Source organism: Streptomyces sp. NPDC003016 (assembly GCF_053591455.1).
This window is the reverse complement of sequence record NZ_JBSFTV010000054.1, coordinates 1-42,711: the sequence shown is the minus strand read 5'-3', so window position 1 is coordinate 42,711 and position 42,711 is coordinate 1. Positions and strand designations below refer to the sequence as shown.

The 42,711-nt window shown below is 71.2% G+C and carries 42 protein-coding genes and 5 pseudogenes; 23 read left to right on the top strand and 24 right to left on the bottom strand.

What is annotated here, in order from left to right; genetic code table 11:
- Positions 1-183: 183 nt before the first annotated feature.
- The gene (locus tag ACWDZ4_RS31780; RefSeq protein WP_451511846.1) at positions 184-621 is read right to left on the bottom strand and encodes a DUF4442 domain-containing protein; all 438 of its coding nucleotides are present in this window, start codon (positions 619-621) and stop codon (positions 184-186) included.
- Positions 622-730: 109 nt separating this feature from the next.
- On the opposite strand from ACWDZ4_RS31780, the gene ACWDZ4_RS31775 reads away from it, so the two are divergent.
- Both ACWDZ4_RS31775 and ACWDZ4_RS31770 read left to right on the top strand, forming a co-directional pair.
- Positions 731-1,750, top strand: coding sequence for a hypothetical protein (locus tag ACWDZ4_RS31775; RefSeq protein WP_451511844.1), 1,020 nt, complete (start codon positions 731-733; stop codon positions 1,748-1,750).
- A 132-nt stretch (positions 1,751-1,882) separates the two neighbouring features.
- Positions 1,883-3,238: an MFS transporter gene (locus ACWDZ4_RS31770; RefSeq protein ID WP_451511843.1), complete on the top strand. Its 1,356-nt coding sequence runs from the start codon at positions 1,883-1,885 to the stop codon at positions 3,236-3,238.
- On the opposite strand, the gene ACWDZ4_RS31765 is transcribed toward ACWDZ4_RS31770, so the two are convergent.
- Positions 3,200-4,045, bottom strand: a complete 846-nt coding sequence (locus ACWDZ4_RS31765) for a spermidine synthase (RefSeq protein ID WP_451511842.1) — start codon at positions 4,043-4,045, stop codon at positions 3,200-3,202. The genes ACWDZ4_RS31770 and ACWDZ4_RS31765 overlap by 39 nt on opposite strands.
- 140 nt (positions 4,046-4,185) lie before the next feature.
- The gene (gene tuf, locus ACWDZ4_RS31760) at positions 4,186-5,358 is read right to left on the bottom strand and encodes an elongation factor Tu (protein ID WP_451511841.1); all 1,173 of its coding nucleotides are present in this window, start codon (positions 5,356-5,358) and stop codon (positions 4,186-4,188) included.
- 424 nt (positions 5,359-5,782) lie between these two features.
- On the opposite strand from tuf, the gene ACWDZ4_RS31755 reads away from it, so the two are divergent.
- Together ACWDZ4_RS31755 and ACWDZ4_RS31750 are read left to right on the top strand one after the other, a co-directional pair.
- Positions 5,783-6,547 carry a TVP38/TMEM64 family protein gene (locus ACWDZ4_RS31755; RefSeq protein ID WP_451511840.1) on the top strand — a complete coding sequence of 255 codons (765 nt, stop codon included), beginning with the start codon at positions 5,783-5,785 and terminating at the stop codon, positions 6,545-6,547.
- Positions 6,548-6,694: 147 nt separating this feature from the next.
- On the top strand, positions 6,695-7,570 hold the full coding sequence (locus ACWDZ4_RS31750) for an undecaprenyl-diphosphate phosphatase (RefSeq protein ID WP_451511839.1): 876 nt from the start codon (positions 6,695-6,697) through the stop codon (positions 7,568-7,570).
- Between the two features lie 28 nt (positions 7,571-7,598).
- Here the strand turns inward: ACWDZ4_RS31750 and ACWDZ4_RS31745 are convergent.
- Positions 7,599-8,479, bottom strand: a pseudogene (locus ACWDZ4_RS31745) (pentapeptide repeat-containing protein).
- A gap of 123 nt (positions 8,480-8,602) precedes the next feature.
- On the opposite strand from ACWDZ4_RS31745, the gene ACWDZ4_RS31740 reads away from it, so the two are divergent.
- Positions 8,603-8,776 carry a hypothetical protein gene (locus tag ACWDZ4_RS31740; RefSeq protein WP_451511838.1) on the top strand — a complete coding sequence of 58 codons (174 nt, stop codon included), beginning with the start codon at positions 8,603-8,605 and terminating at the stop codon, positions 8,774-8,776.
- Between the two features lie 239 nt (positions 8,777-9,015).
- Positions 9,016-9,747 carry an MBL fold metallo-hydrolase gene (locus ACWDZ4_RS31735; protein ID WP_451511837.1) on the top strand — a complete coding sequence of 244 codons (732 nt, stop codon included), beginning with the start codon at positions 9,016-9,018 and terminating at the stop codon, positions 9,745-9,747.
- Between the two features lie 115 nt (positions 9,748-9,862).
- On the opposite strand, the gene ACWDZ4_RS31730 is transcribed toward ACWDZ4_RS31735, so the two are convergent.
- Complete coding sequence (locus ACWDZ4_RS31730; RefSeq protein WP_451511836.1) at positions 9,863-10,021, bottom strand: hypothetical protein; 159 nt, start codon at positions 10,019-10,021, stop codon at positions 9,863-9,865.
- Between the two features lie 59 nt (positions 10,022-10,080).
- Between ACWDZ4_RS31730 and ACWDZ4_RS31725 the strand changes: the two genes are divergently transcribed.
- From ACWDZ4_RS31725 to lnt, 4 genes are all read left to right on the top strand, one after another.
- Positions 10,081-10,470 (top strand): alkyl sulfatase C-terminal domain-containing protein, encoded by a 390-nt coding sequence (locus ACWDZ4_RS31725; RefSeq protein ID WP_451511845.1) that lies wholly within the window; start codon positions 10,081-10,083, stop codon positions 10,468-10,470.
- Positions 10,467-10,928, top strand: coding sequence for a DUF7144 family membrane protein (locus ACWDZ4_RS31720; RefSeq protein WP_451511835.1), 462 nt, complete (start codon positions 10,467-10,469; stop codon positions 10,926-10,928). Before ACWDZ4_RS31725 ends, ACWDZ4_RS31720 begins: the two co-directional genes overlap by 4 nt.
- Before the next feature lie 80 nt (positions 10,929-11,008).
- On the top strand, positions 11,009-11,494 hold the full coding sequence (locus ACWDZ4_RS31715; protein ID WP_451511834.1) for a DUF1269 domain-containing protein: 486 nt from the start codon (positions 11,009-11,011) through the stop codon (positions 11,492-11,494).
- Between the two features lie 281 nt (positions 11,495-11,775).
- Positions 11,776-13,371, top strand: coding sequence for an apolipoprotein N-acyltransferase (gene lnt, locus ACWDZ4_RS31710; RefSeq protein WP_451511833.1), 1,596 nt, complete (start codon positions 11,776-11,778; stop codon positions 13,369-13,371).
- Here lnt and ACWDZ4_RS31705 read toward each other — a convergent pair.
- Both ACWDZ4_RS31705 and ACWDZ4_RS31700 read right to left on the bottom strand, forming a co-directional pair.
- A complete protein-coding gene (locus tag ACWDZ4_RS31705) occupies positions 13,292-14,200 on the bottom strand; it encodes a Gfo/Idh/MocA family protein (protein WP_451511832.1) in 909 nt (302 codons plus the stop codon). The genes lnt and ACWDZ4_RS31705 overlap by 80 nt on opposite strands.
- 19 nt (positions 14,201-14,219) lie before the next feature.
- Entirely contained in the window at positions 14,220-15,494 is a 1,275-nt protein-coding gene (locus ACWDZ4_RS31700; RefSeq protein WP_451511831.1) for an FAD-dependent monooxygenase, read from the bottom strand.
- A 78-nt stretch (positions 15,495-15,572) separates the two neighbouring features.
- On the opposite strand from ACWDZ4_RS31700, the gene ACWDZ4_RS31695 reads away from it, so the two are divergent.
- The 3 genes from ACWDZ4_RS31695 to ACWDZ4_RS31685 all read left to right on the top strand — a co-directional run bounded on the left by ACWDZ4_RS31695 (position 15,573) and on the right by ACWDZ4_RS31685 (position 17,491).
- Positions 15,573-16,199 (top strand): TetR/AcrR family transcriptional regulator, encoded by a 627-nt coding sequence (locus ACWDZ4_RS31695; RefSeq protein WP_451511830.1) that lies wholly within the window; start codon positions 15,573-15,575, stop codon positions 16,197-16,199.
- A gap of 40 nt (positions 16,200-16,239) precedes the next feature.
- Positions 16,240-16,752: a DinB family protein gene (locus ACWDZ4_RS31690; RefSeq protein WP_451511829.1), complete on the top strand. Its 513-nt coding sequence runs from the start codon at positions 16,240-16,242 to the stop codon at positions 16,750-16,752.
- A 226-nt stretch (positions 16,753-16,978) separates the two neighbouring features.
- The gene (locus ACWDZ4_RS31685) at positions 16,979-17,491 is read left to right on the top strand and encodes a hypothetical protein (RefSeq protein WP_451511828.1); all 513 of its coding nucleotides are present in this window, start codon (positions 16,979-16,981) and stop codon (positions 17,489-17,491) included.
- A 37-nt stretch (positions 17,492-17,528) separates the two neighbouring features.
- Here the strand turns inward: ACWDZ4_RS31685 and ACWDZ4_RS31680 are convergent, their stop codons facing one another.
- Both ACWDZ4_RS31680 and ACWDZ4_RS31675 read right to left on the bottom strand, forming a co-directional pair.
- Positions 17,529-18,005 (bottom strand): hypothetical protein, encoded by a 477-nt coding sequence (locus ACWDZ4_RS31680; protein WP_451511827.1) that lies wholly within the window; start codon positions 18,003-18,005, stop codon positions 17,529-17,531.
- Between the two features lie 80 nt (positions 18,006-18,085).
- The gene (locus ACWDZ4_RS31675; RefSeq protein ID WP_451511826.1) at positions 18,086-19,063 is read right to left on the bottom strand and encodes a helix-turn-helix transcriptional regulator; all 978 of its coding nucleotides are present in this window, start codon (positions 19,061-19,063) and stop codon (positions 18,086-18,088) included.
- A gap of 112 nt (positions 19,064-19,175) precedes the next feature.
- On the opposite strand from ACWDZ4_RS31675, the gene ACWDZ4_RS31670 reads away from it, so the two are divergent.
- Entirely contained in the window at positions 19,176-19,589 is a 414-nt protein-coding gene (locus ACWDZ4_RS31670) for a DUF3224 domain-containing protein (protein WP_451511825.1), read from the top strand.
- Between the two features lie 9 nt (positions 19,590-19,598).
- Here the strand turns inward: ACWDZ4_RS31670 and ung are convergent, their stop codons facing one another.
- The 7 genes from ung to ACWDZ4_RS31635 all read right to left on the bottom strand — a co-directional run bounded on the left by ung (position 19,599) and on the right by ACWDZ4_RS31635 (position 25,570).
- Positions 19,599-20,282 (bottom strand): uracil-DNA glycosylase, encoded by a 684-nt coding sequence (gene ung, locus ACWDZ4_RS31665; protein WP_451511824.1) that lies wholly within the window; start codon positions 20,280-20,282, stop codon positions 19,599-19,601.
- 68 nt (positions 20,283-20,350) lie between these two features.
- Complete coding sequence (locus tag ACWDZ4_RS31660) at positions 20,351-21,931, bottom strand: ABC transporter substrate-binding protein (protein WP_451511823.1); 1,581 nt, start codon at positions 21,929-21,931, stop codon at positions 20,351-20,353.
- Positions 21,932-22,050: 119 nt separating this feature from the next.
- Positions 22,051-22,818 (bottom strand): SDR family oxidoreductase, encoded by a 768-nt coding sequence (locus ACWDZ4_RS31655; protein WP_451511822.1) that lies wholly within the window; start codon positions 22,816-22,818, stop codon positions 22,051-22,053.
- Positions 22,819-22,862: 44 nt separating this feature from the next.
- Positions 22,863-23,624 (bottom strand): 3-oxoacyl-ACP reductase FabG, encoded by a 762-nt coding sequence (gene fabG / locus ACWDZ4_RS31650; RefSeq protein ID WP_451511821.1) that lies wholly within the window; start codon positions 23,622-23,624, stop codon positions 22,863-22,865.
- Between the two features lie 164 nt (positions 23,625-23,788).
- A complete protein-coding gene (locus ACWDZ4_RS31645) occupies positions 23,789-24,175 on the bottom strand; it encodes a DUF3037 domain-containing protein (RefSeq protein ID WP_451511820.1) in 387 nt (128 codons plus the stop codon).
- The gene (locus ACWDZ4_RS31640) at positions 24,172-25,071 is read right to left on the bottom strand and encodes a HipA family kinase (RefSeq protein ID WP_451511819.1); all 900 of its coding nucleotides are present in this window, start codon (positions 25,069-25,071) and stop codon (positions 24,172-24,174) included. Before ACWDZ4_RS31640 ends, ACWDZ4_RS31645 begins: the two co-directional genes overlap by 4 nt.
- Positions 25,072-25,147: 76 nt before the next feature.
- Positions 25,148-25,570, bottom strand: coding sequence for a hypothetical protein (locus ACWDZ4_RS31635; RefSeq protein ID WP_451511818.1), 423 nt, complete (start codon positions 25,568-25,570; stop codon positions 25,148-25,150).
- A gap of 81 nt (positions 25,571-25,651) precedes the next feature.
- On the opposite strand from ACWDZ4_RS31635, the gene ACWDZ4_RS31630 reads away from it, so the two are divergent.
- From ACWDZ4_RS31630 to ACWDZ4_RS31615, 4 genes and pseudogenes are all read left to right on the top strand, one after another.
- Positions 25,652-25,975 carry a hypothetical protein gene (locus tag ACWDZ4_RS31630; RefSeq protein WP_451511817.1) on the top strand — a complete coding sequence of 108 codons (324 nt, stop codon included), beginning with the start codon at positions 25,652-25,654 and terminating at the stop codon, positions 25,973-25,975.
- Positions 25,976-26,834: 859 nt separating this feature from the next.
- Positions 26,835-27,344, top strand: coding sequence for a hypothetical protein (locus tag ACWDZ4_RS31625; RefSeq protein WP_451511816.1), 510 nt, complete (start codon positions 26,835-26,837; stop codon positions 27,342-27,344).
- 276 nt (positions 27,345-27,620) lie between these two features.
- Positions 27,621-27,983: pseudogene (locus ACWDZ4_RS31620) on the top strand (transposase); the annotation flags it as partial.
- A 227-nt stretch (positions 27,984-28,210) separates the two neighbouring features.
- Positions 28,211-28,303: pseudogene (locus tag ACWDZ4_RS31615) on the top strand (hypothetical protein); the annotation flags it as partial.
- 27 nt (positions 28,304-28,330) lie between these two features.
- Here the strand turns inward: ACWDZ4_RS31615 and ACWDZ4_RS31610 are convergent.
- From ACWDZ4_RS31610 to ACWDZ4_RS31600, 3 genes and pseudogenes are all read right to left on the bottom strand, one after another.
- A pseudogene (locus ACWDZ4_RS31610) lies at positions 28,331-28,792 on the bottom strand (hypothetical protein); the annotation flags it as partial.
- The gene (locus ACWDZ4_RS31605; protein ID WP_451511815.1) at positions 28,722-29,867 is read right to left on the bottom strand and encodes an IS630 family transposase; all 1,146 of its coding nucleotides are present in this window, start codon (positions 29,865-29,867) and stop codon (positions 28,722-28,724) included. The gene ACWDZ4_RS31605 and the pseudogene ACWDZ4_RS31610, both read right to left, overlap by 71 nt.
- Positions 29,868-29,953: 86 nt before the next feature.
- A complete protein-coding gene (locus ACWDZ4_RS31600; RefSeq protein WP_355267934.1) occupies positions 29,954-30,595 on the bottom strand; it encodes a gamma carbonic anhydrase family protein in 642 nt (213 codons plus the stop codon).
- Positions 30,596-30,801: 206 nt separating this feature from the next.
- Here ACWDZ4_RS31600 and ACWDZ4_RS31595 point away from each other — a divergent pair, with 206 nt between their 5' ends.
- Positions 30,802-31,446, top strand: coding sequence for a hypothetical protein (locus tag ACWDZ4_RS31595; protein WP_451511814.1), 645 nt, complete (start codon positions 30,802-30,804; stop codon positions 31,444-31,446).
- An 83-nt stretch (positions 31,447-31,529) separates the two neighbouring features.
- On the opposite strand, the pseudogene ACWDZ4_RS31590 reads toward ACWDZ4_RS31595, so the two are convergent.
- Positions 31,530-32,105: pseudogene (locus ACWDZ4_RS31590) on the bottom strand (IS701 family transposase); the annotation flags it as partial.
- A 33-nt stretch (positions 32,106-32,138) separates the two neighbouring features.
- Between ACWDZ4_RS31590 and ACWDZ4_RS31585 the strand changes: the two are divergent.
- Together ACWDZ4_RS31585 and ACWDZ4_RS31580 are read left to right on the top strand one after the other, a co-directional pair.
- Positions 32,139-32,582 (top strand): CGNR zinc finger domain-containing protein, encoded by a 444-nt coding sequence (locus ACWDZ4_RS31585; RefSeq protein WP_451511813.1) that lies wholly within the window; start codon positions 32,139-32,141, stop codon positions 32,580-32,582.
- Between the two features lie 209 nt (positions 32,583-32,791).
- Positions 32,792-33,997, top strand: coding sequence for an IS701 family transposase (locus ACWDZ4_RS31580; RefSeq protein ID WP_451511812.1), 1,206 nt, complete (start codon positions 32,792-32,794; stop codon positions 33,995-33,997).
- Here the strand turns inward: ACWDZ4_RS31580 and ACWDZ4_RS31575 are convergent.
- A complete protein-coding gene (locus tag ACWDZ4_RS31575; protein WP_451511811.1) occupies positions 33,937-35,901 on the bottom strand; it encodes a helix-turn-helix domain-containing protein in 1,965 nt (654 codons plus the stop codon). The two genes, ACWDZ4_RS31580 and ACWDZ4_RS31575, sit on opposite strands and share 61 nt — an antisense overlap.
- 275 nt (positions 35,902-36,176) lie before the next feature.
- Between ACWDZ4_RS31575 and ACWDZ4_RS31570 the strand changes: the two genes are divergently transcribed.
- Positions 36,177-36,941, top strand: a complete 765-nt coding sequence (locus ACWDZ4_RS31570; protein WP_451511810.1) for a methyltransferase domain-containing protein — start codon at positions 36,177-36,179, stop codon at positions 36,939-36,941.
- A 52-nt stretch (positions 36,942-36,993) separates the two neighbouring features.
- Positions 36,994-39,156, top strand: a complete 2,163-nt coding sequence (pabB, locus tag ACWDZ4_RS31565; RefSeq protein WP_451511809.1) for an aminodeoxychorismate synthase component I — start codon at positions 36,994-36,996, stop codon at positions 39,154-39,156.
- A gap of 84 nt (positions 39,157-39,240) precedes the next feature.
- On the opposite strand, the gene ACWDZ4_RS31560 is transcribed toward pabB, so the two are convergent.
- The 3 genes from ACWDZ4_RS31560 to metF form a co-directional block, all read right to left on the bottom strand.
- Positions 39,241-40,335, bottom strand: coding sequence for a transaldolase family protein (locus ACWDZ4_RS31560; protein ID WP_451511808.1), 1,095 nt, complete (start codon positions 40,333-40,335; stop codon positions 39,241-39,243).
- 204 nt (positions 40,336-40,539) lie between these two features.
- Complete coding sequence (locus ACWDZ4_RS31555) at positions 40,540-41,523, bottom strand: carbohydrate kinase family protein (protein WP_451511807.1); 984 nt, start codon at positions 41,521-41,523, stop codon at positions 40,540-40,542.
- Between the two features lie 50 nt (positions 41,524-41,573).
- Positions 41,574-42,596 carry a methylenetetrahydrofolate reductase [NAD(P)H] gene (gene metF, locus ACWDZ4_RS31550; RefSeq protein ID WP_451511806.1) on the bottom strand — a complete coding sequence of 341 codons (1,023 nt, stop codon included), beginning with the start codon at positions 42,594-42,596 and terminating at the stop codon, positions 41,574-41,576.
- Between the last annotated feature and the right edge of the window lie 115 nt (positions 42,597-42,711).

Genomic DNA, 42,711 nt, shown 5'->3' with positions numbered 1-42,711 from the left:
GTTCTCCGCGTGCAGGACCTTGATGCCGTGGAGCTCCAGGATGCCGCTGAGGGCGTAGAGGTTGCGGGCGTCGTCATCGACGACGAGCACGGTACACCGGTGGCGCACGGCGGGCAGCCTACCCGCACCTCACCGCGGCGTGACGGCGTCCGGGAGGTCGCCCCCGTCACACCGGGCCCGCGGTCAGCTGTGGGGACGCAGGGTCCATACGACGGTCATCTCGCCCGTCACGGCGCCGTCCTCACGCCGGATGGAGATCACGACGGGGAACTCGGGGCGCTGTCCGGCGTCGAGCTCCGCGACCACGTCCGCCGCCGGGCGGCCGAGCGTCGCGGTCGCGGTGACCGGTCCCATGGCGAGCTTCTTGTAGCCGATCTCCGCCCTGACGGCGAGCGGCACGGCGCGCGACAGCTGGTCGCCGAAGGCGGCGAGGACGATCGCGCCGCTCGCCGACTCGGCGAGGGTGAACATCGCGCCGGCGTGCGGGCCTCCCACGTGGTTGTGGTAGCCGGCCTGGTCCGGAAGGCGGACCACGGCGCGCTCCTCCGTGGTCTCCAGGAACTCGAGGTTGAGGGTACGGGCCATGGGAACCGTCGCCGCGAGCATGTCGCCGACGGACATCTGATCTGCGCTCATGCGGCGTCAGGTTACCCACGAGTAGGCACGCTTGGCCATCCCCCTCGGGGACGGAGGCAGCGGATCCGGCCGCGCCCCTCTATCGTTACTGGCCATGTGGCCAGGACAGCAGCCGCCCGGGGGCGAGCAGAACCCGCAGGACCAGCAGCACCAGAACCCGTACCGGCAGCCGGGGTACCAGCAGCCGGGGTACCAGCCACCTGCCTACCGGCAGCCGGGCCATCAGCAACCGGGGTACCAGCAGCCCAACCCCTATCAGCAGCCGACGGCCGCGCCCCCGTACGCGCCCTCGGTGCCGCCGGGCGGCCCGCAGCCGCCGGACGGCAACCGGAAGAAGACCACGCTCGTCGCGATCGCCGCGGCCACCGCCGTCGTCGCCGCGGCCGTGATCACCGGCGCGGTGGTGCTGGGGAAGGACGACGAGGACGGCGGCACCCGGGCGGACGGCAAGAAGGCGTCGTCGCCTTCCGCCACCTCCGAGGCCCCCTCCACCCCAGCCCCTCCCGCCTCTCCCCCCGAGAATCCGCGCGGCGGCTCGGTCGAGAAGACCAAGCCGACGATCCCCGGCTGGAAGGTCGTCTCCAACCCGAAGCACGGGACCCGGTTCGACGTACCGCCGGAGTGGGAGGTGCAGGCGCCCGGCATCACCCTCAGCATCTCGGACACCGAGGACCCGGCGGGCAAGCCCCTCATCGGGATGTCGGCACCGGCGTATTTCAAGAACGGGTGGTGCGGCAAGAACACGTTCCTCGGGGCGGCCGGGACCCGGGGTGCGAACGGGGCCCGCACCACGAGCACCGAGGCCGAGGCCGTGGCCGACAACTGGGTGTTCGCCGCGTACGACCAGAAGGAGACCGGCACGTTCAAGGTCTCCAGGGCCACGCCGTTCACCTCCGCGTCCGGGCTCAAGGGCAGTGTGTCCGTCGCCTCCGTCACGGGCGTCGCCAAGAAGGACAAGTGCGACACCGACGGCAAGTCGATCGCCTTCGCCTTCAAGGACGCCGACGGCGACTTCGCCGTCTGGAGCCTCTACACCTCCAAGGGCGTCGACGGCGAGCTCCCCGACGCGACCGTCCGGCGGATCCTCGGAACGGTCCGGCTGATCGAGCCCTGAGCGGAATCGAGCCCCGCGCAGCACTGAGCCCCGCGCAGCTCCGAGTCCCGCGCAGCTCCGAGTCCTGAGCAGAGCTGCCGCCGACGGCACATCGGTTTGGCAACGGCGGCCGGCGCCAGCGATAGTCCGGAAGTGACATCTCCTGCCGCCGTTCCCCGCCGAGCCCGCCGCCCCGAGTGGGCCGGCCGCAACTACACGCTGCTGACCGCCGCCGCGGTCGTGACGAACCTCGGCACCCACGGTGCGTTGATCGCGGCGGCGTTCGCCGTCCTCCAGTCCGGCGGCGACGGCGGTGACGTGGGCATGGTGGCCGCGGCCCGCACCCTGCCGCTCGTTCTGTTCCTCCTCGTGGGCGGCGCGATAGCCGACCGGCTGCCGCGCCACCATGTGATGGTCGCCGCCAACGCGCTCAACTGCCTCTCCCAGGGAGCCTTCGCGCTGCTGGTCCTGACGGGTGATCCCGAGCTGTGGCAGATGATGGTCCTGACCGCCCTCTGCGGTACGGGACAGGCGTTCTTCAACCCGGCGGCCGAGGGCATGCTCCTGTCCAGCGTCAGCGGGGAGCAGGCCAACCGTGCCTTCGCGCTCTTCCGGATGGCCATGAACGGCGCCGGCATCGGCGGCGCGGCGCTCGGCGGCGCGCTGGTCGCCGCGGTGGGGCCGGGCTGGGTCCTCGCCATCGACGCCGCGGCGTTCGCCTTCGCCGGCGCGCTGCGGGCCTTCCTCGACGTGAGCCACATCAAGCCCCGCGAGGCCGGCGGCGGGATGCTCTCCGATCTGCGCGAAGGCTGGCAGGAGGTCGTCGGCCGGCCCTGGCTGTGGAGCATCGTGGCGCAGTTCTCGGTGGTCGTCGCCGTCGTGGGAGCCGCCGAGGCGGTCTACGGGCCGCTGGTCGCCGAGGAGGAACTGGGCGGCGCCGCGCCCTGGGGCCTGGCCCTGGCCGCCTTCGGTCTCGGCACGGTCGGCGGCGCGCTGGTGATGATGCGGTGGAAGCCCCGGCGTCTGCTGTTCGTCGGAACCCTGTGCGTCTTCCCGCTCGCCCTGCCGTCGGCGGCGCTCGCCGTGCCGCTGCCGGCGGCGGGCCTCGCCGCGGTGATGTTCTTCAGCGGTGTCGCGATCGAGGTGTTCGGCGTCTCCTGGATGACGGCGCTCCACCAGGAGATCCCGGAGGAGAAGTTCTCGCGCGTGTCGGCGTACGACTGGTTCGGTTCGGTCGCGATGCTGCCGCTGGCCACGGCGGTGGCCGGTCCCGTCGAGAGCCTCGTCGGGCGCCACGAGGCGCTGTGGGGCTGCGCGGCTCTGGTGGTGCTCGTCACCGCCGCGGTGCTGTTCGTGCCCGACGTACGGAATCTGACCCGGCGTACGCACGGGACGGCGAAGGCGGATGTGCCCGCCCCCTCCCTCGCGCCCGCGCCCTCCCTCCCGCCCTCGCCCGCGCCCGACGTGCCCTCAGCCGATGCCGAAGGCACCACCGGGCGGCTCGGGTGACTCCACCGCGTCCTCGTCCCGTACGGCCGTCGCGCCACCGATGAAGCGCGTCAGCGAAGGACCGCTCTCCACGCGCGCGGGGAAGACGTCCCCGGCGGCCCTGCGGGCCAGGGCCCCCGTGTCGATGGGGGCGTGCGAGGCGACCAGCACCGCGTTGCCGAAACGGCGGCCGCGCAGCACGCCCGGTTCGGCGATCAGGGCGAGCTCTTCGAAGACCGCCGCGAAGGTGGCCAGTTGGGATCGGAGGAAGGCGAACGGCGCGCCGTCCGCGAGGTTGGCCGCGTAGACCCCGCCGGGGCGCAGGACGCGTTCGGCCAGTCGCGCGTACGCGACGGACGTGAGGTGCGCGGGCACCCGGGAACCGCCGAAGACGTCGGCGACGAGTACGTCGGCGGAGGCGGCCGGGGCGTTTTCGAGCCACTGGCGCGCGTCGGCGCCGTGCACCCGTATCCCGGACCCCTCGGCCACCGGCAGGTGCTCGGCGACCAGTGCCAGCAGGCCCCGGTCGGCCTCCACCACGTCCTGGCGCGAGCCCGGCCTGGTGGCCGCCGTGTAGCGGGGCAGCGAGAGGCCGCCGCCGCCGAGGTGCAGTACGTCGAGGGGTAGGCCCCCGTCGGCGGCGCAGTCGACGACATGGGCGAGGCGCCGCGCGTACTCGAACTCCAGATGGGTGGGATCGTCCAGGTCGACGTACGACTGGGGCGCGCCGTCGACCGTGAGCAGCCAGGCCCGCTCCCGGTCCACGTCGGGCATCAGCTTGGCGGTGCCCCGGTCCACGTCCCGGGTCACGGGTATCGGCTCGTCCACCCCACCATTGTGCGGCGCCGGCCGGCCCACCCGGCGCCGGGGAGTGCCGAGCCCTTGCAGAGCCGCGAAGTGTCACGGCGGGAAGGGACGGGCCCGGGGACAGCTCCCCGGCACCCGCCCCGGCCCCGCCCCGGCGCCGCTCAGGCCACGATGCCCGTCACCGTGCCGGCGCCGACCGTGCGTCCGCCCTCGCGGATCGCGAAGCCCAGCCCCGGCTCCAGCGGCACCTCACGGCCCAGCTCGACGGTCACCGTGACCGTGTCGCCGGGGCGCGCGACAGCCGTTTCGCCGAGGTCGATGTCGCCGACGACGTCCGCGGTACGGATGTAGAACTGCGGCCGGTAGCCGCTCGTGACGGGTGTCGTACGGCCGCCCTCCCGTGCCGACAGGACGTACACCTGCGCGGTGAAGCGCCTGCTGGGCACCACGCTGCCCGGCGCCGCCACGACGTGGCCGCGGCGCACGGCGTCGCGCGGCATGCCGCGCAGCAGCAGCGCGACGTTGTCCCCGGCCTCGGCGGACTCCATCGGCTTCCCGAAGGTCTCCAGGCCGGTGACCACCGTTTCGGTCTCCGCGCCCAGCACCTCCACCCGGTCGCCGACCCTGACCGTGCCGCGCTCGACGGCGCCGGTGACGACCGTTCCGCGCCCGGTGATGGTCAGCACGTTCTCGACCGGCATGAGGAACGGCGCGTCCGTGTAGCGCTCCGGGATCGGTACGTACGTGTCCACCGCGTCCAGCAGCGCCTCGATCGCCGCGGTCCAGCGCGGGTCTCCCTCCAGCGCCCTGAGCCCGGACACCCGCACGACGGGCACGGTGTCGCCGCCGTAGCCGTGCGCGGAGAGCAGGTCGCGTACCTCCAGCTCGACCAGGTCGGTCAGCTCCTCGTCGCCCGCGTCGGCCTTGTTGAGCGCGACGACGATGTGGTCGACGCCCACCTGACGGGCCAGCAGGACGTGCTCGGCCGTCTGCGGCATGATCCCGTCGAGCGCGGACACGACGAGGATCGCCCCGTCGAGCTGCGCGGCTCCGGTCACCATGTTCTTGACGTAGTCGGCGTGGCCCGGCATGTCGACGTGCGCGTAGTGCCGGGTGCCGGTCTCGTACTCGACGTGCGCGATGTTGATGGTGATGCCGCGCAGCGCCTCCTCGGGGGCCCGGTCGATGCGGTCGAACGGCACGAAAGTGCCGGTGCCGCGCTCGCTCAGGACCTTGGTGATGGCGGCGGTCAGGGTGGTCTTGCCGTGGTCGACGTGGCCCATGGTGCCGATGTTCAGGTGCGGTTTGGTGCGCACGTATGCCGTCTTGGGCATGGTGATCTTCCTCGGAAGGTCGAAGCGTGATGGGGACCCCTGGGCCTTGCCGACCCTCCCCCTGCGGGGTCCGCCGGACGATCCGGGAAGGGTCAGCTTCGGGCGCCGCCGAAGGGCGCTGCGGCAGCGACTGCCGCGGCTGCGGAAGCGAGGGCTGCGGGGATGCTCGCGGCAGCCTTCGGCGCATCCGCGACTGCGGTCTGCGCTGCGAGGAAGGCGTGCCTGGACATGTCGTCGATCCTCGCCGACGGCCGCCCTCGCGTCGAACGGTTTTCCTTTCCTCTCCGTCTCCCTCCCCGTCCCTTTGAGGCTGGGGGCGGGGAGAAAAAGGGAAGAGACGCGGGGAGGAGGCTCACGGAGCTGTCACGGAGCCGTGCGGTGCGCATTACAGCGATCACACGCGGTTCTCGGTTAGTCTCCCCGGATGCTCGAGCCCGCCGCTTCGCCCGCAGGATTCACCGTCCGGTGCACCAGGACGCTGCTCTCCCCCTGGTCCCGGCTGTCGCTGCTCGTGGTGATGCTCGCGGCGGCGGTGACGACGGTGCTGGTCTTCGAACCGCAGCGGCTGCTGAGCGCGGGCTGGCCGCCCCAGCTGAGCGGTGCGGCGGCCGTCGTGCTGTTCGGCCTCGCGTACGGGGTGTGCACAGCGGCGTTCGTACCGCGGCCGATCCTCAATCTCGCCGCGGGCGCCCTGTTCGGTTCGCAGGCGGGGCTCGTCTCCGCCGTCGCGGGAACGGTCGTCGGCGCCGGAATCGCCTTCGGCCTCGGCCGGGTGCTGGGCCAGGACGCGTTGCGTCCGCTGCTGCGCGGGCGGGCGCTGCTCGCGGCGGACGGCCAGTTGAGCCGGCACGGCTTCCGTACGATGCTGGCCGTCCGGCTGTTCCCCGGTGTGCCCTTCGCCGCCGCCAACTACTGCGCCGCGGTCTCCCGCATGGGGTGGCTCCCGTTCCTCCTGGCGACGGGGATCGGGTCGGTCCCGAACACGGCGGCGTACGTCATCGCGGGGAGCAGCGCCTCGTCCCCGACGTCACCGGCGTTCCTGATCGCCATGGGGTTCATCGCGCTGTCGGGGCTCGGGGCGGCGGTGGTCGCCTGGCGCAAGCGCCACCGCCTGCGCGGCGAGCCCGGCACGTTTGTCCAGCCCGGCAAGCCTGTCCAGCCCGGCGAGTCAGGCAAGTCCGGCGAGTAGTGCCGACGGTTCCGGTCCTGGCCCGGCCGGGTACGCGGACGGGGGCTTCCCGCGGGGGCTGTCGCCGCGGACGATACGCTGCCCAGCGACTGACCTGACCGCATCTGCACGCTGCTGCACAATCACATCCGGGACGGCACTGGCCCCATGAGTTGGTTCGAATCATTCATCCTCGGACTCGTCCAGGGGCTCACCGAGTTTCTGCCGATCTCGTCGAGCGCCCACCTGCGGCTGACCGCAGCCTTCGCGGGCTGGCACGACCCGGGTGCGGCCTTCACCGCGATCACCCAGATCGGCACCGAGGCGGCCGTCCTCATCTACTTCCGCAAGGACATCGCCCGGATCATCTCCGCCTGGTCCAAGTCCCTCGTCGACAAGTCGATGCGCGGTGACCACGACGCCCAGATGGGCTGGCTCGTCATCGTCGGCTCCATCCCCATCGGCGTGCTCGGCGTCACCTTCAAGGACCAGATCGAGGGTCCGTTCCGCGACCTGCGGCTGATCGCCACCACGCTGATCGGCATGGGCATCGTCCTGGGCATCGCGGACCGCCTCGCGGCCCGCGACGAGGCCGGCGGCAAGCACCGTGCGGTCAGGGAGCGCAAGACGCTCAGGGAGCTGGGCGTCAGGGACGGCCTGATCTTCGGCATCTGCCAGGCCATGGCACTGATCCCGGGCGTCTCGCGCTCCGGCGCGACGATCAGCGGCGGCCTGCTGATGGGCTACACCCGCGAGGCGGCGGCGCGCTACTCGTTCCTGCTCGCCATCCCCGCGGTGCTGGCTTCCGGCGTCTTCGAGCTCAAGGACGCCAGTGAGGGCGGCCATGTGTCGTGGGGCCCGACAATCTTCGCGACGATCATCGCCTTCATCGTCGGTTATGCCGTGATCGCGTGGTTCATGCGGTTCATTACGACCAAGAGCTTCATGCCGTTCGTGATCTACCGGGTGCTGCTCGGCATCGCGCTGTTCGTCCTGGTCGGCACCGACACGTTGAGCCCGCACGCGGGCGAGTCGGCGGGCTGACCCGTACCTCTCACCCGTCTCACCCGTCTCACCCATGCGAAGGGCGCGTCAGCGCGGGCGGAAGCCTGGTGCCGGCGTCGCCCTTCGCCGCGTTCAGCTGTGACTGGGTGAGGAAGAAGCTTCCGGTGAGGTCGGCGCCCGAGAGGTCGGCGTCGCGGAGATCGGCTCCGATCAGGTCGGCCACCCGCAGGTCGGCGCCCCTGCGGTCCTTGCTCCGGCGCCCTTTCTTCCCCTTGCCGCTGTCCTGCCCCCTCTGCCCCGTGCCGCCACCCTTCCCGCCGTCCTTCCCGCCGCCCTTTCCGCCGCCCTTTCCGCCGCCCTTTCCGCCGCCTGTGACGCCTGCGCGCACGAGTTCGCTCGTACGCAGGGGGAGAGCGTTGACGCCCTGCCGGTGTGCTGCCACGTCCAGTGCCAGCAGCTCGTCCGGACTGCCCTGCGCGAGGCGCTCGACGGCGGCGAGGGCGGTGCGGAGGTCGCCGTGGAGGGCGCGGGCCGGCTCCAGCTCCAGCGCCTCGTTCAGGTACCAGAGCAGTGCGTGGAGCTGCCGCACGGCCGGGAGCAGGGCGAACATCTGCCGCGCGGTGTCGGGGGCCTGCCGCCAGTCCTGTCCGGCGTAGGTGACCTGGGAGATCCGCTGCCCCGCATCGAAACAGAGTCGTACACAGTGCAGCCCTGGAAGCCCTGGAAGCCCTGGAAGCCCTGCTGCCTCAAGCGCTGGTGGACACCGCAGCGGAAATCGGCCTGGAGGCTCGGGCCGGGCTGCCCGGCGTCCTTGTCGATCGCGAAGTCCGCGGAGGCCGTGAAGGCGAGTGCGACACAACACAGTCCGAAGCAGTTCGCACAGTCGGCCCGCAGGCCGAGGCCGCCTCGGCCGGAGGCGGATATCGCGGGAACGGGCTGCTCGGACAAGGTGTGCGACCTCCTGGCGGGGTGGCGGCCACCGTCGCTCGGCACCCGGCGTCCCACCTCAGTGCGAGGAAAGCCACTGCCGTACTGGTGCCCGCCGTCAGTGCCTCGCCGTAGTCTTGTCGCATGTACCGCTCACCCCCGCCGTCTGGTTCCGTGCGGCCCCTGACCGAGGCGAACGAGGCGATCCGCGCCCTGGTCGAGTCGCGCACGGACGGCTCATGGCCTGCGGACGAGTACGAACTGCTGCTTCTGCAGTGGGACGCGGCCATGCGCGGCGAGGTCGTCGAAGTGGCCTAGCCGGCCCGCGCGGCCCGCGTCCGCCGCGCCCCCGTATCCGTTCCGTCCGGGCCTGCCCTCGTCACCCGTACCGCACCACAGCACAGGACACGTCCGCCACTCCCCCGGAGCATGCTCAACAGCCGTTGAGGCCGTGCGGCGGAGCCGGAGGCTCTGCTGCCGGAGCCGTGCGTCGCCGCCGACCAGTAGGTAAAAATGCCCCAAATGCACCTTTAAGTCATTTACGGTCTACTGGGCGCATGAGCGATCCCCCCTTCCCCGACACCCGGGACTTCGGCAACGCCGACCGCGGCTTTCCGGGGGGCCTCTCGTCCGGCGTCGTCACCGCGGCGGACTCCAGGGCGATCCGGGACGACGACGCCGGTGACTTCCTCAAGGCCGAACACCCCGGCACGGCCCACCCGAGCCTGCGGCGCCAGGCCCGACTCCGCGCCAGGCAGGGCCTGTACGAGGTGACCGAAGGCACCTACCAGGTGCGCGGGCTGGATCTCTCCCCCATGACGCTGGTCGAGGGCGGCCGCGGCGCCGCCGTGATCGACCCCCTGATCTCCGCCGAGACCGCGGCCGCCGTCCTCGCGCTCTGCCGCGAACACCGCGGCGAACGGCCCGTCACCGGCCTGATCTGCACCCAAGCGCACGGCGACCACTTCGGCGGTGCGCGCGGTGTGCTGCCGCGGGGCCACGAGGACGTACCGGTCATCGCACCCGAGGGGTTCCTGGAGCACGCGGTCGGCGAGAACGCCCACGCGGGCAACGCCATGACCCGGCGTGCGATGCGCGTGTACGGCGGCCAGCTGGAGAAGGCGCCCGACGGGCGGACCGGCGCCGGTCCCGGCATGACGACGTCGACCGGCATCCTCACCCTCGTCCCTCCCACGGTCGACATCCCCCGTACGGGCCAGGAGGAGACCGTCGACGGGATCAGGACCGTCTTCCAGGTCACGCCGGGCACCGAGGCCCCGCGGAGATGAACTTCCTCTTCCCGGACCGCCGCGCCCGGTGCCTGGCCGAGAACGCCACGCACCACATGCACAACATCCTGACGCTGCGCGGCGCCGTCGTCCGTGCCGCGCGCCTCTGGTCGCGCTACCTCGACGAGGCGATCGAGATGTTCACCGACGACATCGACGTGGCCTTCGCGTCCCACCACCGGCCGATCCGGGGCCGCGACGAGGTCGTCGAGTTCCTGTCCCAGCAGCGCGACCCGTACGCGTACCTGCGCGACCAGACGCTGCGGATGCTCAACGAGGGGCTCACCGGGAAGAAGAGCGGCGAGGTGACCGCCCAGGCGCGCGGTCACCTCGATCGCGGTCCGCATCGACGGCCCGCGCGCCTGGGCCGAGGACCTCGTCATCGACCTGCGGCTGACCGACGAGGCCCGCCGCCACCGGCTCACCCTCCACAACGGCGCTCTCACCCGGCGCAGCGTCCCGGACGGCTCACCGGTCCGTACCCCCGCGCAGCTGACGCTGACGCTCACCAAGCCGCAGCTGCTCGGCGTCCTCGCGGGCAAGGGCCTGGAAGGCGTCGGCCAGGAGGGCGACCCGCAGGCACTGACCGGGCAGGCTGTTCCGCCTGGTGATCCGGCCCTCGGAGGACTTCGCGATCATCACCCCCTGACGACCGCCCGACCGCCGACCGCCCGTCCCCTCTCCCCGGCACATCACTTCGAGCTTCGAGCGGAGCCGACATGAGCCAGACCGCCCCCACCCCGCCGACCAGCACCTCTTCCCGTACGCCCGGTCCCTCCGGCTCACCGGGCTTTCCCGACGAAGGCCGGGCGTCCGGAAGTTACCTCTTCGCCGGTGTACTGCTGCTCGTCTCGGGCGTGATGGCGGCCCTCCAGGGCATCGCCGCCATCATCGAGGACGGCATGTGGAACGACATCGGCGGCTACGTCTACCGGTTCAACCTCTCCACCTGGGGCTGGATCCACCTCGTCCTCGGCATCATCGTGGCCGTCACCGGCTGGGGCGTGCTCAAGGGGGCGAGCTGGGCCCGGGCCACCGGCATCGTGCTGGCGAGCCTGAGCCTGCTCGCCCAGTTCCTCTTCCTGCCGTACGAGCCGTTCTGGGCACTGGTGATGATCGCGGTGGACGCCCTGGTGATCTGGGCCCTGTGCGCGTACCGGCCGCCGGCCACCGCCCTGTAGTCCCTCGCCGCTCTCGCCGCGCGTCAGGCGTGGCGTTCCCACACATCACGCATTCATCGCACAGTCCTGCGGAGGCTTGCATGGCGACCTTCACCGTCTGGAAATTCGACTCCCCCGGCACGGCCGAGCAGGTCGAGACCACACTGCTCTCGCTGCAGAAGGAAGGGCTGATCAAGGTCAACGACGCGGCGGTGGTGAGCTGGGCCGACGGCGACAACAAGCCGAAGACCAAGCAGCTCAACGACCTCGTCGGCGTCGGCGCCCTCTCCGGCACGTTCTGGGGCATGCTCTTCGGACTGATCTTCTTCGTTCCGCTGCTGGGAGCCGCGATCGGCGCCGCGGCGGGCGCCCTGGGCGGCAGGCTCACCGACGTCGGCATCGACGACGACTTCATCGAGCAGGTCAAGGCGGAGGTCGCGCCGGGCGCTTCGGCCCTCTTCCTGCTGTCCCAGGACGCGGTGACCGACCGGGTCCGCGACGCGTTCCCCACCGGCCACGCGGAACTGGTGCACAGCAACCTCGACCGCGAGGCCGAGGCGAAGCTCCGCGAGGTCTTCGCGACCTGACCGGCGCCGACCGGACCACCACGCCCGGCCTACTCCGGACCGCCTGCCTCGGACCGCCTGCCCGGCCACCGCACCGCCGGCGGCCACCACGCCGCCGGCGGCCGCGCTCCGTGGCCGTGCGGGAGAAGCGGCGGCGCCCCACGCGCTGACGTGCGGGAAAGCCCGTTACGTCCGGGCCGCTGCGGGCACACTGTCCGCGATCGCCGCCTTCCCCCACACTGGTGGCAGGGACTGCTCCCGGACCCCTTACCGGGCAGAGCGGCAGGACGAGGAGGCGCCGCATGCGGATTCCGGCCGGCCGGCGGGAGTGGCTGTCGTCGCCCTGGTGGCGCGGCGGCGCCGCGGTGGCGCTCGGGGCACTGCCCGCGCTCGCCTTCCCCGCGCCCTCCCTCCGGTGGTTCGCGTACGTCGCCCTGGTGCCGTGGATGCTGCTGATCCGTTCCGCGCCGACGGGCCGGCGGGCGGCGCTGGACGGCTGGCTCGGCGCCACCGGCTTCATGATCGCCGTACATCACTGGCTGATGCCGAGCCTGCACGTGTTCATCGTGGTCCTGGCGGCGCTCCTCGCACTGCTGTGGCTGCCCTGGGGGTGGCTGGTCAGGTCGATGCTGGGCGGGGCGCCGTCGGCCCGCCGCGCGACGGCCGCGCTCGTCGTCGTCCCCTCCGGCTGGCTGATGGCCGAACTGGTCAGGTCCTGGCAGGGCCTGGGCGGCCCGTGGGGGCTGCTCGGTTCGAGCCAGTGGGAGGTCGCCCCCGCGCTGCGGCTGGCTTCGGTGGGCGGCGTCTGGCTGGTGAGCCTGCTGGTGGTCGCGGTCAACACCGGCGTCGTCGTGCTGGTGTCCGTGCGCCGGGCCCGTACACCCGTGGTGGCCGCGGCGGTGGCCTGCGCTGTCGCGGTGGGCGCCGTGTGGGCGTGGGCACCGCGCCCCGAGCCGTCGGGCCGGGCGCGTGTCGCGGTCGTACAGCCCGGTGTCGTCGACGGCGCCGGGGCCCCCGAGCGGCGCTTCGCGCTCAGCGAGGCGCTCACCCGTGACCTGGCGGGGCAGGATCTCGACCTGGTGGTGTGGGGCGAGAGCAGCGTCGGCACGGATCTGACCGAGCGCCCCGACCTCGCGGCCAGGCTCGCCGCCCTCTCCCGGGCGGTCGGCGCCGAAGTGCTCGTCAATGTGGACGCACGCCGCTCCGACCGGCCCGGCATCTTCAAGAGCTCGGTCCTGGTCGGCCCGGAGGGCGTCACCGGCCGGCGCTACGACAAGATGCGCCTGGTCCCCTTCGGCGAGTACGTCCCGGCGCGTTCCGTGCTCGGCTGGGCGACCTCGGTGGGCAAGGCGGCGGGCGAGGACCGCAGGCGTGGCACGAGCCCCGTGGTGATGACGCTCTCCGGAAGCGGCGCCGCCGACGGGCTGCGCGTCGGTCCTCTGGTGTGCTTCGAGTCGGCTTTCCCCGACATGAGCAGGGAGCTGACCCGAAGCGGCGCGCAGATGCTGGTCACCCAGTCGGCGACCTCGACGTTCCAGGACAGCTGGGCGCCCGAGCAGCACGCCTCGCTCGCGGCGCTGCGGGCCGCCGAGAACGGACGCCCGGTGGCGCACGCCACGCTCACCGGCGTCAGCGCGGTGTTCGGCCCCGGCGGCGAGCGGGCCGGCCCGCCGCTGGGGACGGACCGGAGCGCTTCCGCGGTGTACGGCGTCCCGCTGGCCCGGGGTACGACGGCGTACGTCGAGTTCGGCGACTGGGCCGTCCACGGCGCGCTCGCCGTGCTGGTCCTGCTGGGCGCGGCCGAGGGGGTACGGGCCCTCAGGCGGCCCGCTGCTCCTCGGCCGCCCGCACCACCCGCTCGCACAGTTCGTGAGTCAGCAGCGCGTCCCGGGCGCTGAGCGGCTTTCCGGCCCGTACGGCGTCGAGGAAGGAATGGACGCACTGCTCGATGCCGCGCTGGTGGGCCACCGGCACCCAGTCACCGCGGCGGCGGACGGTCGGCTGCCCCTTGTGGTCGACGACCTCGGCGAGGTTGACGACCTGGCGCTTGGCGTCCTGGCCGGAGACTTCGAGGATCTCCTCGGTGGAACCGTTCATCCGGTTCATGGTGCCGATGGCGGTGAACCCGTCGCCGGAGAGCTGGAGGACCACGTGGTGCACCAGGCCCTCCACGACCCGGGCGCGCACGTCGACGTGGCCGACCGTGCCGGGGACCAGGAAGCGCAGGGTGTCGACGACGTGGATGAAGTCGTCGAGGACGAGGGTGCGCGGGTCCTCGGGCAGGCCGACGCGGTTCTTCTGCATGATGATCAGGTCGCGCGGGTGCTCGGCGCACTGCGCGTACCCGGGCGCGAAACGGCGGTTGAAGCCGACGGCGAGGCTGACGCCGCGCTCCTCGGCGAGCCGCACCAGCCGCTCGGACTCGGCGAGTTCGTACGCGAGCGGCTTGTCGACGTACGTCGGTACGCCGGCCTCCAGGAGCCGGGTCACGATCTCGGGGTGCACGGCGGTGGGCGCGTGCACGAAGGCGGCGTCCAGGCCCTGGCCGAGCAGCGCGTCGAGGCCGGTGTGGCACCGCGCGTCGGGGATGCGGTAGGTCGCGGCGACCCGGGCGAGGGTGGCGGGGGTGCGGGTCTGCAGGTGCAGTTCGAGCCCCGGCCCGGTGGTCAGTACCGGCAGATACGCCTTCTGCGCGATGTCTCCGAGCCCGATGACGCCGACCTTCACTGGGGGTCTCCCTCACGCTCTAACGCTGTGCCTGACGGTCCCGGACCTGCGGGTCCGGTGCCCCGGCAGCATACGTGTGCTGCGGCGGCAGCCAGTCGGTGATGCCGTCGAAGGCGCGCAGGGCCAGACCGGGGCCGAAGCCGGCGAGCCTCATCAGGGTGTCGCGCAGGGCGGCGCCCGGGGCGCTGCGGACCGACATCAGCCCGGCGATCCTCGCGGACTTGCGGACGATGCCGGTGGTACGCGGCAGCCGCTCCGCGGAGTACGCCGCCAGGCCGGTCCCGATGCCACCCGCGTCCGGGAGGTGGTGGGCGAGGACGATGCCGTCCTCGATGGCCTGGTTGCCGCCCTGGCCCAGGGTGGGGGCCATGGCGTGCGCGGCGTCGCCGAGCAGCGCGGTCCTGCCGCGGTGGAAGGCGGGCAGCGGCGTGATGAGGTGGTGCACGTCGTGCCGCAGGACCCCGTCGGGCCCGGCCGCGGCGACGATCTCGGGGACGGGGCTGTGCCAGTCGCCGAACCTGCGCAGGAGTTCGGCCTTCTCGCCGTCGGGCGAGTGGCCTCCGGCGGGGACCGCGGCGGCGGCGTACGCGTAGATCCGGCCGTCCAGGAGCGGCTGACTGCCCCAGAGGGCGCCGCGGCCCCAGGTCTCGTGCGGCGCGAAGGAGGCAGCGGTGGTGGCCGGCACGACCATGCGCCAGGTGGTGATTCCGGCGTAGGCGGGGCCGGGGTGGTCCGGGAAGAGGGCGCGGCGCAGCGCGGAATGGACACCGTCGGCGCCGACGACGAGGTCCGCCTCGATGTCCCCGTCGGGGGTGGTGACGACGGCGGCGCGGCCGCCCGCCACTCCGGGATCGGCGAGCGTCGCGGGCGATCCGGTGCGCAGCGCCCCGCCGGGCAGTCGGGCGGCGATGCGGTCGATCAGGGTGGCGCGGTGGACGAGGACGAGGGGACCCCCGAAGCGCTCGGTGGCGGCGGAGCTGTTCGTACGGGCGAGCCAGCGGCCGCTGGGGGAACGCATGCCGCCGTCGCCCTGCCAGGCGGCCAGCTCGCGGATCTCCTCGCCGAGGCCGATGACGTCGAGGGCGTGGTGTCCGTTGGGAGCGAGGCCGATTCCGGCGCCGGCCGCCTCCACGGCCACCGCGCGTTCCAGGACGGTGACCTGCCAGCCGCGCTGGTGCAGGGCGACGGCGGCGGTCAGCCCGCCGATCCCGCTTCCCACGACGACGGCGCGGGGCTGTGGCTGGGTCTGGGGTTCGGGCCGGAGCTCGGGCTGGGAGTCGGAAGTGATGGCCATGGCTCCTCCTCGGCAACTACATCTGTAGTGACTCCTTCACCGTACTACAGGTGTAGTTGCGGGCGGTAGGCTGCTCCCATGACCGCACGCGCCGCCGCCGCGGGCCGCTCCCGGCCCGAGCTGATCACCGACACCGCCCTGGCCCTGCTCGTGGAGCGCGGCATGCGCGGACTCACCCACCGGGCGGTCGACGAACGCGCCGGGCTCCCCCAGGGCTCCACGTCCAACTACGCCCGTACACGTCAGGCCCTGCTGGAGGCGACGGTGCGCCGGCTGGCCGAACGTGAGGCGCAGGTGCTCGCCCTCGACGGGGTGCCCGCCCCGTCGGCCGGTCTCGACGGCGTCGTCGGGGCCCTCGCGGTCGCCCTCCACCGCCACCTGACCCACCACCGCGAACTGCTCGTGGCCCGCTACGAACTGGGGCTCGAAGCGACGCGCCGGCCCGAGTTGCGCGAGTTCTACGACGCGACCGGCCGACACCGGTTCCGGGAGCCGCTCAACGCGCTGATGGCGGCGGCGGGTTCACGGGAGCCGGAGCGGCACGCCCTGTCACTGGCGGCCTGGTGCGAGGGGCTGATGTTCTCCTGCGCGGTCGGTTCGTACCACTCCGCGGTACCCGACGAGGAGGAATTGCGCCGGGGATTCGGCGAATTGCTGCGCGGCATGCTCGGCACGCCCGGCACGCCCGGTACGTCCGACGCATAAGCGATGGCATCGGGCAGGCAGGTGAGCGACGATGATCACCATGACGAATCCTGAGCGCGTCCGCCCCTCCACCACCGCCGGTGAACGCGAGATGCTGGAAAGCTGGCTGGAGTTCCACCGCGAGACGCTGGCCCTCAAGTGCGCGGGCCTCAGCGAGGAGCAGCTGCGGAAGACGGCCGTGGAGCCTTCGGACATGTCGCTGCTCGGTCTCGTACGGCACCTGACGGAGGTCGAGCAGGGCTGGTTCCACCGGGTCCTGGCCGCCGAGGACGTGCCCCGGCCCTACAGCAGCGACGGGAATCCGGACGGGGACTTCCACTTCACCGACCGGGACACCTGGGCGCAGGCGCACACCGCCTGGCGCGAGGCGGTCGGCCGGTCGCGCGAGCTGGCCGCGACGCGCTCGCTCGACGACCTGATGGAGGGCAGGCACCGCAGCGGAAGGACGTACAGCCTCCGCTGGATCTACGTCCACATGATCGAGGAGTACGCCCGCCACAACGGCCACGCCGATCTCCTCCGCCAGCGCATCGACGGCGCCACCGGGGAGTAGCCCGTGGTGCTCGCGGCCCCGCCGCGAGCGGGTCCGTGCCGTGCGAGCTCCGGCCGGCGGGCGGAGCCGAAGCGTCGGGCCCGGCCGGCGGCCGGGGCCTCGGGAAGGGCCGGGGAGGGGCAGGAGAGGAACCCTCCGCCGGACACCACCGTCCCGGATCACTCGTGCGGGCCAATCTCCCCCGGCGGTCTCCCCAAACCGCCTCGGGCCCAGCAGAGTTGCGCGGGTGCACCGAACGAGAACCACAGCGAAGCTCCTCATGGGAGTGGCCGTCTCGGCCGTCTCCGTCTCCGCCACCGGATGCGTGGCGGTGGAACCACGACCCGCTCCCGTACCCGTCGCGGACGCGCCGCCGCTCTCCCCGAACGTGAAGCCGCAGATCGTGCAGGCTCCCGCCCGCGAGGCCCTGGACGCCGCGCTCGAACCCCCGCGGGAGGCCGCGCCCCGGGCCGAGCCGCGCGAGGCCCCCGCGGCACGCCGTACCGGGGCGCCCGCGCCCGCCCGCCGCGCGGCCCCGGCCCCGGCCCCCGCCCCCGCCCCGGCACGGCCCGCTCCCGCGCCTCCCGCCGCCCCCGCGCCCCCCAGGGCCGTCGTACCGGCGGTGCCGCGCGTCCTGCCCTCCCTGCCCGCTCCCGCCACGGGCGCGGGCACGGACGTGTGCGCGCTCGGCGAGGGGTACGGCGGATGGCGTCCCGGCAGCGCCGAGGCCCGCATCTGCCGTGACGTGTCCGGGCGTTGACGGACCGGCCCCCGCCGCATCCCCCTCACTCACCCGCTCACCCCTCCTCTTCCAGGAGTCTCCGCTCGAGGCGGTCGACAGCCGCCCGCACACCGTCCCCGTAACCGTCGTCCCCCAACGCGTCGAACGCCGCCCGCGCCCGCATCAGATGGGTGCGCGCGGCGTCCGGACGGCGCAGTTTCAGGTAGTCGGCGGCGAGGTTGAGATGGAGCGAGGGGTAGAACCCGCGCACCGCGACCGAGGAGTCGTGCCGGGCGACCCGCTCGTCGGTCAGCCCGTCGGCGGCGGCCAGCGCCCTCAGGTCCCAGGCCAGTTCGTCACCGGCGTCGTCCTGCGTGTCCGCCATGTAGTGCGCGAGCGTGCAGCGGTGGAACGGGTCCCCGTCCTCGCCGATCTCCGCCCACAGCTCACCGAGGCGGTTGCGCGCCTCCTCGCGGTCGCCGGCGTGGAGAAGCATGACCGCCTGCCCGATCCGCACCATCGTGGCGTCCTCGGACATCTCCTGCTGCTCCATCGCCGTGTTCTCCTGTCACCCGCACACGCACAGCCAATACCGACGGTCCCGACGCTAGCCCCCGCCACTGACCATCGGGCTCAGGCTCGGGCTGCGCCCCGGTACCGCTGAGCCAGGCCGGTGACCGTGCGGGCCACCTCCGCGCGCAGTTCCGGCGGGCCCAGCACCTCGATCTCCAGCCCCAGCCGCAGCAGGTCCCCCAGCGCCACGGGCAGCGCCTCGACGCGCAGTACGGTCTCGGCCCACCCCTCCTCGTCCGGCGGCCCTGCGGCCCGCACCGCCTCCGCACCGGCCGCCCCGCACTGCACGGGCAGCAGCCTCATGCCGCGCGGGGACACCCGCAGCCGGGCCTCGCCGCGCAGCACCCCGGCCTCCATCCGGCGTGAGCTCTCCTGCCAGTACGCCGCCAAATGGAACCCGGCCGGCCGCTCGAAGGGCTCCTCCAGCGTCTCCACAGCGAGCATCCGCGACACCCGGTAGGTACGGACCGACTCCCCCGCGCCCGCCACGAGGTACCAGTTGCCGCCCTTGAGCACGACGCCCAGCGGCCCCAGTTCGCGGTGCACGTCGCCGCGCCAGCTCCGATAGTGGACGCGCAGCATCCGCTGCCGCCAGACCGCCCCGGCGACCTCCGCGAGGTACGGCGTGGGGTCGGCGTCACGGAACCAGGCGGGGGCGTCGAGGTGGAACCTCTCCTGCACACGCCGGGTGCGCTCGCCCAGGCCGTCGGGCAGCGCGGCCCCCAGCTTGAGCCGCGCCGTCGCCAGGTCGGCCGCCAGGCCCAGCTCCGCCGCCGCCTCGGGCATGCCGGCGAAGTGCAGTGATCCGGCCTCGTCGCCCGTCAGGCCGGTCAGCCGGGTGCGGTAGCCGTCCATCAGACGGTAGCCGCCGGCCGGGCCGCGGTCGGCGTACACCGGCACTCCGGACGCGCCGAGCGCCTCGACGTCCCGGTAGACGGTACGGACGGAGACGCCCAGCTCGGCGGCGAGTTCGGGCGCGGTCATCCGGCCGCGGTTCTGCAGCAGGAGGAGCAGGGAGAGCAGTCGGTCGGCGCGCATGGGCCAAGTCTGCCCCCGTACCTGACAGAAGGTGTCAGGTACGGACGGGAAGCTGGTTCCCGGGAGCGCGGGGAGTCTCGCGCCGGATTCCCGGATCTTGAGAGGAACCTCCATGACCGTAGAGACGCAGGCCGCCGGAAGCTTCACCTTCACCGGCTGGGAGGAGCACCCGGTCGCCGGGGCGGAGGAGGGCCCCAGGCTGGCCCGCGCCTGCGTCACCAACGTGTTCACCGGCGTCATCGAGGCCGCCGCGACCTCGTGCGAGTACGCCATCGCGTACCTGACCGGGAAGACCGGTGTCTTCACCGGTTACGAGCTGATCAGCGGCTCCGTGGCCGGCCGCGAGGGGACCTTCGCCGTCGAGGAGCGGGGCGCCTTCAGCGACGACGGCTCGGTCCACTGCACCTTCGAGGTGGTGCCGGGCTCGGGCACCGGCGGGCTCGCCGGGCTGAGCGGGACGGGCGGCTTCACCGCGCACCACGGCGAACCGGCCGTCCCGTACACCTTCACCTACGGCCTGGGGTGACCGGACCGGTCAGCCCAGGTTCGGCAGGGTCCAGTCGACGGGCTGGTGGCCCTGGGCGGCGACCGCCTCGTTGATCTGCGTGAAGGGGCGGGACCCGAAGAACTTCTTCGCCGACAGCGGCGAGGGGTGCGCGCCCTTCACCACCGCGTGCCGCTCCTCGTCGATCAGCGGAAGCTTCTTCTGCGCGTAGTTGCCCCAGAGCACGAAGACCGCCGGGTCGGGCCGCGAGGCCACGGCGCGGATCACCGCGTCCGTGAACTTCTCCCACCCCTTGCCCTTGTGGGAGTTGGCCTCGCCGGCCCGCACGGTCAGCACGGCGTTGAGCAGCAGGACGCCCTGCTCCGCCCACGGCATCAGATATCCGTTGTCCGGGACCGGCGTGCCCAGCTCCGCGTTCATCTCCTTGTAGATGTTCCGCAGGGACGGCGGCACCTTGACGCCCGGCCGCACCGAGAAGCACAGGCCGTGGCCCTGTCCCTCGCCGTGGTAGGGGTCCTGTCCGAGGATCAGGACCTTCACCCGGTCGTACGGCGTGGCGTCCAGGGCTGCGAAGACCTCTTCGCGCGGCGGGTAGACCGGCCCGTTCTCCCGCTCCTTCTCGACGAACTCGGTGAGCTCCCTGAAATAGGGCTTCTGCAGCTCGTCTCCGAGGACGCCGCGCCAGGACTCGGGCAGCATGTCGGTGTCGGTCACGTCAACAACCTCCGGTAAGCGATCAGCTCTTCACCGAAGAACTTACCCGCGGCCACTGACAGCGGCCGCTACCAGCTGGTCTTCCTGTGCAACTGCCACACCTGCATGATCGTCTGCGGGTCCAGTGCCCGTTCGGCGCCCGCGATGTCGTCGGAGGCGCCGACGTACAGCTTGCCCTGCCACAGCGGCAGCAGGCGGACGTCCTTGAGCAGGATCTCCTGGGCGCGCCCGAACTGCTCGCCCACCGCGGCGCGGTCGCTCTCCTGCCGTGTCTTCGGCAGCAGGCTGGCCGTGATCTCGGGCGTCTCGTACGGCGTACCGACCGCGTTCTCCTCGCCGACGAAGGGAGCGACGAAGTTGTCCGGGTCCGGGAAGTCGGGGGACCAGCCGCGGCCGAAGACCGGGAACTCGCCCTTCTGGTAGCCCTTCTGGAACGTGTTCCAGGGACGGTGCTTGAGCGTGATCCGGAACAGTCCGGACGCGTCCAGCTGCCGCTTCAGCTCGGCGAACTCCAGTGCGGTGGCCGATCCGTACCGGTCGGAGGTGTACCAGAAGGTGAGCGGGACGGGCTCGGTGATGCCCGCCTCGGCCAGTATGTTCCGCGCCTTCGGCGCGCTCGGCTCGCCGTAGGTGTCGAAGAAACTGGTCGCGTGGCCCGCGACACCGTTCGGAATCATCGAGTAGAGGGGCTCCGCGGTGCCCTTGTAGACCTTCTCGACGAGAGCGCCCCGGTCGATCACCTGGGCGACGGCCCGGCGGACCGCGGGGTTGCGTGCGGCCGAGTCCTTGGGGTTGAACACCAGGTAGCGGATCTCGGCGCCGACGGCCTCGACGACCTGGAGCTCCTTCTCCTTCGGCTGGTCCTGCAGGTCGATGACCTGCTCCGCGGTCAGACCGCGGAACGTCGCGTCGATCTCCTTCTTCTTCAGCGCTTCCACCATCACGGCGGAGTCCTTGAAGTAGCGGATCGTGACGGCATCGTTCTTGAGCTCGGCGAACCCGTCGTACTTCGGGTTCCTCACCAGCTCGGCCGTCCTGCCCGGCTTGTACGAGGCGAGGGTGTACGGACCCGAACCGGTCAGCCCGTTGTCCTCGCGGAGCTTGCTCTTCGGGTAGTCCGCGGGGCTCACGAGGGACATCGCGGGCGTCGCGAGAACGAACGGGAAGGTGGCGTCCGGCTTGTTGAGGTGGAAGGTGATTTTCCGGTCGCCGCTCGTCCCGACCCTGTCCAGGCTGCTCAGGAGCCCGCTGGGGCCGCCGTTCACGCCGATCGCGGAAATGCGGTCGATCGAGTGCTTCACGGCCGCGGCGTCGAGCCTGGTCCCGTCGGAGAAGACGAGGCCCTCGCGGAGCGTGCAGCTGTACACCTTGTTCGAGCTGTCCGTGAAGGAGCACTTCTCGGCGGCGTCGGGCTCCGGTGCGGCGCTGCCCACGGGGTAGCTGACCAGCGTCTGGAAGACGTTCCGGTACAGCTCCCAGGAGCCGTCCCACGCGCCGGCCGGATCGAGCGTGCTGGGCGTGCTCGTCGTACCGACAGCGAGCTTCTGCTCCGTATCGGACTGATCACCGGACAGCATCCCGCATCCGGTCAGCAGGGATATGGACGCAAGGGCTGCAACGGACTGCAGACGTCTGGTCCGGTTGAACACGTGCACGCTCCTCGATCAGCCATGGGTCGGCAGACCATACCGCAGCGCCCTGCCGGGTCAACGGGCAGACCCGGCAGGGCACTTGTGAACAATCCAGAGTAAAAGCGGAGTAAAGCGACTCAGCCCACGCCGGCGTTCAGGAAGATCCCGCCGTCGACCACCAGGGTCTGTCCCGTGATCCAGTCCGACTGGTCCGAGGTGAGGAAGGCTGCAGCTCCCCCGATGTCCTCGGGGACACCGAGCCGTCCCAGCGGGTACGCCGCGGCGGCCTCCGCCTCGCGGCCCTCGTAGAGCGCCTGGGCGAACTGGGTCTTCACCACGGCGGGCGCGATCGCGTTGACCCGTACGGTCGGCGCGAACTCGTGCGCCAGCTGGAGGGTCAGGTTGACCATAGCCGCCTTGCTCATGCCGTACGCGCCGATGAAGGGCGAGGCGGAGATGCCGGCGATCGAGGCGATGTTGACGATCGCCCCGCCGTTCTCCTTCTGCCACGCCTTCCAGGTGTGCTGCGCGAACCCGAGCGCGGAGACCACGTTGGTCTCGTAGACCTTGCGGACGACACCCAGGTCCAGCTCGGCGATCGGTCCGAAGACCGGATTCGTGCCGGCGTTGTTGATCAGGAAGTCGACCCGTCCGAACGCCTCCATGGCGCGCTCGACCGCGATCGCCTGGTGCGCCTCGTCGTGGGCCTTGCCCGCGACGCCGATCACCCGGTCCGCGCCGAGCTTCTCCACGGCCTCCTTGAGCGCGTCCTCGCCGCGCCCGGTGATGCACACCCGGTCGCCGCGGGCGACGAGCGCCTCGGCGACGCCGTAACCGATGCCACGGCTCGCGCCCGTGATGAGCGCGACCTTCCCGCTGTCCCGTACCTCTGCCCCAGCAGCCATGTTCCTCAGTCCCTCCTCGGTTGAGCGGTGAGAGTCGAGCGGCGTCAGTTGAGCGGGCCGCCGGCGACGTACATGACCTGGCCGGAGACGAAGCCGGCGTCCTCGCCCGTGAAGAAGGCGATGGCGTTGGCGATGTCGTCCGGCGTGCCGACGCGCTGCACCGGGATCTGGGTGGCGGCCGCGGCCTGGAACTCCTCGAAGCCCATGCCCACGCGGGCGGCGGTCTGCGCAGTCATCTCGGTGACGATGAAGCCGGGCGCGACGGCGTTGGCCGTGATGCCGAACTTGCCGAGTTCCTTGGCGAGGGTCTTGGTGAAGCCCTGCAGACCGGCCTTGACGGCGGAGTAGTTCGCCTGGCCCCGGTTGCCGAGCGCCGAGGAGCTGGAGAGGCTGACGATACGCCCGAACTTGGCGTCCACCATGTGCTTCTGGCAGGCCTTGGCCATCAGGAACGCACCCTTGAGGTGCACGTTCATCACGGTGTCCCAGTCGGACTCGCTCATCTTGAAGAGCAGGTTGTCGCGCAGGACGCCCGCGTTGTTCACGAGGATCGTCGGCGCACCGAGCTCGGTGACGACGCGCGCGACGGCGGCCTCGACCTGGGCGCCGTCGGAGACGTCACAGCCGACGGCGAGGGCGGTGCCGCCCGCCGCGGTGATCTTCTCGACGGTGTCCTTGCACGCGGCCTCGTCGAGGTCGAGTACGGCGACGGCGCGGCCCTCTGCCGCCAGTCGGACCGCGGTGGCGGCGCCAATGCCGCGCGCCGCCCCGGTCACGATCGCGACGCGCTGCTCGGTGGTGGACATGCTGGTTCTCCTCGCCCTCGGGTGCGGCCGCTCAGCCAGGTCGACCGAGAGTGAGTTCCCGATCACTGAGCAACCGCTTAGTAGCTTCAGCAGACGTGACGCTAGAAGCGATGGCACGCGGTGTCAACGGCCCGAGGAACGACCCGCGGAATCAGTAGTGCGGATCACCGCACCAGCAGGTCGAGCAGACGCTCGACCTCGGCCTCCGGATCGGCCGTCAGCCCCGTGTGCACGGGCCCCGGCTGCACGACGGTGCTGCGCGGCGCGATCAGCCAGCGAAAGCGCCGCCCCGCGTCGTCGCCCGCCGCCTGCCCGGCCCCTTCCCCTCCTCCGCAGACACCTTCCACGGCGCGCAGGGCGGCCCGTACGCCCGCCACGTCGGCGCCGGGGTCCAGCGCCTTCAGCTTGGCCTCGTCCAGGTGGGTCCTGACGGCGACGAAGGACTTGGCGCGGCAGTAGACGAGCACGCCCGCGTTGAACATTTCGCCGCGCTCCACGCGCGGCACGACGCGCACCAGCGCGTATTCGAAGACGTCCCGCTCGGTGCTCACTTGCCGCCGTCCTTCTCGGGCCGCCCGGCCCGCTCGCCCTGCCCGGCCCGCCCGGCCCGCTTGTCCTGCCCGGTCGCGTGCGGCCGCGGCGCCAGGCGGTCCGCCAGCCAGCCGGGAGCCTGCGACGGCCTGCCCTTGGTCGGCGCGCCGAGGGTGATCCGGTCGTGGATCGTCGCGGCGCGCGGCAGCAGCGCGTCGACGTACGCGCGGCGGAGCGCCTCGGTGCTCTCGAAACCGGGCTCGTCGACCAGCCATTCGGCCGGCACCTCGGCGGTGACCTCGGTCAGCAGTTCCTCGGTGACCAGCGGCGCGAGTTCGGCGGCCGCGGCCGCGACGTCGGGACCGAAGGACGCGAGGACGTGGTCCGAGGCGTTGTACGGCTTCGCGGACGCGCTCCGGGCGGTCGGCCAGTTGTGGTGCCAGATCATGGTGGCGCCGTGGTCGATGAGCCAGAGGTCCCCGTGCCAGACGAGCATGTTGGGGTTGCGCCAGGAGCGGTCGACGTTGTTGATCAGCGCGTCGAACCACACCACCCGGCCCGCCTCGGCCGGATCCACCTCGTACGCGAGCGGGTCGAAGCCGATCGAGCCGGGCAGGTAGTCCATTCCGAGGTTCAGCCCGCCGCTCGCCTTGAGCAGTTCCTGGACCTCCTGGTCCGGCTCGGCCAGACCGATGACCGGATCGAGCTGGATGGCGACCAGTTCGGGGACGCGCAGCCCGAGCCTGCGGGCCAGTTCCCCGCAGACGACTTCGGCGACCAGGGTCTTGCGGCCCTGCCCCGCGCCGGTGAATTTCATGACGTACGTCCCGAGATCGTCGGCCTCGACGATCCCGGGGAGCGAGCCGCCCTCACGCAGGGGCGTGACATAGCGGGTTGCTGCGACCTCTTTCAACACTTTCCTAGGCCACCCATCTCTTCAGCCTTACAATCCACGGACGACTTCTCCGGGGCGTAGGGGCAGGAATCACCGGTCAACGACGCTGGGGAGAATCTGGGGAGTTTCGGCCGGCGGGCCGGTCTCCCCGCTCCCCCAGCAGACCGTCGATGGTGCCGCGCCCCTTGCTGCCGGCCTCCGGCATGAAGTGAGCATAGTAACCGAGGGTGATCACCGGCGAGGAGTGTCCGAGCCACCGGGCCAGGGTCACGACGGACTCTCCTGCTTCCCACACGATCGAGGCGTAGGTGTGGCGAAGCACGTGGAAACCGTCCTCGGAGGCCGCCGCCCACTGCCAGGGTTTCGCCCCCTCGGCACGTGACGGGATGACGCCGGCCTTGGCCAAGGCCGGCGTCCAGGTGTAGGTGTTCCATGTGTTCACCGCGACGGCGTTGCCGAAGCGCGTGGTGAGCAGGAGGGAGAACTTCTTCCTCTCCCCCTCCGGCTTGCCCCACGGCAACTCCACCCCTACCGGCGGGAAAGCTTCGATGCCAACTGATCGAGCGTCCCGCCACCGTCGCGGCATAGGGTCTGGTGCACCATGACCGACCACCACACCTACGGCACCAGCACCCACACCGTCGGCGAGCCGGTCCGGCTCGTCAGCGACCGCCTCGGGCCGGTCTTCACCGAGCGCGACAGCGATTACCGGGGCATCTACCACCTCGCCAGCAGCCCCGACAGGCGGATCGAGATCCAGCCCAACCCGATCCCCGGCGACAACGGCGAAGACGACCTCTACGCTCCGGAACACCCGACGGCGCAAGTGCTGTTGCTCGCCACCACGCCGGTTGCGGAACCCGCCCTGCAGGCCCGCATGGGCTCCATCGAAGGGCTCATCCATCTGAACCACGAGACCGTGTGAACAGCAACTGATCCACAGCTTTTGACAATTGCTCGCGCCCGCCCCACTACGACACTGCCCGGCAGTGGATTCCAGGTCAGGTCCGTAGTGCTAATGGCTGTTGTCGTTTCGATCTTGAGGGCTGCGCGTCGAACAGGAGTCTCGATGCGATGGCGAGGACGTAGGACAGCTCGATCCCGGTTCGTGCTTCGTCGTCCCAGCTGCCTGCGGGCCGGATGGTGAGGGCCGTGTATACGGACCGCGCGGCGACCGTGTGAAGGGGTACCAGCGGGAGCGCCATGACCCACCGCAGACAGCCGTCGTCACCGGCCGTCCCGGCGACGTCGGGCCGATCGGACACCACTGGAGAGCCCCCTTGGCGTCGTCGGGGTTCTTGGCGAAGGCCAGTCCCCGTCCGTAGGCATGGACGTCGTCGCCCTGCCGGTGCTGTCCACCGTGTACCGTGCCGCCAGTTTCTGGCGCTGCCCGGACCGCGTCTTCCGGGGCCGCGGGAGGTCCTCGCGGTGACCCGGGCCGGTCACCTCGCCTCGGGCGGCCACGTACGGGCCATCGCCGCAGGACGCTTCCGGGGCGACGGAGGCTGAGCGAATCCGGCCCCGCGCACGGGGACACCCGGCGGCTGCTGAAGGTGATGACCCACAAGGGATGAGTACGCGTACTCAAGCGGGGCGAGCGGCGACGGCCGGAGACTCCGCCTATGGCGCAAAACCGTTTCTCCGTCAAAGCGTTCGCCCGTCCCCGTCATGGCCTTGCGACTGTCTCTCTCGTCTCTCTCATCTCCCTGGCACTCACCGGCTGCGGAAACGAGCTGAACGGCGGTGCCCCGCAGGGGAGGGTGACCAGGAGCGTCGCCCCCGAGGTGAGCCCCACACAGCCGTCCCCTGAGCAGAAGGCGTTCTCGGCGATGCTCACCACGTACGCGCAGACGTGCCCTCCGCCCGGCGGGAGGCCGTTGGCACCGTCCGGAGAACCGACCGCTCCGGAGCCGGTGCTGAACCTCGCCCCTGGGGAGACGCCCCCGACCGGCCCGATCGAACCCGCCCCTCCCACAGGGCCTGAGACGGAGTTGAACCGCCGCGACTGGTGCGCGAGCGTCCACCACGAACAGCGCATCATCGAGGCGCTGCAGAAGGTCGCGGAGCCTACCCCCGCCAAGGTCCGGAAGACCCTGAACGACTTCGGCTACATCGACGAACACATCCACGGTCTGAAGCAGGACGGCAACACCACGCGCTTCTACCTCGACCTGCGCGAGAGCGGCGGCCGGCTGTGCGAGGCGGGCCTGGCGGCGGGCGAGACAACGGACGTCACCCCGTGCGTGGCCCCCGCCACCGGGCCCTTCACCGTCACGTCAGAGAAGCGACCGTGACGCCGTGACGGTGGCCCGCACCGCGGACGGTGACACTGCGGCGTGACCCACGCCCCCACCCCTTCGCGACCACACCAGGCGCCGCTCGCAGGACGGCCAGGGGCTGCACCCGCCCGGGCGGCAGTCCCGGAACGGGCCGATCAGGAAACCGACCAGGCCCGGCGAGGGGGGCCTGTCGACCACTGTTCACCGCCTCCACCGGCCCGTCGCGGCACGCCCGTCCGGGCTGCGCGTCGAACGGGAGTCTCGATCGGGTGATCGCGGCTGGCCGCAGGCATGAAGGCGGGGCCCCTTGGTAGCTCGGGGTTGCGAAGCCAACCGACGATCCAGGAGACCCTGTTGCCGCAGTTCTACGCGTTCGCGCCGGTGGAGTTGAACTCGGGTTCTCCGTCGTGTGATTGTGTCGCCCACCGGTTCGGAAACGCAGCCGATCACCCGGAACGTGTTCGTCGGTATCCGTCGGAGATGACGGACGCGGAATGGGCGGCGGTCCAGCCGCTGCTGCCGGTGCCGGGGTGGGTGCGTGGCCGGGGCGGGCAGCCGGAGGCGTACTGCCACCGGGCGATGCTGGACGCGATCCGCTACCTCGTGGACAACGGCATCAAGTGGCGGGCGATGCCGGCGGACTTCCCACGGTGGGACCGCGTGTACGCCTTCTTTCGCAGGTGGCGTGAGCACGGCCTGGTCAGGGAGTTCCACGATCGGCTGCGTGGACAGGTCCGCCAGACGCTGGGCAGGGACGCGGAGCCGAGTGCGGGTGTGATCGACTCGCAGTCCGTCAAAGCGGACGCCGTCGTCGGCGCCGACAGCCGCGGTTCGACGCCGGCAAGCTGGTCAACGGGCGTAAGCGGCACGTCGTGGTCGACATGCTCGGTCTACTGTTCGCGGTGGTGGTCACCGCCGCGGACACAGGAGACCGCACCGCCGCCCAGGTCCTGCCGGCTCAGGTCGCCGGCACACACCACCGGCTGAACCTCGTCTGGGCCGATGGCGGATACATTCGACCGCAGTGCCTCCACCTTCGCCGACACCGCATCCAGGCCGAACAGGGCGGCCATCTCCTGGCACGTCAGCGGCCCTTGATGGAGCCGATGCCGGTCCTCGAGCACCCGCAGGATGCGCTGGTAGTCCACCGACAGCACCGATGAGTCCAGCCCGCCGTGCCCTACAGGCACCTGCGACTTCGGCTTCACGGCCCTCGGTGCCGACGGTGCCTCCTCCCTCTGTCCCTCTGCCGGCGCCGCCCGCTCGGCCTGGTCGTACTCGGCGGCTTCGCCCCCGGGGGCCAGCACCTCACCGATCCGCGAGCGGGCGATCACCCACTCTTTCCAGTTCCGCTCGGCCACGGCCAGCTCGGCTTGGACGCGGTCGGCTTCCTCACGCGGCTCGTCCACACGACGACGGGCGACGAGCTCGCGCTGTTCCAGCAACCCCATGACCGACGGCATCCACGGCCTCCCCAAGAGCGATCAATACGACAAGCCACTCCTTGTGGCTGGCATGGTCCGTGCCGTCCAGCGCGAAGTAGCGCGGGGCGGTGAACTGGGCCTCGATGCGGTTGAGCCAGGAGCTGTTGGTCGGCGTGTAGGCGAACTCGACGTTGTTGGCTGCGGCTCGGTCGCCGACCCGGGAGTCCTTCTTCGTGGTCAGGTGCGGGGAAAAGTTGTCGAGCACGATCGCGATCCGGACCTCGGGCCGGTGGAGGCCGCGCAGGTAGCGGCAGAACTCCAGGAACCTCGTGCGGTGCTTTCTCGGCTTGATGTGGCCGTAGAGCTGGTCCTTGCCCAGGTCGTAGGCGGCGAACAGGTGCATGACCCCGTGCGGGCGGGTGCAGGTCGCCCGACGGCGGGGCCTTGGCTCCCGGTCGGGGTCCTTGTGCTTCCCGCCGCGCTCGGCCCACTGCCGGCCCGGGTGCGGCTGGAGGCTGAGCGGGCCGAACTCGTCAAGGCAGAACACGACTTCGAGCTCGCCTTCCTCGGGCATGACCTCGCCGTCGGCGATGGCGTAGAGGTGCTCGACGCGGGCCTTCTTGGCGGCATAGTCGGGGTCACGGAAGGTCTTCCAAGTCTTTGTGCGTGGAAACGAGACGCCCTCCTCGCGGAGCAGGACCCGAAGGCCCTCGTGGCTGATGTCGTCGACCACCCCCTCGGCGACCAGGAAGTCGGCCAGCTTGGCCAGGCTCCAGGTCGAGAAGGGAAGGCCGTGCTCGGCCGGCTTGGACTTGGCGATCTTCTTGATCTCACGGCGTTCTGGGAGGGTGAACATCTTGGGCCGGCCGCCCTTGTACTTCGGGCAGAGGGAGTCGAAGCCGTCGGCGTTGAAGTTGTGGATCACGTCCCGGACCCGGTCTGCGCTGGTGAACGTCACCTCGGCGATCTTCGCCACCGGCATGCCCTGCGCGGGCAGCGGCACCATCTGGGCCCGCCGCCAGGTCGCCACCGACCCGGTGCCCCTGCGGACGATCCGCAGCAGCCGCCGACCCTCGTCGTCATCGATCTCGCGGATACGTACTCGTTCGGCCACCAGCACAGCGTGCCGGAAGCGCGCCGCCGGAGTGGAATCCGGACGGTGCGTCACCTCAGCACAGCACAAGGGTCACTGATGCGGCGCTAGCCGAGATTCAGAACCTCATCGTCCGCGTGCGTGCCGAACTCGGCGACGCGCACCTCCGCGATCTGCTCGTACCGGCTGATCCGGTCGGTCCACTCCGCGTCGACACCGAACGCCACCTGCGCGAAGCCCACCCGGCCGACGGCCTCGGCCAAGCCCGGATCACCAGGGGCCAGCAGCCGCACCGGCGCGTCAAGCGCCACGGTGTGCGGCGGCACGAAGTACTCGTCCGGCAGAACGGTGCGCGCATGGACGAGCGCGCCGACAGCGACAACCGAGCCAGCCCCCAACCGTGCGCACTGCAGAACCGTCGCCGTGGTCGCCACGTAGACGCACCTGCCGACCTCGCAGCCCAGCAGCGTGGCATGCGGCCCCACGAAGACGTGGTCGCCGACAAGCACCGGCTGATCGCCAGCGACCGCAGACCCGCGCAGCACCGCGTTCTCGCAGATCACCGCCGCCTCCCCGACCTCGACCCGAGACCCCTCGGCATCGAGCACCGCACCGTACATCACCCGCGCCCTCGGCCCCACGCGGACATCACCGACCAGCGTGGCCGTCGGGGCGACGTAGGCGGTGGGATGGACCTGCGGTTCATGTCCGCGATGCCGAATGCGGATTCCCTGCGTTTCAGCGATCATGAGCGGATTCTCGCCCGACCGTCCGCGAGCATGCTGGCGGTTTTCAGACATCGCGTTCGTCGAGACCTGTGCCATCCGCGATCTGAGGCACTACAGGGCGAACGTTGGCTGATGCGGCACCAGAGTGCCCTGCCACATGACGCGAGCACGATCCAGCGGGGGAAGATCCGCATGCAATGTCACTACCGGCGCAGCGGAGAGACCGGATGAGCAACAGCGAAGCGGCAGACGTCATGTCCGCGTGGGCCCGCGTCGAATCCTGGCTACGCGAGTACGCCCCTGCCTCGCACGCTTCGATTCTTCCCCCGGCCACCGAGGCCGAGACAGAGGAAGCAGAAAGCCAGCTCAGGCATCACTGCGGGTACGGCTTCCCGCCCGAGCTGGTCGCCCTGTGGAGGGTGGCCGGCGGGGTGCGGCAGCTCGACATCGACGAGTACGACGAAGAGGGCGAGGTGGGCACTGGGCAGTTCCTGCCTCACGGGCTGCTGCTCACTCCTGCTCAGTCGGTCCGGCCACGGCTGGCCGGCTTCGACTACCGGGGCAAGGACTATTGGGAGGGCGCGCAGTGGGCTGCTCCCTTCGGCAACTACTCCGAAGCGACCGACACCGGCTTGTACCTGTCGGCCACCGGGCTCGGTAAGTGGAGCAGCTACGAGGGCATGTTCATGGGAGAGCCGCTGTATCCGTCGATCACCGCGTACTTGGAAGCCGTCGCCCGGACCCTCGTCGAAGGCCCGGCCGAGCGGATGGGTTCCAATGTTCCTGGAATTGTGTACGGCTGTCTGATCTGGCAGGACCCGCAGTCTCCGCGACTGGACGAGACGGCCGCCGACTGGCGGCCCGTGCACTAGAAAAAGAGGCATCCCCCACCCCGTCCCGGGTGGGGGATGCCTGCTTCACCGCAGTCGGCTTACGCAGTCGATTCCCCGCTGGGCAGGCCGGCCCGCAGGCGGGCATTGGTGCCGTAGGCGGCATCGGCCACCACGACCGGCGGCCTCATGCACCAGCCTGCCAGTTCATCGGGCATGTCCAGAGCCAGCCGCCACTTCTCGCGGTGCCCAGCTTCGGGCGGAACGCGGGTGACGGTCCTGCGGTGGGTGTCCGCCACCCACTCCTTGGGCAGGAACAACCGCCACTGCAACGGACAGGAAGCGGTGTCACCGACGGCGTGGACGCTGACCGCGACCTGGCAGTTGGCGCGTTTGCCCAGGGCTCCGCAGCACTGCGGAGCCACGGCGACCGGCATTCTCCCGTCCTTGGGCACCGCCACGTCGTCGATCACCCAGGCCGTCGGGGCGGTCAGCGGCAGCATCCGCTCCGCGAACCGCCGCTGCACCGCCACCGGGTCCCAGGTGGACTGGTTCACGAACTGCTGCAGGTTCTGCTCGTTGCCGTCCGGCAGCCTCGAGGCGATGGCCCGGATCGACTTGCGGCGGCTGTCCAGCCTCAGTCCCCGCAGGTAGCGGTTGCCCGTGGCCCGCAGGCGTTGGCGCGCTTCCTGGAAGAACACGAAGTACGACTTGACGCCCTGCCCCGGGGTGCCTTGCCCACAGACAGGGACTTCGCCCAGGTTCTCGCGCTGCGCACGCAGACGCGCGTCCTGCTGGAGAGCGACGAGGACGAGGTGGCCGAAGGCGCGAACGAGCTGACCGCACGGGCGCTCACCGGCCTGTCCCTGCTCCGGGGCCCCACGGGGGACTGGGAGTGGCACGTGGCCACCGGCCCGCGGGCCTCCCTGTCCGACGAACTCGGCGCCCTCGTGGGCATCGGACTACTCGGCGTGCTGCACACCCTCAGCCACAACCGCTTCCGGCACTGCGCCTCGCCGGTGTGGGCGGGCATGTGCATCGACACCAGCAAGGCAGGCCGCCGCCGCTACTGCATGCCCGGCCTGTGCGGGAACCGGCAGAACGTGGCCGACTACCGAGCCCGCCACCAGGAGAGCGAGGCACAGCCGGGCCGCAGGAGCGTCACCGGCACGCGGTGAACCGGCGGCAGGCATCGCGGGGGTGGTGACCCGGGCACCACCCCTGCGACGCCATCCGTGCGTTCGGGGCTGCGAGCAGAGTCGGCGATGGTGACCCGGTCACCACCCGGCCCGGGTGAGGTGTCCCCGTCACACCTGGCTGCGGACGGCCGACTGCACGAAACCTGGTGTGAGTGCGTAGAACACCCCGTGCACCAGGAGGCGCCTCCATGGCCCACACCACATCGCTCCAGGAACCCGCTCATCACACGCGCCTGACGCGACATCACGTCACTGCCCCATCGGACGTCGTCACCGACCTCTGCGCCGCCCTCTTCGCCAGGCTCCGCGGCTACGACCAGCGCGTCCGGGCGCGGCAGTACATGGACGGGCTCCTGCAGGCCGAGGGGCGCAAGTCGATCGCGAACATCGCGGCCTCGGTCGGCGTACCGGGGGACGAGCAGCGGCTGCACCACTTCGTCAACAGTTCCCGCTGGGCGGTGAGCCCGGTGCGCAGGGCACTGGCGGCTTACCTCGGCGGAATCGACCCCGCCTCCGTCTGGGTGGCCCTGCCGGTGTCCATCCCCAAGACGGGCAGGCGGATGGTGGGGGTGTCCCCGCACTTCTCCGCCGAGGCCGGCCAACAGGTCGTTGGGCAGCGGGCATACGGCATGTGGTACGCCTCCGAGCGGATGGTCGCGCCGGTCAGCTGGCGGCTCGGCCTGCCCGGCACCGCCCCCGAACCGCAGCGCCCCTGCCAGGAACTCCCGGACGGACTCGGCGCCTCCGCCGCCCATGGCTGCGTCGCGGACCTCCTCGACGACGTCCCTTCGTGGCAGGACGTCCCGCGGCTGATCGTGACCGACGCCCGGGGCGACGACGAACGGGCCCAGCTGGCGCGGTTGCTGAGACGCATGTCCCCGGTCGCCGTGCGCATCAGCGGGCACACGCTGCTCGCCGTGGGCGACCGGCGCCGGGGGGCCAGGAGCGTCGGGCGCCTCGCCCCGGCCCGCTCGGCTCTCGACCGGGCGCGCCGGGCGCGTCCGGTGGGCCTCCCGCCGTACGGGGAGGACTCGTGCGCACCCGTGACCGCCACCGCGAGCGTGCGTCTTCCCGGTCTGCGGGAGACAGGGCGTCCAGGCACGGCGAGCGGGCTCGTCCTTCTCGGCGTGTGGCACGAACTGCGCGGCGAGCCCGCCGAGTTGTGGCTCACCAATGTCCAATGTCCCTCGTCGCGCGCCCTGTTGCGTGCGACCCGGCTGGCTCACCGGGTCGACGCCGGGTGGCGCGCTCGCGGCAGGGACGTGGGGCTGCGGGACTACGAGGGGCGCTCCTTCCAGGGGTGGCACCGGCACATGACTCTGGCGTCCTGTGCCTACGCGATGGCGGAGTTGCGGTCCGCCGGGGCCTCGGGCGGCTCCTCCCTGGTCGCCTGAACGGTCGCGCCGTCCCTCTTCTGCAGCAGTACGTCGTGCGTGCGGTGCAGCCGGAGCGCCACCTGCACGTCGAGCGCCCGCTCCGGCTTGAGCCAGTCGGCGCCCAGGAGTTCGGTGATCCGCTCCAGTCGGCGGGAGACGGTGTTGGGATGGACGTGGAGCGCCTCCGCCGCGTGCCGCGGGCTGCCACCGGCGGCGAAGTACTCGTCGAGGGTCCTGGTGAGTTCGGTGGAGCGCTGGGCGTCGTAGTCGAGGACCGGTCCGATCGTGGCCTCGATGAAGCTCGCGGCGTCCCGGTTGTCCGAGAGGAGCACTCCGAGGAAACCCAGGTCTTCGGTGGACGCGTAACCGCCGACGCTGTTGAGGGAGACCAGCGCATCCAGGCAGCGCAGCGCCTCCTGGTGGGCCTGCTGGATCAGGGCGGGGCTGGAGACCGGGCCCGCCGCTCCCACCGTCACCGGGTGGTCGAGAAGGGGGGAGAGTTCGGTGGAGACCTCGGCGGCCGCGACACTGGAGTCGGCGGAGGGCAGCAGCAGCGCGATGCAGCCGTTCTGAATGCTCCGCAGCCCGTCCATCCGCCGTGCGTAGGCCGCCGCCCAACTGGCCGCCCTGCCCTGGGTGCCGCTTTCCGGCCGTACGACCACGACGACGTGCGGCCGTTCGAGGTCGACGCTCAGTCTCCGGGCCCGCTGGACGAACTGCTGGGCGGACCGGTGCGGCGCGACGAGCAGGTCCTCGAACAGCTCGTCGCGGAACGGGCTCGCGGCGGCCGCCTCACCGCGGTGCATCTGGAGCAGCACCGCGACCGACTGGGCCGCCAGCCGTAAGGAGGTCTCACCTTGGCCGTCCAGTGGCTCACGGGGATGCACGAGCAGGACGGCGAGCTCTTCGCCCCCCGCCGTCACCGGCACGACCCAGGTGCCCGTGGCGAGGACGACGGGCACGCGCCGTGCGGACACCGTTCGGGACGCCTCCCACACTTCGGCCTCGTTCACCGCGGGAATCGTTCCGGAGCCCGCGAGCGGCCGGTACTCCATGTCGCGCACCCACACCGCGCCGTGGAACACCTCGGCGACCTCGTCGACGAGGGCGCTCAGGCTGCCTCCGCCGAGAGCGCGGTCGACCAGAGCAGCGTGCTGCTCCGCGAGCCTTCGGAGCACGTCCAGCTGCGAGGTGATCTGCGACGTGCCGAACTGGAGGCTGAGCACATCGGCGTGGCTCCTCTCCAGGGTGCGCGTCTTCTCGATGGCCACGGCGGCCATGTCTCCCAGCGAGCTCATCAAGGAGACGTCACCGACGGTGAAGTGCCGCACGTTGCGGTCCGCGGCGTACAGCACTCCGAAGGTGTTGTCGCCGAACTTCAGCGGCGCCGCGATGACGGCTCGCAGCCCCTCGGCCCTGACCACCTCGTCCAGGACCGTGGCGTGCTCCATCCGGTCGTCGACGAGGTAGTCGGCGCTCCACATCGGTATGGACTCCTTGATGGCCTTGTCGCCCAGGCCCGCCGAGTACGGGACGCGGTAGCCCACGGTGAGCGCGGACGCGTGGCCGTCCGCAGTGCGGACGAAGCTGTCTCCCGCCTCGGCGTCACGGAAGCTGATGTACGACATGTCAAGCCCGAGCAGCGTCCGGGTACGCCGGGTGATGGTCGCCAGCAGGGCGTCGAGATCGTAGGGAAGGGTCAGGTCGCGCACGGTGTCCACGAGCGCGGACAGTTCGGCCTCGCGCCGCTGACGACGCGAGAACAAGGCGTGGATGCCGGCGGCCATGAGCCCCGCCCGCTCCAGATGCTGCACCTCATCGGCTCCTGCGACGCCTTGCCGTGCCCGCCGAAGCAGCTCCTCGATCTCGGTCAGCGGCGCCTCTGCGGCGAGCAGTTCGAGAACTCCGAGCATCTCTCGCATACCGGAATGTTCGGCTGAATTCATCTATTGGTTGCCTTACCCGACAGAGCGTGCGCGCTATTCGCTCGCGCTCGCTGACCAACACGACTGTCCCTGCGGGCACCTTCCCCGAAGGCCACCAATATCGCACATGTGGCGAGCGTCACACACAATAGACGGTGTTCACGTCACCATCGTCGCAGCCAGACCTGTCACCGGGTCACCTTCCTGAACGGCCGAAGCCGTAGAAGAGTAAATGACCGGTCAGGATTCACTCCCAGAGTCCCGGAGGTCTGATGCTCGAAGTGCAAAGTTACCTAAAGTCCCTGGAACGCAGCAAGCTGTCGATGACCAACCCGGACCGCCCTCGAGTCTTCTCTCTTTCCGGTCGCGAGTGGGATCTGCTGGACGAGGTGTTCGCGCCGGTCTATTCCCCCTCGACCAGCATTTCCCTCGAATTCCTCGGGCTCACCGACCCGAATCCTGGGGCCGCACCCTCCTCTTTCCTGGAGATCGGCTGCGGCTCCGGCGTCATCTCCGTCCAGGCCGCGCTGTCCCATTGCACGACGGTGGCAACGGACATCAATCACCACGCCGTCGAGAACACCAGGATGAACGCCGAGCGGCACGGCGTCACCCACCGTCTGAAGGCGCTGCACAGCGATCTGTTCGACGCACTCGACCCCGACACCCGGTTCGACCGGATCTTCTGGAGCTCCAACTACGTGCTGGCTCCGCCGGACTACTCCTACGGGTCGGTCCACGAACGCGCCTACATGGACGCCGGATACCGCACCCACCGCAGGTATCTCGAACAGGCGGTGCATCACCTGACCGACACCGGGTCCGCCCTGCTGCATTTCTGCGAACGGGGCAATGCGGCCGAGCTGGCGGGCATTGCCGAGGAGTGCGGCCGTGAACTGCGGGTACTGCGCCGCCGCACGGTCCTCGAAGGAACCGATCCAATCGAGCACCTCCTGCTCGAAGTGGTTCCGGCGGAGAGCCGGCCCTCCCGGAACTCCGGTCGTGACACCGGCTTCGGCCAGCTGGTACGGGTCTGATCTCCCGCAGCGCCGGCCCGCCCGCCACGACTCCCAGGAGACTTCAGCACCGATGCGCACTCTGCTGGTCGACAACCACGACTCCTTCACCTACAACCTGTTCGACTACCTGGCGCAGATTTCCGGAGAAGAGCCGACGGTCGTCCGCAACGACGACACACAGTGGCGCATCGCGCACCTCGGGGACTTCGACCGAGTGGTCATTTCACCGGGTCCGGGGAGCGCCGCACGCCCGGCCGATTTCGGCATCTGTCGGGACATTGTTCGCGAGACACAGATTCCTCTGCTCGGAGTATGTCTCGGGCATCAGGGAATCGCTCTGACCAGTGGCGGAAAAGTGGCCCTGGCACCGGAACCCCGGCACGGGCGTATTTCCCCTGTATTGCACACGGGAACAGGAGTGTTCGCCGGACTGCCCTCTCCGTTCGACGTCGCACGTTATCATTCTCTCGCCGTCACCCGGCTGCCCGACGAACTCGAAGCGACGGCGTGGACGCCCGACGGAATTCTCATGGCTATGCGACACAGAGACCGTCCGCTGCACGGAGTCCAATTCCATCCGGAATCGATCGGGACGGAATGGGGAATGCAGCTCCTCAGGAATTTCGTAGACCTTTCGCCGGGCCGGAGGCCATGGGTCTCGGGCGCGCTCGGCGGCGTCCGGCAGCAGGATTCCGGGGCCTCTCGGGACTCCGGTCTCCCGCAGGAGGACGCGGCCGATGCGGAGCCGCAATCCGTTCCGCGACGCCGGTTGCGCGTCCGTGCGGAGCGGTTTCAGACCCGGTGGGACGCCGAAGTCGTCTTCCAGCACCTGTACTCAGCGGCCACCAGGTCCTTCTGGCTGGACAGCGCCGGCACCACCGGTGAACTTGGCCGGTTCTCGTTCATGGGCGATGCCTCGGGCCCGCTCGCCCGCGTGGCCACTGCCGACGTGTCCAGCCGCACGGTCCACGTGGACTCCCGCAGCGGAGCGAAGATCGTCACCGGCGACTTCCTGAGCTGGCTCGACGAGGACCTGCGCGGCACGGACACCCGGGTGCCGGAGCTGCCCTTCGCGTTCGCACTCGGCTGGGTCGGCTGCCTGGGGTACGGGCTGAACCCCGCATCCGGCGCGGCCCCGGCGCACCCTTCGCCGGAGCCGGACGCGGCGATGCTCTTCGCCGACCGCGCCGTGGTCTTCGACCACCGGGAGGGCACCACCCACCTCCTCGCCCTGGAGGAGGAGCCGGGCACGGCGCACCCCTGGCTGGTGGAGACCGCCCGTCGCCTCGAAGCCCTCGCGGGCCTCGACCGGGGCCCCGCTCCCGCACCGCCCGCCCGCGACGTGCAGCTGGAACTGCGGCACGACCGGCAGGAATACCTGAACCTGATCAAGTCTTGCCAGACGGAGCTGCGGTCCGGCGAGTCGTACGAGATCTGCCTCACCAACATGGCGTCGGCGCGTGTGGACCTCGACCCGTGGCAGAGCTACCGGCATCTGCGCAGGGTCGCTCCCTCCCCGTTCGCGGCACTGCTGAGGTTCGACGAACTGTCGGTGCTGAGCAGTTCCCCGGAGCGTTTCCTGCGCGTCGGTGCCGACGGCGCCGCGGAGTCACGGCCCATCAAGGGCACCAGGCCGCGCGGAAGCACACCCGAGCAGGACGCCGCACTGGCCGATGAACTGCGCCACGACGAGAAGGAGTTAGCGGAGAACCTGATGATCGTCGACCTGGTGCGCAACGATCTGAGACGGTGCGCGAAGACCGGTTCGGTCGCCGCCGACGACGTCTTCCGCGTGGAGACGTTCGCCACCGTCCACCAGCTCGTCAGTACCGTGACCGCCACCCTGGACTCCCGCAGCAGTGCCGTCGACTGTGTACGTGCGGCGCACCCCGGCGGTTCCATGACCGGGGCTCCCAAGGAAAGGACCATGCAGATCATCGACCGGCTCGAAGGCGGCCCGCGAGGCATCTACGCGGGCGCCGTCGGGTACTTCTCCCTCACCGGGGCGGCCGACCTGAGCATCGTCATCCGCACGGCCGTCCTCACGCCCGGCCTGGTGCGGTACGGAATCGGTGGGGCGATCACCGCGCTGTCGGACCCGGAGGCCGAGTTCGAGGAGACCGCCGTCAAGGCGGCCCCGCTGCTGGCCCTGCTGGGGGCCGAGTTCCCCGGCCGCGTCCCCGGCCGCGCCACCGCCCCTGCGGCCTCGTTCCCCGAGACGTTCCGCGCCTGACCTGGCACCCGACCCGATACGGACCCGCACGGAAGCCGGCCCGGGCACGTCCGTCTGGGCCGGCATCCGTGCGGCAGCCGCCCCTCAACGGCGCTCCTGCAGCAAGTCGACGAGCGCCGCCGTGTCCTGTGCCCGTTCGCGCAGCTCCGTGGCAGCCAGTTCCGTGGCGACCTCCTCGACGCCCGCGCCCCTGTTCCGCAGCTCCGTCAGGTGTGCCTGCGCGGCTACGGACTCCCCCGAGAGCGTGTCGCCGTGCAGCCTGCCCAGCCGGGCCACCGCGTCGAGGGTCCGTTCCGACATCGCCTGGACGGTGTTCCAGGCCACCATGTCCTCCACCCGGCGAACCGCCGCCGTGCGGTCCGTCTCACCGGCATCCGGCCAGAGCAACCGTTGCGGAGTGGCCCCCGCGTTGCGGAGCCTGCGCCAGTCGCGCGTGCCGAGGCGCTCCTCGTACAGGTGGTACACGGCGCGGGCGAGAGCCAGCGCAGACCCGCCGCGCGGTACGACGGTGTCCGCCCGCTCGTGGAGCGCCGCCTCCGTCCTGGCCGCGTCGAAGGACGCCACCGAGCCGCAGGCCGGCGGGCGTCCGGCGGCGAGGGCCCGGCCGAGCCCCTCGAAGTAGGCGTCGGCAGCGTCCTCGTAGCGACGCGGCGAGTATAGGTGGCTGACGTTGACCGCGATCCCCTGCGCGAGGCAGCCGCTCACCACTTGCAGGCCGGCCGCGGTGCCAGGCACCGTGATCAGCAGGTTGGGGCGGTTCACCGCGTCGGTCAGGGCCCGAGCCCCGGCGAGCGAGCCGGGGGCGTCGTCGGCGGACCTCGGATCCAGTTCGGCGCACACCCAGCCGTCCGCGCCACGCGTCGACGCGAACCGCTCCGCGAGCACGTCGCAGGCCAGGCGGACGTCGTACCGGTGCAGTGCCCACAGGGCCACCTCGGCGCCGACGCCCCGCTCGCCGAGCAGGTCGAGCTGTTCGCGGTAGGCAGTGCCCTCCCGCACTTCGCGCCCGAGTTCCCGCAGCGGCAGCAGGGCGCCTGTCACCGGCGCCTCCGAGACCAGGCGCCTCAGGGTTCCGTCCACGAGGGACCGGCGGGTGACTCCGTCCAGCCAGACGGAGACCCCTTCGTGCACCAGTTCCGCCAGCGCGGAGCCGCTACCAGCTGTCTCTGCTTCGACCACTGCTCGCTCACTCTTCCCTTCGCCCGGCGGCCGCCGCGGACGTCGCGGCCCCGGCATCGTCGGCGTGCGCGTCAGTGTCGGCGGCCGGAAAGGCCCACGCTCCGCTGGTCGGCGCCGACTGCTCCCACGGGAGAGGGCGGCCCCTCCTGTACGTCAGGTACGTCGCCCAGCTCGCGACGAGCACAAGGACGCTGGCGGTCACGATCACCCCAGCCGCTCCAGGTGCGGGGCCAGCACGGTGCCCACGGATTCTCCGTACGTCGCGGTGACGCGAGCCAGCAGGTCCTGCGCAGACGCCCGGTAGAGCTGGGAACCCACGGTCTCCAGCGCCTCGGTGGCGAGTGCACAGCCGAGCGGGACCGCCGTGTCGGGCGTAAGTTCCCAGCCGATGGCGGCGAGGAAGCCCGCCCGGAAGGCGTCGCCCGCGCCGGTGGGGTCCGCCACGCCGCCCGACGGCACGGCGGGGAAGGTCTCTCGCATCCCGTCGGCGGTGTCCAGGTGGACGCCCTCGGCGCCGTGCGTGACGATCCAGGCGCCCACCCGGGAGAGGATCTCCTCCCGGCTCCAGCCGCTCAACTCGACCAGGAGCGCGGCCTCGTAGGCGTTGGTGAACAGCCACCGCGCCCCGGTGACGAACAGTCGCGCCTCGTCGCGGGTGAGCCGGGCGAGCTGCTGCGAGGGGTCGGCCGCGAACGGTATGCCCAGCTCCACGCACTGCCTCGTGTGCCGGAGCATCGCGTCGGGAGCGTTGGGGGCGACCAGCACCAGGTCCAAGCCGCCCGTCCGGTCGGCGAGAGCGGCGAGGTCGATCCGGGCCGCCTCGGCCATGGCCCCGGAGTAGAACGAGGCGAGCTGATTCTGGTCCTGGTCCGTGGTGCACATGAAGCGTGCGGTGCCCAGCCGGCCGGAGACATGGACGTGCTCGGTGTCGACGCCGTTGTCTTTGAGCCAGACTCGGTAGTCGTCGAAGTCCGCCCCCACCGCGCCGACCAGAAACGGGGTCAGTCCCAGCCTGCCCAGTCCGAAGGCGATGTTCGCTGCGACCCCGCCCCGCCGCACCTCCAGGTCGTCGACGAGGAAGGAGAGGGAGAGGTGGTCGAGGTGGTCCGGCACCAGTTGGTCGGTGAACCGGCCGGGAAAGGTCATGAGGTGGTCGGTGGCGATGGAACCGGTGATGGCAATGCGCACAGCATCTCCCCAGGCATGCTTTCGGTGGTCGTCGTGGGCCGCTCCGCCTCTCAGCGGCGGCGGGTCCGTACTCGGTCGATGGCGGGCGGGGCGGACCGGGCACGCGCCGGTCGCGCGGCGGGCCCGACAGGCGTCCCCTCTCCCGCGCACCCCGCGCACCCCGCGCACCCCGCGCACCCCGCGCCGAGAACGCCGCGGTGGACGTCGAAGACGGCGCCGGAGCGGTTGAGGGTGATGTAGTGGAGCCCCGGCGCGCCTTCGGCCAGCAGTCGGCGGCCCATCGCGGTCGCGTGCTCCACACCGATCCGGTACGAGGCGTCCTTGTCACCCCTGGCCGACTCAAGGCGGCGTGCGAGACCGGCCGGGAACACGGCACCGCTGAGCTGCGCGAACCGGGCGGCCTGGCGGACGTCGGTGGCCGGCATGATCTCCGGGATGATCGGGACGTCGCATCCCGCGGCCGTCACCCGGTCACGCAGCCTGAGGTAGTCCTCCACGTCGAAGAACATCTGCGTGATCGCGTAGTCGGCGCCCGCCCGGCACTTGGCGACGAAGTGCCGGATGTCGCTGTCCCAGTCGGGCGACCGCGGGTGCCGTTCGGGGAAGGCCGCGACTCCCACGGTAAAGTTCCCCAACGACCGGACCAGCTCCACGAGTTCGTACGCGTGACGCAGTCCCTGCGGGTGCGCGGTCCACTCGCCCCCCGGGTCACCGGGCGGGTCGCCACGGAGCACCAGAATGTCCCGGATGCCGGCGTCCGCGTACTGGCCGACGATCGCGCGCAGTTCGGCCACCGAGTGACCGACGGCGGTGAGGTGGGCGACCGGGCGCAGTGTCGACTCCGCCGCGATACGCCGGGTGACCTCGACCGTGCGGTCCCTCGAGGAGCCGCCGGCCCCGTAGGTGACCGACACGAACGCGGGCGACAGCGACTCGGCCCGCCGGATCACCTGCCACAGGGACCGGTCCCCCGCCTCGCTCCGCGCCGGGAAGAACTCGAAGGAGAAGGAGTACGGGGCGCCGGCCGTCGGGAGCGGCGCGCCCTTGCCCGTCCGATGCTGCGGATGCTCCACGGCTCACACTCCCGTGGCGGTGCGCAGGGCGTCGACGCGGTCGGTGCGCTCCCAGGTGAAGTCGGGAAGCTCGCGGCCGAAGTGGCCGTACGCCGCGGTCTGGGCGTAGACCGGA

Bases quoted from the DNA above. Each gene is read 5' to 3' on its own strand.
- ACWDZ4_RS31780 (WP_451511846.1), bottom strand. From the start codon at position 621: ATGTCCGTCGGCGACATGCTCGCGGCGACGGTTCCCATGGCCCGTACC.
- ACWDZ4_RS31775 (WP_451511844.1), top strand. From the start codon at position 731: ATGTGGCCAGGACAGCAGCCGCCCGGGGGCGAGCAGAACCCGCAGGAC.
- tuf (WP_451511841.1), bottom strand. From the start codon at position 5,358: ATGCCCAAGACGGCATACGTGCGCACCAAACCGCACCTGAACATCGGC.
- ACWDZ4_RS31755 (WP_451511840.1), top strand. From the start codon at position 5,783: ATGCTCGAGCCCGCCGCTTCGCCCGCAGGATTCACCGTCCGGTGCACC.
- ACWDZ4_RS31750 (WP_451511839.1), top strand. From the start codon at position 6,695: ATGAGTTGGTTCGAATCATTCATCCTCGGACTCGTCCAGGGGCTCACC.
- ACWDZ4_RS31740 (WP_451511838.1), top strand. From the start codon at position 8,603: ATGTACCGCTCACCCCCGCCGTCTGGTTCCGTGCGGCCCCTGACCGAG.
- ACWDZ4_RS31735 (WP_451511837.1), top strand. From the start codon at position 9,016: ATGAGCGATCCCCCCTTCCCCGACACCCGGGACTTCGGCAACGCCGAC.
- ACWDZ4_RS31720 (WP_451511835.1), top strand. From the start codon at position 10,467: ATGAGCCAGACCGCCCCCACCCCGCCGACCAGCACCTCTTCCCGTACG.
- ACWDZ4_RS31715 (WP_451511834.1), top strand. From the start codon at position 11,009: ATGGCGACCTTCACCGTCTGGAAATTCGACTCCCCCGGCACGGCCGAG.
- lnt (WP_451511833.1), top strand. From the start codon at position 11,776: ATGCGGATTCCGGCCGGCCGGCGGGAGTGGCTGTCGTCGCCCTGGTGG.
- ACWDZ4_RS31700 (WP_451511831.1), bottom strand. From the start codon at position 15,494: ATGGCCATCACTTCCGACTCCCAGCCCGAGCTCCGGCCCGAACCCCAG.
- ACWDZ4_RS31695 (WP_451511830.1), top strand. From the start codon at position 15,573: ATGACCGCACGCGCCGCCGCCGCGGGCCGCTCCCGGCCCGAGCTGATC.
- ACWDZ4_RS31690 (WP_451511829.1), top strand. From the start codon at position 16,240: ATGACGAATCCTGAGCGCGTCCGCCCCTCCACCACCGCCGGTGAACGC.
- ACWDZ4_RS31680 (WP_451511827.1), bottom strand. From the start codon at position 18,005: ATGGAGCAGCAGGAGATGTCCGAGGACGCCACGATGGTGCGGATCGGG.
- ACWDZ4_RS31675 (WP_451511826.1), bottom strand. From the start codon at position 19,063: ATGCGCGCCGACCGACTGCTCTCCCTGCTCCTCCTGCTGCAGAACCGC.
- ACWDZ4_RS31670 (WP_451511825.1), top strand. From the start codon at position 19,176: ATGACCGTAGAGACGCAGGCCGCCGGAAGCTTCACCTTCACCGGCTGG.
- ACWDZ4_RS31655 (WP_451511822.1), bottom strand. From the start codon at position 22,818: ATGGCTGCTGGGGCAGAGGTACGGGACAGCGGGAAGGTCGCGCTCATC.
- fabG (WP_451511821.1), bottom strand. From the start codon at position 23,624: ATGTCCACCACCGAGCAGCGCGTCGCGATCGTGACCGGGGCGGCGCGC.
- ACWDZ4_RS31630 (WP_451511817.1), top strand. From the start codon at position 25,652: ATGACCGACCACCACACCTACGGCACCAGCACCCACACCGTCGGCGAG.
- ACWDZ4_RS31600 (WP_355267934.1), bottom strand. From the start codon at position 30,595: ATGATCGCTGAAACGCAGGGAATCCGCATTCGGCATCGCGGACATGAA.
- ACWDZ4_RS31595 (WP_451511814.1), top strand. From the start codon at position 30,802: ATGAGCAACAGCGAAGCGGCAGACGTCATGTCCGCGTGGGCCCGCGTC.
- ACWDZ4_RS31580 (WP_451511812.1), top strand. From the start codon at position 32,792: ATGGCCCACACCACATCGCTCCAGGAACCCGCTCATCACACGCGCCTG.
- ACWDZ4_RS31575 (WP_451511811.1), bottom strand. From the start codon at position 35,901: ATGCGAGAGATGCTCGGAGTTCTCGAACTGCTCGCCGCAGAGGCGCCG.
- ACWDZ4_RS31570 (WP_451511810.1), top strand. From the start codon at position 36,177: ATGCTCGAAGTGCAAAGTTACCTAAAGTCCCTGGAACGCAGCAAGCTG.
- pabB (WP_451511809.1), top strand. From the start codon at position 36,994: ATGCGCACTCTGCTGGTCGACAACCACGACTCCTTCACCTACAACCTG.